This is a genomic window from Sorangium sp. So ce327, from assembly GCF_051530205.1.
Taxonomy (GTDB): domain Bacteria; phylum Myxococcota_A; class Polyangia; order Polyangiales; family Polyangiaceae; genus Sorangium; species Sorangium cellulosum_B.
This window is the reverse complement of sequence record NZ_CP150330.1, coordinates 6872494-6930164: the sequence shown is the minus strand read 5'-3', so window position 1 is coordinate 6930164 and position 57671 is coordinate 6872494. Positions and strand designations below refer to the sequence as shown.

Annotated in this window: 39 protein-coding genes (2 of these 39 only partly in view); 21 read left to right on the top strand and 18 right to left on the bottom strand. The window is 70.6% G+C overall.

Annotation, left to right across the window (positions count from 1 at the left end; all coding sequences use genetic code 11):
* Positions 1-1107, bottom strand: the 5' portion of a protein-coding gene (locus WME95_RS25850) for a DUF4139 domain-containing protein (protein ID WP_437902072.1). Its footprint begins 903 nt before the window's first position; the window shows 1107 of its 2010 coding nt (coding positions 1-1107); the start codon lies at positions 1105-1107; its stop codon lies off the left edge, out of view.
* Positions 1108-1222: 115 nt separating this feature from the next.
* A complete protein-coding gene (locus tag WME95_RS25845; protein WP_437540689.1) occupies positions 1223-1702 on the bottom strand; it encodes a peroxiredoxin in 480 nt (159 codons plus the stop codon).
* A gap of 137 nt (positions 1703-1839) precedes the next feature.
* Between WME95_RS25845 and WME95_RS25840 the strand changes: the two genes are divergently transcribed.
* A complete protein-coding gene (locus tag WME95_RS25840) occupies positions 1840-3063 on the top strand; it encodes a hypothetical protein (protein WP_437902071.1) in 1224 nt (407 codons plus the stop codon).
* 67 nt (positions 3064-3130) lie between these two features.
* Here WME95_RS25840 and WME95_RS25835 read toward each other — a convergent pair whose 3' ends face one another.
* Together WME95_RS25835 and WME95_RS25830 are read right to left on the bottom strand one after the other, a co-directional pair.
* The gene (locus WME95_RS25835; protein WP_437540685.1) at positions 3131-3616 is read right to left on the bottom strand and encodes a hypothetical protein; all 486 of its coding nucleotides are present in this window, start codon (positions 3614-3616) and stop codon (positions 3131-3133) included.
* A gap of 332 nt (positions 3617-3948) precedes the next feature.
* Positions 3949-5502 carry a serine/threonine-protein kinase gene (locus tag WME95_RS25830; protein WP_437902070.1) on the bottom strand — a complete coding sequence of 518 codons (1554 nt, stop codon included), beginning with the start codon at positions 5500-5502 and terminating at the stop codon, positions 3949-3951.
* Positions 5503-5710: 208 nt separating this feature from the next.
* On the opposite strand from WME95_RS25830, the gene WME95_RS25825 reads away from it, so the two are divergent.
* The 5 genes from WME95_RS25825 (at position 5711) to WME95_RS25805 (ending at position 13780) form a co-directional block, all read left to right on the top strand.
* The gene (locus WME95_RS25825; RefSeq protein WP_437902069.1) at positions 5711-8446 is read left to right on the top strand and encodes a protein kinase domain-containing protein; all 2736 of its coding nucleotides are present in this window, start codon (positions 5711-5713) and stop codon (positions 8444-8446) included.
* A gap of 44 nt (positions 8447-8490) precedes the next feature.
* Positions 8491-9579 carry a serine/threonine-protein kinase gene (locus WME95_RS25820; protein ID WP_437902068.1) on the top strand — a complete coding sequence of 363 codons (1089 nt, stop codon included), beginning with the start codon at positions 8491-8493 and terminating at the stop codon, positions 9577-9579.
* Between the two features lie 799 nt (positions 9580-10378).
* Positions 10379-10540 (top strand): hypothetical protein, encoded by a 162-nt coding sequence (locus tag WME95_RS25815; RefSeq protein ID WP_437540677.1) that lies wholly within the window; start codon positions 10379-10381, stop codon positions 10538-10540.
* A 190-nt stretch (positions 10541-10730) separates the two neighbouring features.
* Positions 10731-12404 (top strand): DUF1592 domain-containing protein, encoded by a 1674-nt coding sequence (locus WME95_RS25810; RefSeq protein ID WP_437911029.1) that lies wholly within the window; start codon positions 10731-10733, stop codon positions 12402-12404.
* 20 nt (positions 12405-12424) lie between these two features.
* Positions 12425-13780 (top strand): DUF1552 domain-containing protein, encoded by a 1356-nt coding sequence (locus WME95_RS25805; RefSeq protein ID WP_437902067.1) that lies wholly within the window; start codon positions 12425-12427, stop codon positions 13778-13780.
* A 264-nt stretch (positions 13781-14044) separates the two neighbouring features.
* Here WME95_RS25805 and WME95_RS25800 read toward each other — a convergent pair whose 3' ends face one another.
* From WME95_RS25800 to WME95_RS25770, 7 genes are all read right to left on the bottom strand, one after another.
* The gene (locus tag WME95_RS25800; RefSeq protein WP_437902066.1) at positions 14045-15115 is read right to left on the bottom strand and encodes an SGNH/GDSL hydrolase family protein; all 1071 of its coding nucleotides are present in this window, start codon (positions 15113-15115) and stop codon (positions 14045-14047) included.
* A 428-nt stretch (positions 15116-15543) separates the two neighbouring features.
* Positions 15544-17013 carry a PAS domain-containing protein gene (locus tag WME95_RS25795; RefSeq protein ID WP_437902065.1) on the bottom strand — a complete coding sequence of 490 codons (1470 nt, stop codon included), beginning with the start codon at positions 17011-17013 and terminating at the stop codon, positions 15544-15546.
* Positions 17014-17083: 70 nt separating this feature from the next.
* The gene (locus tag WME95_RS25790; RefSeq protein ID WP_437902064.1) at positions 17084-18214 is read right to left on the bottom strand and encodes a poly(ethylene terephthalate) hydrolase family protein; all 1131 of its coding nucleotides are present in this window, start codon (positions 18212-18214) and stop codon (positions 17084-17086) included.
* A 151-nt stretch (positions 18215-18365) separates the two neighbouring features.
* A complete protein-coding gene (locus WME95_RS25785) occupies positions 18366-19811 on the bottom strand; it encodes a DUF1552 domain-containing protein (RefSeq protein ID WP_437902063.1) in 1446 nt (481 codons plus the stop codon).
* Positions 19808-21469, bottom strand: coding sequence for a DUF1592 domain-containing protein (locus WME95_RS25780; protein ID WP_437902062.1), 1662 nt, complete (start codon positions 21467-21469; stop codon positions 19808-19810). The genes WME95_RS25785 and WME95_RS25780 overlap by 4 nt, the downstream gene beginning before the upstream one ends.
* Positions 21470-21661: 192 nt before the next feature.
* Positions 21662-22882: an alpha/beta hydrolase family esterase gene (locus tag WME95_RS25775; protein WP_437902061.1), complete on the bottom strand. Its 1221-nt coding sequence runs from the start codon at positions 22880-22882 to the stop codon at positions 21662-21664.
* 135 nt (positions 22883-23017) lie between these two features.
* Entirely contained in the window at positions 23018-23803 is a 786-nt protein-coding gene (locus tag WME95_RS25770; protein WP_437902060.1) for an alpha/beta hydrolase family esterase, read from the bottom strand.
* A 46-nt stretch (positions 23804-23849) separates the two neighbouring features.
* Here WME95_RS25770 and WME95_RS25765 point away from each other — a divergent pair, with 46 nt between their 5' ends.
* The 8 genes from WME95_RS25765 to WME95_RS25730 all read left to right on the top strand — a co-directional run bounded on the left by WME95_RS25765 (position 23850) and on the right by WME95_RS25730 (position 34588).
* Positions 23850-23993, top strand: coding sequence for a hypothetical protein (locus tag WME95_RS25765; RefSeq protein WP_437540660.1), 144 nt, complete (start codon positions 23850-23852; stop codon positions 23991-23993).
* Positions 23994-25058: 1065 nt separating this feature from the next.
* Positions 25059-26189, top strand: coding sequence for a hypothetical protein (locus WME95_RS25760; RefSeq protein WP_437902059.1), 1131 nt, complete (start codon positions 25059-25061; stop codon positions 26187-26189).
* A 585-nt stretch (positions 26190-26774) separates the two neighbouring features.
* Positions 26775-28475 carry a DUF1592 domain-containing protein gene (locus WME95_RS25755; protein WP_437540656.1) on the top strand — a complete coding sequence of 567 codons (1701 nt, stop codon included), beginning with the start codon at positions 26775-26777 and terminating at the stop codon, positions 28473-28475.
* On the top strand, positions 28472-29848 hold the full coding sequence (locus WME95_RS25750) for a DUF1552 domain-containing protein (protein WP_437902058.1): 1377 nt from the start codon (positions 28472-28474) through the stop codon (positions 29846-29848). Before WME95_RS25755 ends, WME95_RS25750 begins: the two co-directional genes overlap by 4 nt.
* A 114-nt stretch (positions 29849-29962) precedes the next feature.
* Positions 29963-31177, top strand: a complete 1215-nt coding sequence (locus WME95_RS25745; RefSeq protein WP_437902057.1) for an endo-1,4-beta-xylanase — start codon at positions 29963-29965, stop codon at positions 31175-31177.
* Positions 31174-31398 carry a hypothetical protein gene (locus WME95_RS25740; RefSeq protein ID WP_437902056.1) on the top strand — a complete coding sequence of 75 codons (225 nt, stop codon included), beginning with the start codon at positions 31174-31176 and terminating at the stop codon, positions 31396-31398. Before WME95_RS25745 ends, WME95_RS25740 begins: the two co-directional genes overlap by 4 nt.
* Before the next feature lie 238 nt (positions 31399-31636).
* Positions 31637-33382 (top strand): glycoside hydrolase family 43 protein, encoded by a 1746-nt coding sequence (locus WME95_RS25735; RefSeq protein WP_437902055.1) that lies wholly within the window; start codon positions 31637-31639, stop codon positions 33380-33382.
* 30 nt (positions 33383-33412) lie between these two features.
* Entirely contained in the window at positions 33413-34588 is a 1176-nt protein-coding gene (locus tag WME95_RS25730; RefSeq protein ID WP_437902054.1) for a family 16 glycosylhydrolase, read from the top strand.
* Between the two features lie 79 nt (positions 34589-34667).
* Here WME95_RS25730 and WME95_RS25725 read toward each other — a convergent pair whose 3' ends face one another.
* Both WME95_RS25725 and WME95_RS25720 read right to left on the bottom strand, forming a co-directional pair.
* Positions 34668-35708, bottom strand: coding sequence for a Gfo/Idh/MocA family protein (locus WME95_RS25725; protein WP_437902053.1), 1041 nt, complete (start codon positions 35706-35708; stop codon positions 34668-34670).
* Between the two features lie 160 nt (positions 35709-35868).
* Positions 35869-36105, bottom strand: a complete 237-nt coding sequence (locus tag WME95_RS25720) for a hypothetical protein (protein WP_437902052.1) — start codon at positions 36103-36105, stop codon at positions 35869-35871.
* Positions 36106-36968: 863 nt separating this feature from the next.
* Between WME95_RS25720 and WME95_RS25715 the strand changes: the two genes are divergently transcribed.
* Together WME95_RS25715 and WME95_RS25710 are read left to right on the top strand one after the other, a co-directional pair.
* Positions 36969-38657: a DUF1592 domain-containing protein gene (locus tag WME95_RS25715; RefSeq protein WP_437902051.1), complete on the top strand. Its 1689-nt coding sequence runs from the start codon at positions 36969-36971 to the stop codon at positions 38655-38657.
* 30 nt (positions 38658-38687) lie between these two features.
* The gene (locus WME95_RS25710; protein ID WP_437902050.1) at positions 38688-40049 is read left to right on the top strand and encodes a DUF1552 domain-containing protein; all 1362 of its coding nucleotides are present in this window, start codon (positions 38688-38690) and stop codon (positions 40047-40049) included.
* A gap of 148 nt (positions 40050-40197) precedes the next feature.
* On the opposite strand, the gene WME95_RS25705 is transcribed toward WME95_RS25710, so the two are convergent.
* From WME95_RS25705 to WME95_RS25695, 3 genes are all read right to left on the bottom strand, one after another.
* A complete protein-coding gene (locus tag WME95_RS25705; protein ID WP_437902049.1) occupies positions 40198-40749 on the bottom strand; it encodes a hypothetical protein in 552 nt (183 codons plus the stop codon).
* A gap of 264 nt (positions 40750-41013) precedes the next feature.
* Positions 41014-42627 carry a non-reducing end alpha-L-arabinofuranosidase family hydrolase gene (locus tag WME95_RS25700; protein WP_437902048.1) on the bottom strand — a complete coding sequence of 538 codons (1614 nt, stop codon included), beginning with the start codon at positions 42625-42627 and terminating at the stop codon, positions 41014-41016.
* 182 nt (positions 42628-42809) lie between these two features.
* Positions 42810-44324, bottom strand: a complete 1515-nt coding sequence (locus WME95_RS25695) for an endo-1,4-beta-xylanase (protein WP_437902047.1) — start codon at positions 44322-44324, stop codon at positions 42810-42812.
* 1109 nt (positions 44325-45433) lie between these two features.
* On the opposite strand from WME95_RS25695, the gene WME95_RS25690 reads away from it, so the two are divergent.
* Both WME95_RS25690 and WME95_RS25685 read left to right on the top strand, forming a co-directional pair.
* Positions 45434-46552: a hypothetical protein gene (locus WME95_RS25690; protein ID WP_437902046.1), complete on the top strand. Its 1119-nt coding sequence runs from the start codon at positions 45434-45436 to the stop codon at positions 46550-46552.
* A 187-nt stretch (positions 46553-46739) separates the two neighbouring features.
* Positions 46740-48173 (top strand): sigma 54-interacting transcriptional regulator, encoded by a 1434-nt coding sequence (locus tag WME95_RS25685; RefSeq protein ID WP_437902045.1) that lies wholly within the window; start codon positions 46740-46742, stop codon positions 48171-48173.
* Between the two features lie 39 nt (positions 48174-48212).
* Here WME95_RS25685 and WME95_RS25680 read toward each other — a convergent pair whose 3' ends face one another.
* Complete coding sequence (locus tag WME95_RS25680) at positions 48213-49943, bottom strand: hypothetical protein (RefSeq protein WP_437902044.1); 1731 nt, start codon at positions 49941-49943, stop codon at positions 48213-48215.
* A gap of 50 nt (positions 49944-49993) precedes the next feature.
* The gene (locus WME95_RS25675; protein WP_437902043.1) at positions 49994-53947 is read right to left on the bottom strand and encodes a protein kinase domain-containing protein; all 3954 of its coding nucleotides are present in this window, start codon (positions 53945-53947) and stop codon (positions 49994-49996) included.
* Positions 53948-54056: 109 nt separating this feature from the next.
* Between WME95_RS25675 and WME95_RS25670 the strand changes: the two genes are divergently transcribed.
* The 3 genes from WME95_RS25670 to WME95_RS25660 all read left to right on the top strand — a co-directional run.
* Positions 54057-55529, top strand: a complete 1473-nt coding sequence (locus WME95_RS25670; RefSeq protein WP_437902042.1) for a serine/threonine-protein kinase — start codon at positions 54057-54059, stop codon at positions 55527-55529.
* Between the two features lie 362 nt (positions 55530-55891).
* Positions 55892-56578 carry a hypothetical protein gene (locus WME95_RS25665; RefSeq protein WP_437902041.1) on the top strand — a complete coding sequence of 229 codons (687 nt, stop codon included), beginning with the start codon at positions 55892-55894 and terminating at the stop codon, positions 56576-56578.
* 467 nt (positions 56579-57045) lie between these two features.
* Positions 57046-57671 carry the 5' end (the start) of an alpha/beta hydrolase family protein gene (locus WME95_RS25660; protein WP_437902040.1) on the top strand. 1084 nt of this gene lie beyond the right edge of the window, so only the first 626 of its 1710 coding nucleotides appear in the window; its start codon is at positions 57046-57048; its stop codon lies beyond the right edge, outside the window.

Below are 57671 nucleotides of genomic sequence, written 5' to 3'. Positions count from 1 at the left end.
GAGGAGCGCCGTCTGCCCGCTCGCGATCGTGAGCGGCGCCGGGAAGTGGAACACGACCTGCGTCGCCGCCTCCGCGGGCTCCGGCTCGACCTTCTCGGAGGGCACGGTGACCGCCGCGGCGGGCGCGCGGGCCTCGTCGGCGCCCCCGCCGGCGCGGTAGCCCATGCGCCGCGCCGCCCTGGCCGCGAGCCCCGCGGCGCCCTCGTCGAGCCGCGGCAGCACGCGCTCGGCGACGTCGACGGGCACCTCCGGCCGGGCCACATAATAGATCTCGTAGAGCGCCTGGCGGAACGTCACGGGGTCTCCCGACACCAGGGTGAAATCCACGTTCTGCCAGTCGCTGCCGCTCTGGTTCTCGACGACGGCCCACCCGGCGAGCGCCCCGGTCTTCGTCTGCGCGTCTTCCGGCACCGTGAGCCGATACGTCGTCTTCCAGAGCGGCACCTCGATGACGTAGGCCACGCGGACCACCCGCTCGCCCTCGCCGGCCGTGCGCACGACGAGCTCGCGGCGGTTGCGCTCCCGCCGGCTCGAGAGCCCGACCAGCGCCGCGCCGACCTGCTGCCGCAGCCGCTCCTCGACGAGCTCCACGCTCTCCAGCTCCTCCAGGACGACCTGCTTCAGCGCGCCCTCCGACATCAGCGAGAGCCGGTGCCGGTCCTCCGAGCCGCCGTGCGGCAGCGCCGCCTGCGCCGTGGTGACCCCGACGATGCGCCCGGCGATGGCCCCTTGCGCCCCTCTCGTCCGCACCTCGGCGCCGCGGAGCGCGTTCAGCAGGGCGGCCTCGGACTCGAGCGCGCCCTCGTCGAACGGGAGCTCGCGGAACAGATCGCGCAGCGGCTCCCTCCCGGGAAGCGTGATATTCCCCGTCACGCCGCGATCGTCATAGACAACGATGCTCTTCAATACATCGTCGACCTGATCGAGCCGCACCTCGAGCCGGAGCTCGGCGTCGCCGCGCACGCGCGCCTCGTGCTCGAAATATCCGACTCCGCCCGTCGAGAGCACCACCCGCCTTAGCAGCAGCGTGTCCGACGAGGCCCCCGATCGGGCCGGATCCATCGCGGCGGCCCGCAGCGTCGCTGCGGTCCTCAATCCATGGTTCATCGTCGCCTCCCCCGGCGGAGGCGTGCGATGGCCCCGCCCTGCGGGTGTCCATAACGCCCCTCCGGGGGGCGTCAACGACGGTGGCTGGCCGGGAGTTCGGGCGCGGCGCCGCGCGTCAGCCGCGCGAGGCCTCGAGCTGCTTCACGACCGCGAGCGCCTCGTCGACGTGGCGGGTCGCGCGGAGCTGGGAGGAGAAGGCATGTCGAACGATGCCGTCGCGATCGATGACGAACGTCACGCGGCCCGGGAGGAGGCCAAAGAGCGACTTGACGCCGTAGCGCGCGGCGGTCTCCCCGCCAGGGTCGCTGAGCAGCGTCATGGGCAGGCGGTATTTGTCGGCGAATTGCTGGTGAGACCCCGCCGAGTCGGCGCTCACCCCGAGGACCTCGGCGCCCGCCTCCGCGAACGCATCGTAATGGTCGCGGAACGCGCACGACTCCGCCGTGCATCCAGGGGTGTCGTCCTTGGGATAGAAGAACAGGACAACGGTCTTCTTGCCCCGGAAGTCGGAGAGCTTGACCGTCTCCCGCTTCTGCGATTGCAGGCTGAAATCAGGGGCTGTCTCACCGACGGACAGGGTGGATTTTCCGAGCATGGTGTCTCCTCTACCCGATGCGCCGCGCCGCGTCCAAGGCCCCCGCGGAGCGCGGCGGCTCGCCGGCGAGCCGCCGCGGGCCGCCTGCCGTGACGGCCTCCTGCGCCCTGGATCACGAAGAACTTGAGGAAGCGGTCATGAACGCCCGCTGGGCGCGACGGACGCCGGCCGCGGGCGGGAGATCGGGTTACCCTGTGCGCCCCATGGCCACCACGTTCGCTGCGTTGATCTTTCGACCCGCCGATATCCCGGACCGCGCGCTGTCCCAGGGCTTTGCCGTGGCGCTCGGTGGCTGGGACGTCGCCTCGCCGCGCCTGTTCATCGCGCCGCTCCCTGGCGTGCCCGGGCACGCCGCCGCGTTTTACTCGAGCGGCGAGCCCGCCGGCGGCGGGGACGACGAGCTCGACCACCTCGCCGAGCTCTTCGAGGACGAGCTCTCTCCGCCCGTCGCCGTGCTCGACGCGGCCGCCGAGCTCGGCCACCCCGGCGCCACGGTCTTCGCGCTCGTGTTCTCGGAGGACGTCGTCCACGACGACGGCTGGCGCTTCGAGGCGAGCGGGTTCGTCCGCCATTTCGTGAGGGAAGGGGACGAGGGCGTCGAGGCCGGCGTGGAGGCGCCCGACCGCAGCGACATCGTCGAGGTCGACGTCGACCTGCCGGAGGGCGCGACAGCGGCGGAGGAGCGCGAAGCCATGGACCGGGCGATCCGGCCGCACCGCGGCTCGACGTTCCTCGCGGCCGAGCTGGGCGCCCCGGTGCTGGGCGCGCTCATGGGCGGCTTCTTCGCGCCCGAGCGCCGCCTCCAGGTGCACCTCGTCGCGCCGGGGCCGGGGTCGATCGCCGACGAGGTCGCGCGGCTCAACCGGGTGCTCCGCCGCGAAGACGGCCGCGGCGCGCCCGCGTCCCCGCCGCCCGTCCGCGGCGTCGCCCCGCCGGCGACGTATGCGGCGTTCGTGCGCGCGTACGACTGGGCCGATCCTGCGGATCCGGAGGACCTCTACCGCGAGCTCGCGATCGGATCCATCGAGGGCACGCTGCGCTTTCTCCGCGAGGGCGAGCTCCTGGGCCACGACCGCGAGCCGGGCTGGGAGGCGGCGGCGGCGCGGCAGCTCTACCCGATCGCGCGGCTCTCGGGCTCGGCGCTCGGCGGCGGCGCGGCCCATCGGTCGGTCGTCGCGCTCGGGGCCGACGGCGAGCAGCTCTGGGTCGTCCGCGGCGGCACGAGCGCGGCGCCGGCCGGACCGACGTTCGGCGAGCTGCTGCGCTACCTCTCGCTGGGCTGGTCGCGCCGGAGCGACGCGGAGGAAGACCTCATCGGGGCGCTCATGCTGCGCGCGCGGCTCAGGTCGCTCGGGGGTTGAGCCCGCGCCCCGGCGTGGGATCCGCCTGCCGGGGTGAGGCGCTTTGCCTCGCGACGCGCGCCTCGGCTCAAAACGACGTGTCGTACACGTGGTGCCGGTGGGCTTCCGTGTGGAACGACGTCATGTGCGGGTCGTCCAGGACCAGATGGAGCAGGCCGACGTCTCGCTCGCTGCGCGCGAAGACGCTCACCAGGATCCCGCCCTGCCGGACGCCGGCCTGGTAGCGTTCCGCCCAGTGCCTCGGGACGCCCGCGGTGATCAGGATCTCGCGCAGCCCGCCCGTGATCCCGGCGCCGACCGCGCTGGCCACGACCGCGGCCAGCGGCCCGGCGACCACGAACCCGAGGTCGGGGACCACGACGCTCATCGCGACCGCGGCGCCGAACGTGTTCGACGGCGGCGCCACGTCCGGGCTCGGAAAGCACCTGTCGCGTGTCGCCTCGGTCATCAGCAGGCTGACCTCCTGTCGTGTGTAGCCGCAGTCGATGATGCGTTCCGCCGCGGCTTCCGCCTCGTCGTGCGTCTGCACCAGGCCAATTACGAGCTTCTCCATGGAAGAGACCTCCTTCGCGTTGAGCGCGTCCCGCTCTGGGCCCCGGCGACGGATACCGCACGCTCTGTGCCAATCCGAAATTCTCACGCCTCGATGCGTTCGCGCCGATTTCTGTGCCCCTTCCGCTGGAGGAGCGAGGCGGGATGTCGCAGTGCGCCCCGTGGGCCTCACCTTCCGATGTCGACATCGCCCGTGCCAGCGCGGTTGATTCCATCTTTTGCCGTCGAGCGGCGCGAGCGCCCCATTTCAACGGGCTCCGTCTGACCAGGTCGTCCGAAGGCCGCGACCATGGGCGCCCGGGGCGGCCGGTGCGCGATGAGGCCGGAGCCGCGTCAGAAGCCGATCGTGTCCTCGACCGGCGCGGGCGGCTTCGTCCCCGTCGGGCGGCCCGTCGACGCCTCGCGCGGCGTGGGGCGGCCGCGCCCCTCCGAGGTGCCGCGCGGCGCCGCCGTCGCACCCGGCCTTGCTGCCGCGCCGGTGCGGGCAGCGCCCGCCGGCTGCGCGGTCGCAGCCGTGGCCGCCGGCTGCGCGGTCGCCGCCGTGGCCGCTGGCTGCGCGGTCGCCGCCGTGGCCGCTGGCTGCGCGGTCTCGGCCGCGGGCGTCGCGCTCGCCGGCTCTGCCGGCACCGGCGCGGCGGCGCTCGGCGGCGCCGGCACCACCGGCTGCGCCGGGACGGGCGCGGCCTGCCGGGCCGGCGCCTCCGACGAGGGGGTCACCTCGGCCGTGGGCGATTGCTTCGTTGCCAGGAAGACGACCGCCGCCACCAGCGCCCCGAACGCGAGCGCGGCCGCCAGGATGGCCGGCGCCCACCGCCGGGCCCCGTCCGTCCCCGAGGTCGCCATGCCGGCGAGCGTCCGCCCCGGCGCGCCGTCCGTCGAGAGCCGCGCGCCCGGCGCCGACGACGGCGGCGTGCCGGTCGTCGAGAGCCGCGCGCCCGGCGCCGGCGGCAGCGGCGTCGGCTCCCCGAACAGCACCGGCTGCGACGCGCTCCCGTGGAGGGGTCGCTCCCCCGCGGACGAGGGCTCGGTCGTGAACGCCGTGCGCGCGATCCCGAGGACCGCGCGCTCCAGCGCCTCCGCCATCTGCCGCGCCGACGAGAAGCGCGCCGCCGGATCGTGCGCCAGCGCCTTCTTCATCCAGGCGTCGATCGCCGGAGAGAGCTCCGGCCTCACCTCGCTCGGCGGCGTGAAGATCCCGGTGTGGAGCACCACCGACAGCGCGCCGAGCGTCTCGCCCCGGAACGGTACCTGCTCGGTCAGCGCGTGGTAGGCGACCACCGCGAGCCCCCAGAGATCCGCGCGGAAGTCGACGTGCTTCGCGCTGAGCAGCTGCTCGGGGCTCATGTAGAGCGGCGTGCCCAGCACGCTCCCGGTCGACGTCATGCCGAGCTCGCCCTGGACCCGCTTGGCCACCCCGAAATCGAGCACCTTCACGAACAGCTCGCCCTCGACGTCGAGCAGGAAGATGTTGTCCGGCTTGATGTCGCGGTGGACGATCCCGACCTGGTGGGCCCGGCCGAGCGCCTTGGCCGTCTGCGACACGATCGTCGTGACCTCGACGGGCGGCAGCGCGCCCAGCCGCTGCATGCGGCTCTTGAGGTCCTCGCCCTCGAGCAGCTCCATCACGATGAACGGCACCCCGTCCGGCGTGACGCCGTGGTCGAAGACCTGCGCGACGTGCGGGCTCTTGATCTGCGCGGCCGCCATCGCCTCCCGCCGGAAGCGCTCCACGAAGCCGGTCTGGTCCGCGTAGGCCGGCGCCATGAACTTCACCGCCACCTGCGTCCCGAGCGCGAGGTGATCGGCCACCCACACGCTCCCCATCGCCCCCTTCCCGAGCTCGCGCGCCAGCCTGAGCGTGCTCGTCACCTGCTGTCCGGGGTTCATCGGGGGTCCCTCTTCGATCGGCCGAGCCGGCGACCCTGGGGGGCGTCCTGTGCGGGCGGCGCGGCGCTCTCGGTGTTGGCGCGTGTTGGCGCGTGTTGGCGCGTGTCGGTGCGTGTCGGCGCGCACAGCGTACAACAAACACCCTGGACCGTCACCACCGAGCGCTCGCGCCGCGCACCTGACGGGAGCTCTCGGATAAGCTGGCACCATGCGCGAGGGCACGCTGGTTTCCGGCCGGTTCGAGGTGCACCGCCTTGCCGGCGCCGGCGGGATGGGCACGGTCTACCGGGCGATCGATCAGCTGACCGGGCGCCCCGTCGCGCTCAAGGTCGCGCCCCCGGAGCTCGCCGCCCGCTTCCGGCGCGAGGCGCGCATGCTCGAGGCCGTGCAGCACCCGCTCATCGTGCAGCACATCGCGCACGGCACGGGCGACGACGGCGCCCTGTGGCTCGCGATGGAGTGGCTCGAGGGCGTCACGCTCGACGCGCGCCTCCAGGACGGGGCGCTCCCCGTGGCCGACGCGCTGCTCGTCGCGCACCAGATCGCGGAGGCGCTCGCCGCCATCCACGCGATCGGGATCACGCACCGCGATCTCAAGCCGAGCAACGTGCTCCTGCGCGACGGCAGGGTCGACGGCGTCGTCCTGCTCGACTTCGGCGTCGCCCGGGCGGCGGCGTCGACCTCGCTCGTCACGGAGGCCAGCTCGCTCGTCGGCTCGCTCGGCTACGTCGCGCCCGAGCAGGCGCGCGGCGACGTCGAGGTCGACGCGCGCGCCGACGTCTTCGGGCTCGGCGTCCTGCTCTTCGAGTGCCTCGCCGGGCAGCGCCCCTTCGCGGCCGACGACCCGCTCGCCGAGGTGTGCCGCATCCTCCTCGAGGAGGCGCCGCGCCTCGTCGAGCGGCGCCCGGACGTGCCGCCCTTCCTCGACGAGCTCGCCGCGCGCCTCCTGGCGAAGGACCCGGCGGCGCGCCCCGCGGACGGCCGCGCGGCGGCGGCCGCGCTCGCGGACGCGCGCGCCCTGCTCGCGCGCGCGTCCAGCGCGGGCGCGGACGGCGCGCCGGCGTCGGTCACGGACGACGAGCGGCGGCTCGTCAGCGTCGTCCTCGTCGATCTGGGCGCCGCCGACCCGGAGCCGGCGAGCGATCGCGGCGTCGAGCGGATCGTCGCGGACCTCGCCGAGGCGTTCGGCGGCGAGCGCGTGCGGCTCCCGGGCGGCACGCGCATGGTGCTCCTGTCCTCGCAGACCGACGAGGTGTTCTCCGGCCGCGGCGGCGCCGGCACGATGGCCGTCTTCGACCTCGCGGCGCGCGCCGCGCAGTGCGCGCTCGCGCTGAAGGCGCGCCTGCCCGGGCGCCCGGTCGCGCTCGCCACGGGCCGCGCGCAGGTGGGCGAGCGCCTGCCCGCGGGCGACGTGATCGACCGCGCGGTCGCCCGCCTCCGCGAGGCCGAGGGCGACGTGCGCATCGACGAGGTCACCGCGGGGCTCGCGGCGCCGCGCTTCGAGGTGATCGGCGACGGCCCCTCGTTCCTGCTGATGGGCGAGCGCGACGGCACCGAGCCCGAGCGCACGCTCTTCGGCCGCGTCACCTCGTTCGTCGGGCGCGACCGCGAGCTCGCGACGCTGCGCGGCCTCTTCGAGCAGAGCGCCGACGAGCCCGTGGCGCGCGCCGCGCTCGTCCTCGGCGAGGCCGGCATCGGCAAGACGCGCCTCCGCTGCGAGCTCATCCGGGCCGTGCGCGAGCGCGACGCGCGCGCGTCGGTCTACGTGGCGCGGGGCGACCCCCTCGGCGCGGGCGCGCCGTTCGGCATGCTGGGCGAGATCGTCCTCGCGGCCGCCGGCTGCCTGCCCGGCGAGGCGCTCGAGGCGCGCCGCGCCAAGATCCGCGAGCACGTCGCGCGGGCCCTTCCCGCGCCGGCCGACGACGCCCCGCGCGTCGCCTGGTACCTCGGCGAGATCGCGGGCACGCCGTTCGACGACCCCGACGCCGAGCCGCGCGCCGCCCGCGGGGACGCGGTCGCCATGGGCGATCAGGCCCGCCGCGCCGTGCTCGAGTGGCTCGCCGCGCGCTGCGGCGAGGGGCCGGTCGTGGTGGTGCTCGAGGACATGCACTGGAGCGATCACGCCTCGGTCGCGGTGCTGGACGAGGCGCTCCAGGCGCTCTCGGATCGCCCGCTCCTCGTGCTCGGCTTCGCGCGCCACAGCGTGATGGAGACGTTCCCCGGCCTCTGGGGCTCGCGCGGCGTGCAGCACATCAAGCTCGGCGCGCTCAGCCAGCGCGCGGCCGAGCGGCTCGTCCGCAGCGTGTTCGGCGAGGAGCTCTCGCTGCCCGAGGTGGCGCGGCTCGTCGAGCACGCCGACGGCCACCCCTTCTTCCTCGAGGAGCTCATGCGCGCGCGCGCGGAGGGCCGGAGCGACATGCCGCCCACGGTCGTGGCGCTGATGCACGCGCGCATCGAGGCGCTGCCGGCCGAGGCGCGGCGCACGCTGCGGGCGGCGAGCCTGTTCGGCGGCAGCTTCTGGCCGGACGGCGTGCGGCAGCTGCTCGGCGCCGGCACCTCGGCCGAGTCGCTCGACCGCTGGCTCAAGAGCCTGCTCTCGGAGGAGCTCGTCGCCCGGCGCGGCGTGTCGCGCTACCCCGGGCACGACGAGCTCACGTTCCGTCACGCCCTCGTGCGCGACGCCGCCTACGGGATGCTCACGGACGGCGATCGCACCGCCGGCCACCGGGCTGCGGCGCGCTGGCTGCGCTCGGTGGGCGAGACCGACGAGCGGGTGCTGGCCGAGCACGCCGAGCGCGGCGGCGACGCCCCCACGGACGCCGAGGGCCTCGTCGCCCGCGGCCCCGCGCAGGATCGCGGCGGCGGGGGAGGGGGAGGACAGGGGCGCCCCCCGGAGCGCAAATCAGAGCGTGAACGGAACGAAGCGCGAGGGGGCCAAGGTTGATGAACAACCATTGACGTGATAACCCGCCGCCCGGAGCAGTGAGCATGGATTCTTCTGACCTGGGCGCCGTCGGTCCTTACGAGCTGCTGTTGCAGCTGGCCAGGGGCGGCTCGGCCGAGGTCTTCATCGCGCGTCGCGCCTGCGCTGCAGGCGGAGGGGACGCGGGTCCGGAGCGCGGGTCGCTCGTGGCGGTGAAGCGGATCCGGGCCGATCTGCGGTTCGAGTCGAGCTACGCGAGCATGCTCTTCGACGAGGCGGGCATCGCGTCGCGCGTCGAGAGCCCCCATTTCGTTCCTGTCCTCGGTTACGGTCTCGACGAGGGCGCGCCGTACATCGTCATGGAGCTCGTCGTGGGGGTCACCCTCAAGCACCTCACCCGGGCGCCCGGGGCGCTCGGGGTCGGCGACGCGATCGAGCTCATCGCGCAGGCCGCCGAGGGGCTGCACGCGGCGCACGAGGCGCGCGACAGCTCGGGGGAGCTGCTCCAGGTGATCCACCGGGACATCTCGCCATCCAACATCCTTGTCGGCGTCGACGGCCGGGCGTCCATCTGCGATCTCGGGCTCGCCTATGCCCTGCGCCGCACGACGCGGACGAAGACCGGGATGGTGAAGGGGAAGCTGAGCTATTTCTCGCCGGAGCAGGCGAACGCGAGGCCGCTGGATCGGCGCTCGGACGTGTTCTCGCTCGGGGTCGTGGCGTGGGAGGTGCTGGCGGGCAGGCGGCTGTTCGCCGGCGGCAACATGGTCTCGACCCTCCACGCCGTCCTGGAGCGCGAGGTGCCGCCGCTCTCGACCGAGCGCGAGGGCGTGGGCCAGCCGGTCACGGCCGCCGTCGCGCGGGCGATCGAGCGCGATCGCAACGCGCGCTGGCCCACGGCGGCCGATTTCGCGCAGGCGCTCCGGGCCGCAGCCGAGGAGGAGGGGCACGCGGCGTCGCGCGACGCCATCGGCGCGCGCGTCGCCGAGGTGCTCCCGCCGCCGCTGAAGCCGCTCGCGCCGTCTTACGTCTCGGGCGGGCTGTGCGTCACGGAGGAGATCGTCGCTGCCTTGCAGTCGATGCGCGCGGCGGGACCGGTGGGCGAGGGGGAATCGGGCGGGCTCCTGGAACAGCGGCAGCCCTCGCGCGGCTGAGCCCGCTGCTGCGGTTCCGGCGTCCGCGGGGAGCCCGGAACCTGGGTATTCGCTCAACACCACGACCCGGAGGATCAACACCCTCCGTGCGACGTGGTCGTTGGTCGTGAACGTGGTCGTGGTCGTGGTCGATTACGACACGGTCGTAAACGTGAACGTTCCGCCGCAATGCTTGGTCGACGGAGGGGAGCGGGACGACGGAGCGAGACGTTCACGACCGAGCCGTCGACGACCACGACCACGTTTACGTTTACGTTGACGCTGACATTGATGACCACGGTTCGGCGGCTGCTGTTGACGCGGCGCTCCGGAGGACCGCTTGCCGGCCTTGTCCTTCCTCGGGTTGGCGGACGCGCGCGGAACGGTCGATAGGCGTTGACATCCGGGATGTGAGCGTTCACATTGCAGAGGTATCCTTTCGCTTTGCTCTGGGTGGGTCGCCATGCGTATCGCGAGTTTCGTGGTCGGGTATCGGGTCGATCCTGGTGCCGGTTACGTTCGATCGTTGCGCAGAGGATTGCCGAACGACGGCGGTCGGCGCTTCGCCAGGAGTGAGCCACCGGAGAACGCGACAGACCTCGGTTGTTCCACGATTGTCGTGAAAAATCATGGACGCTGCTCACCGGTAGCGTCGGTGCGCAGGGGGTGGTCCGCGCGAGCGCGGCTACCTCGATGGTCGTGTCACCGCAATCCACATACATCTCGTCATCGTCGTCGCTGATGCCTGCATTGTGAGTCGTTTCCTTACCATCCCGACAGGAGGCCACATGGCTTTGATGACGAGAGGCAGAGGCGGGTGATGGAGGAGCAGTTCACGATGTTCTGGGACCACGAGAACGCCAAGGGCATCACGCTCTGGGGCCACATCCATGGCACGACATGGGTGAGGGAGTCGGGCCTCATCAGGGGCGGCCAGCCGCGCCCCGCCATGCAGTGGTCGATGGATTTTCTCGGCAGGTAGTAGAAATTTCTTCAGGCCGAACTGGCCACGAGCTGTCGCGATACGGGCGAGGGTAAACACCAGATCCCGCCTGCGCTCCACTTTAGCGTGCCCACAGCGGGCGAGGAGAGAGAACATGGTTAGGCCCTCAGATCATGAGAAGGCGCTTCCTCTCCTGGGCTCTCGGTTAGCTGTCTCGATCGCGTTGATCGTGGCCAGCGGCTGCACGGGAGACCTGGGCGGGTTTGGCTCCAAGGATTCCACACCGAACGACCCGAACGACCCGCCGAGCACCTCGACGGGGACGGGGACGGGCACGGGCCCGACGGACCCGGCCGCTTGCGAGGACGGCACGGTGTACCCCGGGCGAGCGCCGCTGCGGCGGCTGACGCGCTACGAATACAACAAGACCGTCCGCGACCTCCTGGGCGACACGACCGATCCAGCCATTTCGCTTCCGAGCGAGGATGTCGGGAACGGCTTCGGCAATGACGCGGACACGCTGTCGGTCTCGGGCCTGCTCGCCGAGCAGCTGGGCACCGTCGCGGAGGGCGTCGCCAAGCGCGCGACCGCCACCCCGGAGGCGCTCGCGAAGCTCGACCCTTGCGCGCGCGGCGTGACGGCGGAGGGCGAGGAAGCGTGCGCGCGCACGATCATCGAGCGACTCGCGCCGCTCGCGTACCGGAGGCCGCTCGCCGACGGCGAGGCGAACGAGCTCCTCGGGCTGTACAGCGCCGGCCGGACGGACGCCACGTTCGACGTCGGCATCGCGACGGTGATCGAGGGGCTGCTTCAATCGCCGGATTTCCTCTACCGCATCGAGTTTGGCGCGCCCGACGCGGAGCGCCCCGACCTCCGCCGGCCCACCGGCGACGAGATGGCGACGCGCCTATCGTACCTGCTCTGGGGCACGATGCCCGACGAGAAGCTGCGCACGGCGGCGCAGGCGGGTGAGCTCTCGACCAAGGAGGGCGTGCGCGCTCATGCCGAGCGCATGCTCGAGGATCCCCGGTCGCGGGCCACCGTCCGGTACTTCTTCGACAACCTGCTCCCCATCAGCAGCCTCGCGGATCTCGAGCGAAAGGCGGAGTTGTTCCCGACCTTCTCGCGGACGATCGGCTCGCTCCTGCACGAAGAGACGCAGCGATTGATCGAGCACGAGATCTTCGAGGAGAACGGCACCTGGGCGTCCGTCTTGACGGCCCCGTACTCGTTCATGAACGGACCTCTCGCGGCGTTCTACGGCGTCTCCGGCGTGACGGGCGACGAGTTCCAGCGGGTGCAGCTCGACACGACCCAGCGCCTCGGGCTCCTCACCCAGGCGGGCGTGATGGCCGGGACGACGCACTCGAACAACACGAACCCCGTGGTCCGCGGCGGGTTCGTGCTCGACAAGCTGATGTGCCAGAAGATCCCGCTCCCCACCGGCGACATCCTGGAGAGGGTGAAGCCGCCGGATCCGTACACCGGCGCGACGGCGCGGGATCGCTTCAGCCAGCACAGCAAGGATCCGGTCTGCGCGACGTGCCACCAGTTCTTGGATCCGGTCGGGTTCCCGCTCGAGAACTACGACGCGGTCGGGCTGTTCCGCACGACGGAGAACGACGTCCCGATCGACGCGAGCGGCGCGGTCCCGGGCACGGACATCAAGGTGAACGGGCCGGTCGAGCTGGTGCAGGGGCTCGCCCAGACCGAGGCGGTGCAGAACTGCTTCGCGACGCACTGGGCCGAGTACGGCTATGGTCTCACGCTTCGCGCCGGGGACGCTTGCACCAAGAAGGCTGTCACGGACGCCTTCAAGGCGTCCGGATACAATGTAAAGCAGCTCCTGATCGAGCTCACGCAGACGGATGCCTTCCACTACATGGCTGCCCAGGAGGAGTGATGGTTATGTCGAACTTTCGTATGAGCCGACGTGCCGTGCTGCGCGGCGCTGGCGCCATCGCCATCGCGCTCCCCTGGCTGGAGATCATGGGCCCCGAGCGCACGGCGAGCGCGCAAGCCACCCCCGCCAAGCGTTTCCTCAGCGTCTACACGCCGGGCGGGACCGTGCTCAACCGCTGGCGGCCGACCGGCAACGAGACGAACTTCACCCTGGGGCCCATCCTGTCGCCGCTCGCGCCGGTGCAGGACAAGCTGATCGTCGTCGACGGCCTCGACATGAAGAGCGCGATCGGTGAGCAGCACCAGGCCGGGATCATCGCCTGGCTCTCGGGCACGACCCAGGCCCCGAACGGCGGCTACGGGGGCGGACCGTCCGTCGATCAGGTGATCGCCTCCCGGATCTCCGCCGGTCAGAAGGCGAAGGCGAGCATCGAGATCGCGGTGCGCTGGGCGACGGGCAAGTCCCACGGCCTGCTGTCACCGATGAACTCCGCGAATTTCGAGAGCGCCGCGCCGTTCAGGCCGATCCCGCCGCGCCTCGATCCGACGGAGATCTTCACCGAGCTCTTCGGGACGCTGGATCCCAGCGCCGGCAACGACGCCGCCCGCCGGCTCGCGCGAAAGAAATCGATCCTCGATTTCCTCGACGGGCGCTACTCCGCCCTGTCCTCGCGGCTCGGCGCCGCCGACGCGCAGAAGATCGACCAGCACCTGACGAAGATCCGCGAGATCGAGAAGAGCCTCGACAGCGTGCCGGTCGAGACGAGCGCGTGCAAGGCGCCGACGAGGGTCGACACGTCCGACTACAACCCGCGCACGGGGCTCAACGCGGACAACGACGGCAAGGTCAAGGACACCTCGACCGACGCGGCGATCCCGAAGGTCGGCAAGCTGATGATGGACATGATGGTGATGTCGCTCGCCTGCGACATCACCGCGGTCGGCACGCTGCAGTGGAGCGACACCGAGGCGAAGCACACCTTCCCCTGGCTCAACCTGAGCGAGCACCACCATTTCTACCAGCACGACGGCGGCTTCAGGGCGGCCGAGTGCGAGCGCATCTGCAACTGGTATTCGCAGCAGCACCTCTACCTCCTTCAGGAGATGGCGAAGATCGACATGGGGGGACACTCGCTGCTCGACGAGAGCGTCGTCTTCTTCGGGTCCGAGCTCCAGGATCCGCCGAGCCACAACAAGTCGAACATGCCGTTCTTGCTGGCCGGCGGCGGCGGAGGCCTGCGCGCTGGACGCTGGCTCCGGTACAACAATCGCCCGCACAACGATCTGCTCGTCTCGATCTTGAACCTGTTTGGCGACAGCCGGAACACGTTCGGCGACCCGAAGTTCTGCACCGGGCCGCTCACGAACCTGACGTAGCCGTCGAAAGGCCGGAGCGCCGGCCGGCGCGAGCTCAACGACGCCGGCCGGCGCTCCTCGAGGTACTGGCCGGCGCCGTCACGCGACGCGGCGCGAGCAATAGGGTCGCGGGGGGAAGGCGCGACCGCGACGTCGTCTCACCGCAAGAGGTCGCCGATCGCCCCGTACCAGACGTTCGCCACGCGCACGTAGCCGGCCTCGTTCGGGTGGTTCCTGTCCGGGAGCTCCGCTGTCGGAAATCCGGTGTGCGTTCGCCTTTCGATTTCAGCGGAGGTACGGACTCAACGCCTGGAACCAAACCTCGGCCATGCGGTTATACCCTGCCTGGTTCGGGTGGAGATTGTCGGCGAAGAGGGACTGCTTGTAGTTCGTGTCGTTGGTGAACGCTGTGTACATGTCCACCAGCACGATGTGCTGCCCCTTGCTGACGCGCGTCGAAACCAGGTCGGGCATGGCCGCGTTGTAGGCCTTGACGGCGTTGTTCGTGCCGTCCGTTCTCGTCGGCACGATCTGCGCGAGCACCACGAGGATGTTCGGATCACGCATGAAAATCGAGTCGAGCAGCTTGCCCAGGCGATTCGGTGCGTCCGCAAGGTTGATGTTGCCGTTGATGTCGTTCGTTCCGATCATCAACGTAATGATGTTGGGCTTGTAATTCGGAATGCTGGTGCCCACGAGCTTCGCGATGCCGTTGTTGCCCTCGATCGTCCAGCCGCCGTGACCCTCGTGGTCCCTCGGGAACGTCACTCCGTCCACCATGGGCACGCTGTAATCATTGGCGGAACCGACGAAGGTGATGTCGCGGTTCGCTTCGAGCGCGAGGTGGAACAGCGGGGCGCGGTAGCCGCCGGCGACGTTGAAACCCTGCGTGATTGAATCGCCGAAGGGCATGATCTTACAGGGGCCGCTCGCCGGGCAGGGCTGGAATGCCGGGCCGCCGCCCGCGCCAGCGCTGCCCCCTGCACCTCCGTCGCCCGCGGTACCTCCGACACCGTCGGATGCGCCGCCCATGCCACCCGAGCCCGCTCCGCCGGCGCCCCCGGTGCCGCCGTCGCCGCCCGAGCCTGCCGAGCCGCTCGTGGCGACTCCCCCTCCAGCGCTCCCGCTGGTCACGCCGCCGCTCGTCGCCCCCTCGCTGGTCGCGCCCGTCGTAGCGCTTGCGCCGGGTCCGGAGCTGGTCGACGTCGCTCCTTCCGGATCATCGGAACACCCGCTGAACATCGCCACCAGCGCGGCAGTCCCCACCAGCGTGGCCCACCTCGAGCGGCGCGGTCTCCGGATCTCCGCATCGTTCCGCTCGCGCGACCCACACAGCGAACCATTCTCTTGAACCATACGCATCGCATTCCTCCGTCCCACGCACGCCGAAGCGGAGAGCCGCAGGATGCGAGCTCCGCTGCGCCGTCGGGATGATCGACCGAGAGCCGCCGAAACGACACGCGACGCCCTCGCGACCTCGCCGTTGCTCGCGTCCGCGACGACCAGGCGAATGGAATCGGCGCAGAGGGCGAGCCCGAGCCCAGGGACGAAGGGCCGGCGCGAACGACGGCCTGTTCAGGGCAACGCGAAAGGAAACCCCGAGGCGCAGAGTGAGCGTTCACACTGCTGGTGTCAAAGAAAATGGACCGGCGGCGGCCTTCGAGCACGGCGGTCACGCCCGGCGCGTTCGCGAGCGTCGGGGCGAGCTCGTCGCCGGGTCGCGCGCTTTAGTCCCCGCGCGGGGGAGGGGTCTCGGCCTCTTTAGGATGCAGCCATGGCGCGCTTCACCGGGCGACGCGCGGGCGCTCCGTGGGCCGGAGCGCGTAGGCGATGCCGCTCTGCAAGGTGCCCGTCGTGACGATGCCGGTGAGGTCCGCGCCGAGCTCGATCAGGGCGCGCGCCACCTCGGGGCGGATGCCCGTGAGCACCACGCGCGCGCCGAGCATCTGGGCGGCGCGCGCGGTCCGCGTCAGCGCATCGGCGACGAGCGTGTCGACGGCGCGAACGCCGGTGATGTCCAGGATCGCGGTGTGGGCGCGCTGGCTGCTGATGCCGGTGAGCAGCGTCTCCATGATCTGCCCCGCGCGCGCGCCGTCCACCGTCCCGATGAGCGGCATGGCCAGGACGCCGTCGGCGAGCGGGATGAGCGGCGTCGACAGCTCCCGCAGCGCGTCCTGCTGCGCGGCGATGATCTGCTCCTGCAGCGCGGCCCGCTCCGCCTCCGCGCGCCTCAGGTCGGTGTCCTCTCTCACGACGCCGCCGACGCCGACCAGCTCGCCGCGCTCGTTGCGAACCGGGAACTTGACCGTGGAGAAATAGAAATTCTCGCTGCCGTAGTCCAGGACCTCCTGGTACCGCATGGCCTGGCCGCTCTCGAACACCTCCCGTTCCTTCGCCACGATCCGGTCGGCGACGCCGGGCGGCGTGGCGCCGAACTCATGCTCGTCCTTGCCGAGGAACTCGATGGCGTGCCGCCCGAGGGCCCGCGCATAATGGCGGTTGACGAACACGTAGCGCCCCTCCGCGTCCTTGATGAACATGACGTTCGGCGAGTTGTCCACGAGCTGAAGGAGCATCTGATAGCGTTCGTGCAGCAGGCGCTCCCTCTGCCTCGGATCGTCGCCTTCATCCACGATGGCCGCGATCTCTCGGACGTCGCCTCGCTCGTCGCGCAGCACGGCGTAGGTCCACCGGCAGGTGATCTCGTTTCCCTCTCTCGTCCTGCCCGCGCTCGTGGTCGTCGCGAAGAGGCTCTCGCCAGGATCGTGGTTGAACGCCTCCACCTCCTCTGGCGACACCGGATCCGCGGCCACGAGCTCGGAGAGCCGGCGGCCCACGGCCTCGCCCTCGCTCCAGCCGAAGAGGTACGCCGCGGCGTCGTTCCAGCGCGTCACGGTGCCATTTTGGCGCCAGTGGATCAGCGCCGGCACCTGCGTGGCGCCCAGAGCGAACGGAGCGTCGAGGTACGCCGCCGCCGCGCTGGCCAACCCTCTCTCGCGCCCGAGCTCGCCGCGCCGACTGGCCAGCTCATTCTCCAGCTCCTCGACGCGCGCGCGCAGCGCCCAGCACGCTGCCTTGTAGTCAATCTCGCCATCGATGCGCGCGGACACCCCGCCGGGCGCGAGGCCCCCGTCGAGCTGGCAGGGCCCGCCCGCCGTGCTCCCTGCGTCCGAGTCGTGGTCCCCTCCCGACCCCCCATCCCCGTCCGCGCGTCCGAACGGTCCGGAGGTCCGCTCGCCCCTGTCGCGACCCATGCTCGCTCCTCCGCGCGCTGATCCACGAGCCCGCCGCCCGAGTCTGGGAGCGCGGGTCGCGCGCCGCACGTCAGTCCATGTTCTTCGACTCGATGGTCCATGCCCGGTCGGTGCACAGGCCGCAATTCGCGCCGACGAACATGCCCTTGCCGGTCGCGCCCATGTCACCCTTCAGCTGCCAGCCCAGCCAGGCGACGCCGACCTTGCCGAAGACTCCGCCGTTGTCCTGGCCGTAGGTGCCGCCGTGGCCCACGTTGGTGCTCGCAAGGACGGCGGGCACGTCGCGGGTGTTCCGGTAGTCTCGGGTCCCGTTCGGGTAAGCGACGTCATCGGGGCCGCCGAGGATGAACGCGATCGGCGCGTGGAGCGCGTCGAGGATCTTCTGATCGGGGTTGATCATCCCGCTGCTCCAGATCACCGCGGTCGTCACGCGCGGGTCACCGGCGGCACCCTCGGCCATCAGTCCGCCGCAGGACCAACCCATGACCGCGGTCTTGTCGGCAGCCAGGCTCCGGTAGTACTGGCTGCACGCTCGCCCGTTCTCCTTGATGGCCCAATCCAGGGACTCGATCAAGGGCTTCCCCATGGCCTTGTAGTCCTCGACCATGGGCCTCGATCCGGAGCCGTTCGGTTCGCCATCGGAGATCACCAGGTACCCGTGCGACGCGAGCTCGCCCAGAAAATCTGGGTTGGTGGTGCCGTTCAAGGAACAGGCGCCCTCTCCCCAGGCAACGATCGGGTACCTCTCGGCGCCGCCCAGGTCCTTCGGCCTGTAAATCGTGCGGCCAGACAGACCAGGATCCTTCTCGACCACGACCTCGTGTGAGCCGGTAAACGCGGCCCCCATGGCTCTCACGTTGACCGGCGTCGGATCGGGGGTCTCGTCCGCGGGGTCACACGTCGCCGCGCCACCGGCGCCTGCCCCCGCGCCACCCGCTCCTGCCCCCGCGCCACCCGCGCCACCGTTGCCCGTCGCTCCGCTGGAGCCGCCCGCCCCTCCGTCGGAGGCGCCCCCACCCGCTGTGCCGCTGGTCGCGCTCACGTCGCCGCCGCCGCTGCCCGCAGCGCCTGTGGTCGCAACGCTGGCGGAGCCGGTGGAGCCGGCAACTCCGCTCGATCCCGCCGGGGTGCCGCTGGTCCCCGAGGGCAGCGCGTCGTCAGCACCGCAGCCGAACAGGATGACGGCGATGGCCGCTGCCATTCCTCGCGTCATTGCTTGCATCAAGATCTCCTCTCGTGCGATCGCCACGCTCACGACGTGCGTCGTCTGCTCACGGGTGTCTCCCGGAGCCCATGGGGGCGTGCACAATTCTGTGTGACAACTTGAGGAGGCACGCCGCGGGCGGTGCCGTTCAGGCGAGCATGCCGTCGATGGGCCCGGAGCCCTTGCCCTCGCCGAAGTTCTCCGTCCACTGGGTCTTGTCCCGAACGGCGGCGGCGATGAGGCCGTTGAAGAGCCGGTTGTTCGTGACGCCTCCGGCGTCGATGTAAGCACCCTGCTTCAGGTAGCCGCCGCCGTCCCCGGCGATGATCGTCGGAACGTTCTGGAAGCTGTGCGACGGGCCGTCCGACACGTGGTTCGTCCACATGATGATGGACTTGTCGAACAGGCCGCGCGCCTTGAACTGATCGAGGCCGTGGAGCAGCGTCTGCATGCGGAGCACGTCGATCTCGGCGTGCGCTTGCTCGGCCGTCGGGTTGCTGCCCGAAGAGGCGTCCGATTGCACACGATGGCTGATGTGGTGGAAGGGCCACCCGAGCGTCGCGTTCGACGGCACCGCATACTTCGTCTGATCCGTGCCGTCGCCGTGCTGCAGCGTCGCCACGCGGTTGAAGTTGCAGGCGAACGCCAGCGCCACGAGCTCGAGGTGGAGCTTCGCGACGTCCTCGATCATGCCGTTCGTCTTGAACGCGAAGCCGCTCTTGAGCGCGTCGAGCTCCGACGTCGAGAGGCCCGCCTGGCTGCAGGCCCCGGCGGCCATCTCGCCCATCGTGACCTCGGCGTCGCGGATGGCGTCGAAATGCTGCTGGAGGCGGTGCTTGTCGGCCGAGCTCAGCGCCGACATGCGCATCAGGCTGTTCAGCTCCTCGCGCACGAAGTCGTTCGCGCTCTTGCGGCTCCGGATGAGCTCATCGGCGACCTGCCCGCCGCTGCCACCGCTGCTGCCGCCGCCGCTTTCCGCCAGGCCGACGAGCTTGGAGTAGAGCGTGTACGGGTTGTCGTCCGCAGAACGCACCTGCCCGGAGCCGGCGCCCTTGAACGAGATGCGCTCGGCGATGTAACCGTTCTTGCGGTTGCCGGCGTAGAGCGTGAGCGGCTCGGCGCCGCCCTCGTTCACCAGCTTGGCGACGACCACGTCCGCGGACACGCCGCCCGAGGATGCTGTCTTGCCGCCGCCCTGCGCCGGGCGCGCGGTGAGCGACTGACACAGACCCTGCGCATGGCCGCAGTTGCTGGGCCCATTCATCGGGAAGTTGATCCCGCGGATGAACAGCAGGTTCGGGGCGTGGGGCGCGAGCACGTGCGTCGCCTTGTCCGTCATGGCGGCGAGCCCGTCGGTCGTGAGCTGGCCAGTCTTGTCCGGGAAGAACTTCTTGCCCACCACGCCGCACGCCGCCACGATGTAGAGGCTGAACACGGGCGTGCTGTCCGCGGCCCAGGCGGAGCGCGACGGCAGACCCTCGAGGAAGGGAAGGGCGATGGCGACGCCGCCCGCGCGCAGGAACGCGCGCCGATTCATGCCGCGCCGGTGCGCTGCGTTCGGAGGAGCGAGGTTCATTGCGATCTTGGGGTTCACAGCGTACCTCCCATGCGAGTCCGGAATGCTTCCTTCTTCACGAGCTCGAGCATCATCTCTTTCACCGAGCCGCTGGCGCCGCGGCTCACGTCGGCGAGCGTCTCGACGAGCGGCAAATCCGACGGGACGACGTCGCGCTGGAGCGCGAAGCTCGCGAGCTTCTTGGCGTAGCAGAGGTGAGCCTGCTCGCCCTCCGCCATGTGGTGCATCAGCTCGCCGGCGTCCGCGAACGACTTTTCCCCTTCGGAGAACGTGTAGACACCGCTGCTGTCGATCGGCAGGCCTCCGTTCTCCTCGTCTCGATATTGGCCCATGCCGTCGAAGTGCTCGAAGGCGAAGCCGACGGGGTTGATGAGCTGGTTGTGGCACGCGCCGCCGCAGCCGGAGGTGAGCCGCGTGATGCGTTGACGGTTCGTCTGCCCGGGCTCGAGGGGCGGGACCGGCGGGATGTCGGGGGCCGGCGCGCCGAGCGGCGCGCACAGCACGTCGAGGTTGATGCTGACGCCGCGGTGGATCGAGTCCGACTCATCGTTCAGGGCGTTCAGCGTCAGGTAAGGGAGCTGCGAGAAGAAGCCGACGCGATCGGGACCGAGGTCTCGCTCCACGACGCCGCTCCCGCTCGGCGAAAGGCCGTAGAGGCTCGCCATCCCCGGCCCCACGAAGCCCTTGGTGGACGTGAGGATCTCCTTGACGCCGAGACCCTCGGCGAAGATCTTGTCGAAGAACAGGTACGCGCTCTCCTCGTACTCCGCGTTCAACGATTCTTTGTAGCTCGGCACGCCGAGCTTGCTGATCGTGGCGTAGCGATCGAAGTGGAGCAGCTCGCGATGGAAGTACCGCATGCCCTCGGCCGCGGTGGGCTCCTCCAGCATGGTCTTCGCGACCGCGGCGATCGCCTCCGGCGTCGTGAGCGTGGGCGCCCTGTCGAGCAGCTCGTCGCTCGGCGCGGCGTCGCGCAGCCAGAGCGAGAGCTTGGCCGCGATCTCGTAGCCATCGAGCGGCTTGCGATCCTCGCCGAGCTCCGTCCGGTAGAGGAAGTGCGGCGACTGGAGCATCGTCCGGATCACGAGCTGCGCGCCCTTGGCGAACGTGCTCTTCGCGCCGGACATCGCCGATCCGGCCTCGAAGAGATCCGCGTACCTGGCGGTCTCATCGTCCGTCAACGGACGGCGATACGCGCGGCGCCCCACGGCTTCGATGAAGCCGGCCGCGTCCGTGCCCGGGTAAACATCGGCGAGCGCCTCCTCCGAATCCGTCACCTCGTCGGCGAGCGCCTCCGCCGCCGATTGGTAGTCGCTCCACGAGCGCTGGTTCACGCTCAGCAGGTGCTCGTTGTTCGTGAAGTCCGTCGTGCCGGCGACGGGCTTCTCGAACCCGTCGGACAGCGACGGCGGCGCGGCGAGGTTCAGGACCACCTGCACGCTGCGCGCCCACTGCGAGTTCGTTAGGCGCACGAACCGGTGGTACTTCGGCCCACCCGGCATGTCGATGCCGCGCGCCACCCCGCCGGTGGGTGGGTCGCCGCCGACGTCCGGAGGAGGACCGCCGCCCCCCTCCGGATCCGGATCGCCCAAGGCGCCCGTGCATCCCGCCAGCAGGAGCGCGGTGACGCAGAGCCCCGCGCCCAGCGCCCGCATGCCACGTGGCAAGCCGGTCATTAAAAAAGACGGTGGGGTCATCATAGCCTCCTGACCAAGCTCGGGTGACGAATCAGCTATTCCAGCGCAGTTACAATGCAAACATCAACCAGTGACTGTCTTGTTCATCTGAAAATCGAGAATCCATGCATCGAAGAGATCTCGTTCAGTCCACCGCCTGCGGAGGCCGCGTTCACTCACGGCCCGCGCGGCTCACTTGAGCGACTGGAAGAAGCGCCAGGCTCGCCCGCCCGCGCCGGACGGTACGTTGTGACCGCCGGAGTGCGTGCAGTACACGACCGGCTGGCCCTCCTTGCAGCCCTGGTACTCGACGCACGCGTCGCCGAAGCTCGACCGCATCGTGGTCGCCTGGCAGCCGTTCCGGCCGCGCCAGAAGTCTCGGGTCGCCTGTCCCAGCTGGGGGGACACGGTGGTGTCGGAGTCGCCTTGCGTTTGAATGAGCGCGTGCGCGGCGCTGGCGTCGCTGCACGTGGGCTGGGAGCCGTTGGGGCCCCATCCAGCGACCGGGGCGAGGCCGCGGAACACGGAGGCGCGCTCGCAGCCGAGCGTGTTCGTCATGAAACCACCTTGGCTGAACCCGACCGCGAAGACGCGCTTCGTATCCACGCAGTAGTTCGTCTTGGCATGCTCCACCATGGCATCGAAGAACGCCAGGTCGGCCGTCATGCGCGCCTGATTGGCGTTCGGCGGCGGACCGCCCCAGTTGGAGTCTGCAGTGCCCCACTGCGACTCGGTGCTCGGAGGCCTGGATTGCCCGTTCGCCGGCAAGCCCTGCGGGTAGATGAGCAGCGCCTGGTTGTTGGTCTCCTGGATGAGCTGGAATCCGCTGTTGTCGTGCGCGGCCCACACGTTGTTCATGTTCAGGCCGTGGATACCGAAGACCAGCGGCAGCGGCTTGCTCGGATCGTAGTTCTCCGGCACGTGAATCAGGTAGTAGCGCGTCACCCCACCGATCATCAGCGTCTGCTGCGTGCGAGGGTTGGGGCGCGTCACGGCCTTGCCGCAGCCCATCGAGCCGCCGTTGCCAGGGTCCATCGTTCCGCCGTCGCCGGAGCCCGTCGAGCCGCCGTCGCCGGAGCCCGTCGAGCCGCCGTCGCCGGAGCCCGTCGAGCCGCCGTCGCCGGAGCCCGTCGAACCGCCGTCGCCGGCGCCCGTCGAGCCGCCGTCGCCGGCGCCCGTCGAACCGCCGGCGCCGGCCGAGTTGCCGCCCGTGCCGGCCGAACTGCTCGTGTTCGCGGCCGTGCCCGCGCCGCCGCTGGACGTTCCGCCCGACGTCGCTCCCGAGGTGGAACCGCCGCTCGTGGATGCGCCAGAGGAGCCGCTAGCGCCGGGGTCGACGGGATCCGCCTCCGAGCCGCATGCGGCCAGCCCCGCCGCCAGGCCCACGGTGAAAAGAACGTTCAGTCCGAACACAGATCGACTCATAAGGACACCATCTCGCTCGCTTCTGCTCGCCGGGGGCTCGGGCGATGGCGGGTCGTCCGCCGCGCCCCCCGGCTGGTCGATGCACGCGTCATGCACCGGGCGCCGCCGGGCCAATCATGGCTCTCAGTAGGTCGAGAACAGGCTCCAGAGGAACTTGGGCGCGAACGCGGGCCAGCCATGATTGGTGTTGTTGTAGTTCGGGTCTCCGTGCTGGCACCAGTAGACCGGATAGTCCTCGTCACAGCCCTGAGCCAGGACGCAGTTCGAGCGATCGTCCGTGTACCCATCGACCGGCGTCGTGCTCGCCTCGCAGTGGTTCAGCTTGGTATAGAAGTCGCGCGTCTTCGGGCCGTTGTCCGTTCCGACCACAGAGTCGCGCTTTCCGTGGATGACGACCGCCGTGACCTGCCCGGTACACTTCCGGGTGTCGGCGTTGAGCGGGTACTGCTGTACGTTCTTGGTGGCGCACGGGCCCACAGCGCGCAGCTTGTCCGCGTGCTCGCAGCCGAGGATGCTCGAGAAGTCGCCGCCCGAGCTCTCGCCCGCCGCGAACACGCGAGCCTTGTCGATGCACAAGTTGCCGGTGATCTGATCGTAGAACGGCTGAAAGAAGGAGACGTCGTTCGCCCCCCAGCCGGAGCTGGAGTTGGCCGGGTGCGGGTAGACGCGGATCCAGGCTTCCTTGGGGCCGGTCACCTCGAAGCCCGCGTTCTGCTCTGCCCAGCTGATCGGGTTGCCGGTCGGGTTGAACATGATCATCACCGGATACGGCTTGCTGGCGTCGTAGTTGGTCGGCAGCTTCACGTAGTACTGGTGACCCGATACGGTGAGCGGGCTCTGCGCGCTGCCCGTCTGCGGGTTGGCCTTGCCGCAACCCGTGCTCGGCTCCGGGGGGGCCTTGCCTCCCATCGATCCGCCCTCACCGCCCGCTCCCGGCGAACCGCCGCTTCCGCTCGTGCCTCCCTCACCGCCCGTTCCACCGGCGGTCGCGCCGCCGTTGCCGGTCGTGGTGCCGCCGCTGGTCGTGGCGCCGCCCGTCGTGGTGGTGGTGCTGCTGCTGGTGCTGCCTGAGACGGCGGCCCCGCCCGTCCCGGCGTGAGGGTCGTCGCCTGACGAGCTCGCGCCGTCATCGGCGCCACCTGCGCAAGCCGAGAGAGCGCAAGAGCCGGCCAGCGCCGCGAACAATGTGGCTCGAACGAGTGTAGATTGGTTCGTCATCCGAATACCCAGGCGCGATTTTTCCCTCACCAGCGGCGTTCCACGAGGAGGCGCGTCCGCAGCGTGAGGCCGTTTTCAGTTGATTGAAGGATCCGAGTCCGACGGCCGAGCTGGGATTCAGCGAGAGTTCGCGACTTTGATGTAAACAAGCCGTCTCGCTGGATTTTCGCTCGCCGCGCTTGCGGCAAGGTGTTCATTGTGATCGTTCACAAGATCGATGTCAACTCCTGTCGACGGGACCGCGGAGTTCCTCGAGCCTGAGGGAGGACAGGGCCGGCGTGGCTCCTCCGACGAAGCGGCGCGTCAAGCGGGGCACCGGGCCGCGCGTCACTAGATGGCCTGTACGACGAGGGTGCCAATGGCATCGTAACAGTCGCCCCGCAGCGCAACAGAGGCGTCGGCGGCGGACGTGCTCCGCCACGTCATCTCCGACCGGCCTGTGGGCGCTGTGTCGAGAGAAGGCCGGTCGATTCGAGCGCGGTGGTCGCCGTCGACCCGCACGGCGGTGAGGCGGCCGTGAGCCGCCATCTCCCCGATCGGGGCCATCGGACGGTGGGGCACCTCACCACGTCGCGCAACTGGCTCGAAGCCGACCAGCACACTCGGGATCAAGGAGACCCGCGGGCCGGTCAATTTTGTTTGACGCCCTGAATGTGATCGTTCACCGTGCGCCCTCGGGGGTCCTGCTGCTGACATCGTATTTGCGCAGGCACACGAGCCGCGATGCGCGAATCGGTGGTCCAGTGGAACGGCTCAAGGCATCGCGCCGGGAGCCGACGGACTCTGCGGGCGCCAGCAGCTTGCTCGTGACGCGAGCTTGATTGGTGTCAGTGCATTTTTCTGCGATACGTGAACAAGCCATCGAGTCGCGCGCCACGAGGCCTCGGAGAGCCACGATCGCTCGGCAGCGCGTCCAGAACGGGCTGATCTCGTCCCCGGAGTGAGCATGACGACACGTCGATTCCTTTCGTCACTGGCCTGCATCGGCTGCGCGCTGTCGCTCGCCGCTTGCGGGAGCGATGATGCCGGCAGCGGCGCGACCTCCACCGGCCAAGGTGGGGGCGGCGCCGGCGCGCCGGACGCCGCCTCCACTGGCCCCGGCGGGGGCTCTCCTGGAAGCGCCTCGGCCAGCGCGGGAGGTCAAGCGGGCGCCGGCACGGGCGGCGAAGCGCCCAGCGGCGGGACGACGGCGGCCGGCGGCGAAGGCGGCGCCGCAGGGGTGGGGGGGGCGGGCGGCTCGGACGAATTCGGGCCGGTGACCATCTCGTTCGGGACAACGCTCGATCCGCGCACCCAGGTGCTCGAGGCGCGGGCGCTCGCCGAGTCCGTCGCCGATCCCGGCTCTCCGCAGTGGCGGACCAAAGGGGACCAGCGCAGGACGTATCGCTTTCCAGAAGCGGGCGCCGACGTTCCTTACCGCGTCTGCGTCCCGAATGGCTGGGACGGCTCGTCGAAGCTGCCCCTCGTGATGTTCTTGCACGGCGCAGGGAACGACGAGAGCTCGTACCTGGATCAGAACAACAAGCAGATGGTGAATCTGGCCGACCAGCATGGCGTTCTCCTGGTCTCGCCGCTCGGCTACCAGGGCGCCTACGGCACCTTCCTGCGGCTGCCGGCCGTGTTCGGGCAACCCGAGGAGGCCGAGAAGCTCCTGGCCATGCGTACGCCCGAGCGAGAACGCGCCCAGGAGCTCAGCGAGAAGGACGTCATCAATGTCCTGGAGCTGGTGCTGCACGAGTACCCGATCGATCGCAGCGCGATGTTCCTCACCGGACACTCGATGGGGAGCGGCGGCACCTGGTACATCGGCGCGAAGTACGCCGACTACTGGACGGCTCTTGCGCCCATGTCCGGCCCCTTCGTCCAGGAGTCGGGCTATCCATGGGACCGGCTGCTCGACGTGCCCATCTTCGTGACGGAAGGGACCGGCGCCACGCCTTCCCTGACGGGCAGCCGGGCGCTGCGTGACTGGATGATGGCTGGCGGCTACACGATCACATACAAGGAAGTCGATGCGGACCATGCAGGCATGGTTCCGCTCGTGCTGCCCGACGTCTTCGACTTCTTCGACCGCTAGCTGCCTCCGCGCGCGTCGCGCGCCTTCACGTCGCGCGCCTTCACGTCGCTCAGCGTACGCAACGGCGCTCTCAGCATGCGTGTTGCCGGCGGAAAGTTCCAGTCCTCACGGTCCCTCGGCCATGCCAGCGTCCTCAGCTCGGGCCGGAGGGACCATGTGGGTGGGTCGATTGGGTTTGACATCGATCTTGTGATCGTTCACATTGCTTCGGAGCGGTATCCTCTTGCTTCGTCTTGGGTGGGTCGTCACGCGGACCGAGACCTTCGTCCTTCGATGGATGTCGGCGCCGGCACCGCTCGCTCGGCGGTGCGCGCCGCGGGCGGCGGGTCGGCCCCCCGCAGGCCGTCGGGCCGACCTCTCGAGACCGCGCGCTCTCTCGTGATCATGTTCGTTTGCGAGCTCACGAGTTCCGATTGTGTTTGAATCGTCCAGTGTTGAACGGCTGCGGGTCCCATGCAACAGGCAAGATCGACGCCGCGCTCGATGACGGAGTGAACACAACGGCCTCTGTTGGATGGTCGTCGCGTTGAGAGCCACGCTGAACTGGCCGCCCGGTCGCCAGCGCTTCACCAGGAGAGAGAGACGATGACCCCACCGTCTATTTCGATGATCCTCCTGCCACGCTGGAGGCGCGCGCTGGGCGCGCCGCTCTGCGCTGCGGCGCTCCTGCTCGCGGGGTGCACGGGCTCTCTGGGCGCCCACGACCACGACGAGGGCGACGGCCCCTTGCCGGGCGGCGCGGCGGCGCCGCAGGTCGCCGAGCGCAGCATGTTCCCGCGGCTGAGCCACGCGCAGTGGGAGAACACGGTGCGCGATCTCCTGCGCCTCGACGACAGGCCCGGCCTCTCGGCGTCCTTCACGAGCGATCCGCTCGGCGGGGTGTTCGACAACAACGAAGCCGCGCTCCTGGTGACGCCGGGCCTCTGGAGCGATTACCAGCGCGCCGCCGAGGAGCTCGCGGCGATGGTGACCGCCGACGAGGACAAGCTCGGCCGGCTCGTGCCCGCCGACCTGCCGGTCGAGCCGGAGGCGCGTGCGCAGGCGTTCATCGAGCGGTTCGGCGAGCGGGCGTTCCGGCGCCCGCTCACGGTCGAGGAGCGGGACACGTATGTCGCGCTGTTCCGTCGCGGCGAGGCGCTCTTCGAGGGCGAGGAGCCGTTCGCGGCCGGCGTGCGCGCGGCGCTCGAGGCGTTTCTACAGTCACCCCATTTCGTCTACCGGGTCGAGCGCGGCGCCGGGCCGGCGAAGGGCGGGCTCATCCCGCTGAGCGGCCACGAGATCGCGGCCAAGCTCTCGTACCTCTTCTGGAACTCGATGCCGTCCGACGCGCTCCTCGAGGCGGCGAAGGCGGGCGAGCTCTCTACCCCCGAGGCCGTCCGGGCCTACACCGAGGGGATGCTCGAGGATCCGCGCGCCCGCGAGATCGTCCGCGCGTTCCACCGGCAACTCTACGACTACGAGCAGTACCACGACCTCAACAAGGACCAGGCGCTCTACCCCGAGTTCGTCCCCGAGATGGGCGACGACATGCAGCGCGAGGCGGAGCTCTTCGTGGATCATGTCGTCTTCGAAAGGGAGGGGGGCCTCACCGAGCTGCTCACCTCGCGCACGGCGTTCGTGAACGACCACCTCGCGGCGGTCTACGGCGTCGAGGGCGACTTCTCGGACGAGTTCGCGCAGGTGGAGCTCGACGAGGCCGAGCGCTCGGGGCTGCTCACGCGCCTCGGCTTCCTCGCGGCGAAGGCGACGGCGCGGCAGCCCGACTCGATCCACCGCGGCGTCTTCGTGAACCTCAGGATCCTCTGCGCCGCGCTGCCGCCGCCGCCCGACGACGCGACCTCGCTGCCGCCGGGCGAGCAGGCGACCAACCGCGAGCGCGTCGAGGCGCACACGGGCAAGGGGACGTGCGGCGCGTCGTGCCATGGGGCGCTCATCAACCCCGCCGGGTTCGCCTTCGAGCATTACGACGCGATCGGCAAGTACCGCACGACCGACAACGGGATGCCGGTCAACTCCGCCGACGCCTACACGCTCGGCGGCCAGTCGCGGGAGTACGCGGATGCCATCGAGTTCAGCCGGCTGCTCGCCGAGAGCAGCGAGGCGCACGCGTGCTACGCGGAGCGGTGGATCGAGTTCGCTCACGGCCGCGACGCGGACGTGAAGGACAGGGCGTTCGTCAAGCAGCTCGGCGAGGCGTCGCGCGGCGGCTCCTCGACCAAGGAGCTCCTCCTCGAGATCGTCTCGTCCACTCCGTTCCTCGCTCGAGTCCCCGCGGAGGCGCCATGATCACCCGACGACGTGTGCTTCGAGGCCTGTTCGGCGTCACGGTCGCGCTCCCGTTCCTGGAGACCTTCGCCCCGCGGCGCGCCTCGGCCGGCACGGGCGACGTGCCGCCCTTCGCGATCTTCATGCGCCAGGCGAACGGCGTGGCGCAGGCGGCCGGCGACGAGCCCGACATGTTCTGGCCCAGCGAGACAGGCGCGCTGACCGCCGCGTCGATGGAGCGGGACAGCGACCGCGCGGTCAGCGAGCTCAAGGACTACGCGAGCAAGCTCATCATGCTGCGCGGCGTGGATTTCGCGTTCAAGGCCAATGGGTGCGGCCACTCCGGCGGTGGCAACCAGTGCCTCACGGCCGCGCGCGTGTCGGACCAGCCGGCGGGCAACGAGTCGCTCGCGATGGGCGAGTCGATCGACAACCGCATCGCGACCGAGCTCAACCCGGCGGGCGTCGAGCCGCTGACGCTCTACGCGGGCAGGATGTCCGGCTACATCAACGAGGTGCTCTCGTACCGCGGGCCGAAGCAGCTGCGCGCAGCCGAGCGCAACCCGGCCAACGCGTACAAGAAGCTCTTCGGGCTCGCCGACGTGGACACCGAGGTCCAGCAGTCGCTCGTCGAGCGCCGCACCAGCGTCAACGACCTCGTGCGCGGGGAGATGAAGGCGCTCATGAGCCGGAAGGACATCAGCAAGAGCGATCGCGAGCGGCTGCAGCTCCACTTCGACAGCATCCGCGATCTCGAGGTCGCGCTCGCCTGCAAGCTCCCGGAGATGCAGGTCGCCGAGATGGAGGCGATCTCGCCGAACGTCGGCAAATCCGAGAACATCGAGGCCGTCACGCGGATGCAGATGGATATCATCGCGCTCGCGATGGCGTGCGGCGTCACGCGCGCGGCGACGCTCCAGGTGGGCGACGGCAACGACGGGACCGAGTACACGATCAACGGCGTCCGGCAGAAGAGCTACCACAAGATCTCCCACCGCATCGACAGCGACGGCACCTCGGGCCCGCCGATCGAGGGCGCTCAGGAGCTGCACCACCAGATCGACCGGATCCACGCGCGGCTCTTCAAGCACCTGCTCGACAGGCTCTCGTCGTACGAGCTCGGCTCGGGGACGCTCCTCGATCACGGCGTGGCCGTGTGGCTCAACGACAACGCCGACAAGTACCACGGGTTCCGGAAGGTCCCCTACATCCTCGCCGGCGGCGCCGCGGACTACCTGAAGACCGGCCAGTTCGTCGACGTCAAGATCACCAACAACAAGCTGCTCAACACGATCGGCGCGGCCGTAGGATGCACCAACAGCCAGGGAGGGCCGCTCGACGACTTCGGCGACGAGAGCCTCGAAGGCGGGCTCGTCGACTCGATCATCGCCTGAAGACATCGCCTGAAGAATCAAAGAATCCGGACGTTTCGGAGATCGAGCCGCTGGCTATAGGCTCGCCGCTCAAAGCATCGCCATCTTCAATCGCTCACTTTGCGGAAATCCAACATGAACAAGAACCGTTCTACTCGATGGCTGCGCGGTACGACGTTGATCGCGCTCGGGCTCGCGACTCTCTCTGCGTGCGGCGATGGGGGCGACGGCGGTGGCTCGGGCGGCTCGGGGGGAGCCGACAGCACCACCACGAGCGCCGGCACGACGGGCCCCGGCTCGACCAGCGCCGGCACGACGGGCCCCGGCTCGACCAGCGCCGGCACGACGGGCCCCGGCTCGACCAGCGCCGGCACGACGGGCCCCGGCGCGACCAGCTCCAGCAGCAGCGGCTCGAACGAGGGCGGCGGCGGTTCGGATGCCTCGAGCAGCACGAGCACGTCCGCCGGAGCCGGCGGCTCCGAGCCCACGGGGAAGTTCGTCGGCAACATCACGACGCGCGGCGCCGTGCGCGACGGCTTCGCGAATTACTGGAACCAGATCACGCCCGAGAACGAGGGGAAGTGGGGCGAGGTCGAGAAGAGCCGCGGGAACAAGGACTGGAGCAAGCTCGACAGGATCTACAAGTACGCGCAGGACAACAACATCATCTTCAAGCACCACGTCTTCGTGTGGGGCTCCCAGCAACCCGAATGGATACGGAACCTCCCCGGCAACGAGCAGCAGGCGGCCGTGCGGGACTGGATGAAGTCGTTCTGCGAGCGCTACCCCAAGACGAAGTACATCGACGTGGTCAACGAGCCGCCGCCCCACACCACGCCCTCGTACAAGAACGGCATCGGCGGTGACGGCGCCAGCGGCTGGGACTGGATCGTCAACTCCTTCAAATGGGCCCGCGAGTTCTGCCCGAACGCGGTCCTGATCCTCAATGACTACAACAACATCGAGTATCAGAACGACCACAACAACTTCATGAAGATCGCGCGGGCGGTGATCGCAGCGGGCGCCCCGGTCGACGCCATCGGCGCGCAGGCGCACGACGCGTACAAGATCAACACCAACACGGTCAAGGGCTTCGTCGACCAGCTCGCCTCGCTGGGCAAGCCTGTGTACATCACCGAGTACGACATCGGCGAGGCGAACGACAACAGGCAGAAGCAGATCATGGAGGAGCAGTTCACGATGTACTGGAACCACCCCTCGGTCCAGGGCATCACCCTGTGGGGCTACATCGTCGGCACCACCTGGCGGGACAACACCGGCATCCAGTATGATGACAACAGGATGCGGCCGGCCATGCAATGGCTGATGGACTTCCTGGATCGTCAGTGATTGATGTCACGCTGAAGAACAACGGCTGGGCGGCGCGAGTGCCGCCCGAGCCGGCCAAGGGCAGCGGCGCGCACAGCTGCGCTTCGTATGCGGGCTGCTCTATCGGGCACCCCACGCGCTGGTGTGCGTTGGACGGGGATCACACCCCCTCGCCGAAGGACAACGGCCAGCCGTCGATCCAGGATCCTCGCGAGGTCTGGGATTTCCTTACGCAGCTCTGAGCTGAGGGTCGAGCGGCGGCGCTCGGCGCGCTTCGTCGGAGGGTCGCCGGGCCGGGGAGCTCGAGCGTCGTCTGCCGCCGATGCTCACCTTCCGCGGAAGACGATCACCCCCAGCGCGCCCCGCGGGCTGTCTTCACGGCGAACCACCCGGCGGGATGCGCCGGAGCGCGGCGAGCCGAGCGACCCACGACATGGACAATGCCTGACCGAGTTTCAGGAGAGCAGCAAGGATTCAAGAATGGCGACGAGCACGAACTCCCTCCAACGTGAGCTCCTCGGGGCGGCGTTGTTGCTCTGTGGCGTGACCGCGTTTCCGTCGGTCTCCCTGGCAGACAACCCCGTCGTACAGACCATCTATACACCCGATCCCGCTCCCATGGTCCACGATGACACGGTATACCTCTATACCGGGCATGACGAGGACAGCGCCACGGACTGGTTCACGATGAACGAATGGAGGGTGTACTCCTCCAAGGACATGGTGAACTGGACGGATCACGGGTCGCCGCTGAAATTCAGCGATTTCAGCTGGGCAAAGGGAGACGCGTGGGCAGGCCAGGCCATCCACAGGAACGGGAAGTTCTACTATTACGTTCCTGTCACGAGCCGCTCACTGAACAGGATGACCATCGGCGTGGCCGTGTCGGACAGCCCCACCGGTCCGTTCAAAGACGCCCTGGGAAAGCCGTTGATCACGGCCGATTGCGGAGACATCGATCCGACGCCGTTCATCGACGACGACGGCCAGGCGTATCTGTACTGGGGAAACCCGAGCGTGTGCTACGTGAAGCTGAACCAGGACATGATCTCCTACCAGGGAGACGTCGTGCGCGTGCCCATGACGGCGGAGAGCTTCGGACAGCGCACCGGGAATGACGATGGTCGCCACAAGACCAAGTACGAAGAAGGTCCGTGGCTCTACAAGCGCGATGGGCTGTACTACCTGGTGTACGCGGGGGGCCCTATCTCCGAATACATCGCCTACTCGACGAGCACCAAACCCACCGGCCCGTGGACGTACCGGGGGGTCATCATGCCCACGGAGGGCAGCAGCTTCACCAACCACGCAGGAGTCATCGACTTCAAGGGGAGCTCCTACTTCTTCTATCACAACGGCGCCTTGCCGGGCGGTGGAGGCTATCACCGTTCGGCGGCCGTCGAGCGGTTCACGTTCAACGCCGACGGTACATTCCCGACGATCAAGATGACCAAGGAGGGCCCGCCCGGCGTCGGCAGCCTGAATCCGTATGTCATGACGGAGGCTGAGACCATCGCCTGGGGATCCGGGGTCGAGACCGAGGTATGCGGCGAGGGGGGAATGAATGTCGGGTCGATCGAGAACGGGGACTACATCAAGGTGAAGGGCGTCGATTTTGGCACCGGCGCGGTGTCCTTCGACGCGAGGGTGGCCTCGGCGACCAGCGGCGGCAGCATCGAGCTGCGCCTCGACAGCGCGACGGGCACGCTGGTGGGGACCTGCACGGTTCAGGGGACCGGCGGCTGGCAGACCTGGGCCACCACGTCCTGTGCGGTCGACGGTGCGACAGGGAACCACGATCTGTACCTGAAGTTCACCGGTGGGAGCGGTTTCCTCTTCAATGTCAACTGGTGGCGGTTCACTCCGCTCGACGCCCCGGATCCGACCGGCGCGGGGGGCGCTGGCGCGGGGGGCGCTCCGGACGTGGGTGAAGGGGGAGCGGCGGGCAGCGGCGGGTCGGGCGAGGGTGCGAGCAGCAGCAGCGCAGCGACGACCGGCAGCGGAGCAACGGTGGGCAGCGGAGCGACCGCGGGGAGCGGCACGGGCGGCGCTGGCGGTACCCCCGCTGACGGCGAAAGCGGCGACGAGGGCGGGTGCGCCTTCCGGGTCCAACCGGGGTCCAGCTCCCCCGCGGGCGCGCTCGCCGCCTTGATCGCGCTGGGCGCGGTCGCCGCTCGGCGGCGTCGTGCCGGAGGAGCCGGGCGGAGCGGATCCGCCGCGAATTGACGGTCTGATGCAATCATTGGAGGTTTGATCATGTTCACGAGAGTCCGCGCAGGTCTGATGCTCGCCGCTGCCTCGCTGGCGCTCGCGGTCAGCTCGACCGCGGCAGCGAAGCCGTACAAGGGTGCAGAGATTTACTCGGCCCAGAGCTATCTTCACGGTCGCATGGAGATGCGCATGCGCATGGTGCGCGGGAGCGGCATCCTGTCGACCTTCTTCACCTACAAGAACGGCTCAGAGATGTCCGGCGCGTTCTGGGAGGAGATCGACATCGAGGTCTTCGGGAAGAACAACGCCCGGAGCTGGCAGTCCAACATCATCACCGGGATGGGCACGCGGGTGACGTCGGAGGGGGTGCACGACGCGGGCGTCTCCCTCGCGGACGGCTATCACACCTACACGCTGGAGTGGACGCCGGACTACGTGTCCTGGAGCATCGACGGGCGAGAGATCAAGAGGTCGACGGGGGCGCAGGTGACCGCCCTGAAGAATGCCCAGTCTTTCCGCTTCAACACGTGGTCCTCGGAGGCCACCGAATGGGTCGGACCGTTCGACGATTCCGTCCTCCCGGCGCACCAGTTCGTCAACTGGATCAAGTATTATCGCTACAACAACGGGAACTTCGAGCTCGCGTGGCAGGACGACTTCAACTCCCTGGACAGCGCGCGATGGAGCAAAGCGGACTGGACGTTCGACGGGAACCGCGTGGACTTCGACCCGCAGAACGTGACGGTGAAGGACGGCACGCTTGTGCTGTCGCTGACCCGGGAGGGCCAGACCGGGTTCAACGGGAATGTGCCCCGCGATGAGGACACCGGGTCGGGCGCGGGCGGGGCGACGACCGCGGCCAGCACCTCCGCCACCGGCGCGGGCGGGGCGGAGACGGCGGCCAGCTCCTCTGGCAGCGGCCAGGGCGGGGCGGCGACGGCGGCCAGCTCCTCCGGCAGCGGCGAGGGTGGGGCGGCGACGGTGGCCAGCTCGTCCGGCAACGGCGTGGGCGCGGCAGGGACGGCGGCCAGCTCGTCCGGCAGCGGCGACGCATCGGGCGAGGGAGGTGGGGTCGGCGGAACCACGCCGGACGGGGAGTCCTCCGACGCAGGTGGCGGGTGCGCCGCCGCCGGAGCCAGCTCCACGGCGAGCTCGTGGGCCGCGGCGCTCGCCCTGGGGCTCTCCGCCCTGGCGATGCGGCGGCGCCGGCCCCGCGGCTGACCTGATCAGGATGCTCGAAGGCGCCGCGGGGCGGGGGAGGGTGCCCCCGCCGCCGCGGCCGTGACGAGGGCGGGCGCCGCTAGACCTTCTCCCAGCGCCTGCTCTCGGCGGAACGGAACAGCGCGTCGATGACCCGCATGTTGCCGACCGCGACCTCGATCGAGTTCTCGACCGGGCTGCCCGTGCGGATGGCGCGCGAGAACGCCTCGCTCTGCAGGTGGTACTGGTCGACGACGGGGAACGAGGTGACCTTGGCCGAGCTGCAGTTCAGCGTCGAGCCGTCATCGAGGAAGATCTTGCACGGCTGGTCGGCGGGGGCGTTGAACGGGATCTCGATCTCGATGCGGCCCTTGGTGCCGAGCGCGTTCACGCGCTGGTAGGCCACCGCCTGCGTGCTGCACGTGAACGTCAGGTGCGCGCCGCCGTAATCGAGCAAGCCCGAGGTCAACCGATCGGTGCCGAACTCGGGATCGCGCTCGACGAGCACCATCGCCCGCACGGGCTCGCGTCCGAACAGCAAGCGCGACGTGTTCACGGCGTAACAGCCGATGTCGTAGAGCGCGCCGCCCCCGACCTGTTCCCTGTTGCGGATGTTGGTCGCGTCACGGTTGAAATACGAGAACGCGGCCTGGACGCTGACCAGCTCGCCGATCCGGCCGCTTCGCACCCAGTCCCTGGCCTGCTGCCACTGTGGGTGATAGCGGACCATGAACGCTTCGGCGATCAGCTTGCCCGTCTCGTGCTGGACGTCGGCAAGCGCCGCGGCGTCCTTGGCGCTGAGCGCGATCGGCTTCTCGCACAGGACGTGCTTGCCGGCGCGGGCCGCGCGCGCCGACCACTTCACGTGCAGGTGGTTGGGCAGCGGGATGTAGACGGCCTCGATCTCCGGATCGTCGAGCAGCTCATCGTAGCTTCCGTACGCCTTCGGGATCCCGAGCGACTCCGCGGCGGCGCGCGCCTTGTCCATGTCGCGCGACGCCAGCGCGGCGACCTGGGTCAGGGGCCCCCGCCTCATGCTGGGCAGGCTGACCTTCAATGCGAAGTTGCTTGCGCCGAGGACGCCCCAGCGCACAGGGGTGATGGATTCGCTCGCCTTCGGATCTTGCGCGGATGTGGACATGGACACCTTGCAACGCGCGACGCTGGTGGCTGACGGCGCGCCTGAGAACGCTCGACGTGAATCGACCCGACGGGTCAGGCCAGGCGCTGGAGCGAGAGCGCCCGCCCTGCGCGAGGAGCGGAGAGGGCGAGAGCAGGGCGCGGTGCCTCAGAAGGCGTCGTCACGGCGCTTCGCCTCGTGCTCCGCCTTGTACAGAACCGTTCTGATCCAGCCCCTGTATCGGACAGGCTCTCTGTCCTTTGTCGCCGCAGCTGAAATCCTTCCCTTCGGCGACCGATGCGGGGACGTCCGCCGTCCCGCCAGCGGCCCATGCTGCGCCCGCAAAGCCGCCCGCAAACCCGAAGGCAAAGCCAGTGCCGACGCTCATCATCACGGCACCCACCAGCTTCACGCTCATCCACATCCGATGTCTCCTGATCAGGGAAGGGGCAAGCTCAGCCGCATGATCGCAGCTCCGAGAAGAATTGTGATCGTTCACATGATGAGGGTCAATCAAAAATGACCGGTGCGCGGCCATCCTCCGGCCGCAATCGATGCGTGGCGGCGGCCGGCGACGCGCGGCGGCGGCCGGCCGCGGCGTCCGCGTGAGCTGTCACACGAGCTTGGCTTGTGCGAGATCGTAGGTTCCGGGGAGCCCGGAGGGTGCTCTTGCGCTGTTCCGGCTTGCCCTCGACCAGGACGCGCGCGGCTCTGGAGGACCCCACCAGCGTCGTCCTCCCCCCGGGCTCGAGGGGGCCCTCGTGCCGGTCGATTGGCGTTGACTCCTGGGATGTGATCGTTCACATTGCGCTCAGGGGCCTCCTTTTGCTTTGCCCTCGGCGGCGTATCCTGCGCGCCGAGATCTCGTCTTCTTGATCGGTCCCGGTGCCGATTCGGTTCGCTCGGCCGTCGCTGAAGCGATTGCCGTTTGATGGTGTTTGGTGTCTCGCCAGAGGTGATTCACCAGAGGCCACGACAAGCCTTGCTGATTCGACGGCTGTCGTGAACCCCTAGGTGCTGTTCACTGGAATTTTCTGGGTGTCCGGCGAAGCGGCCGGATGGCGGCTTCGGGTGCGGCGTGACCTATGTTGCGGCGGGCTCTGCTCAGCCTCTCCTCGGACGCAGCAGTGTCATCACACCGGCCGGGTCCGGTATCTGGTGCTCCAGGCTCCATCACGCCGGGCGAAATGGGCTCCGTGATGCGAGCGCCTGCTCTGTGGCATGGTCGCGAGATGTGGGTTCCCGCGCGTCGTCACCCCCCTTGCATTATCGGAGAGCAAGATGAAGAAGCCGTCATGGCACGAGCTCCGTTTCTCGAGAGAAGTCGCCGCCGTTTGCGCGCTCGCGTTCGCGGCCGCGTGCACGGGCGCGCTGGGTGATCCGACGGAGGGCCCTGGGGCATCCTCATCCGGGGGAGATGAGCCGCCGACGGGCTCGGACCCGCCGCAGTTCCAACCCGCGGCCGGGATGCTGCGCCGTCTGACGAGGACGCAGTTCCGCAACGCCGTGCGCGACATGCTGGGCGTCGAGGTCGATATCCATCAGCTCGACGCCGACAGCTGGAACGGGAACTTTGCGGTCATCGGCGCCGCGACCGTCGTGACCTCGGAGCGAGGCGTCGAGCAGTACCACGCGGCCATCGAGGGCGCCGTCGACGCGGTGTTCGCGGATCCCGCGAGGCGAGGCCAGTTCATCGGCTGCGCGCCCAGCGGCGCGGAGAACGACGCTTGCGTGCGCGGCTTCATCGAGGCGCTGGGGCGTCGTGCGTGGCGCCGCCCGCTCGAGGCCGCCGAGGTCGACCGGCTCGCGGCCGTCGCCGCAAACGCCGCGACCCAGCTCGAGAGCGCCGTCGAGGGGGCCCGCTGGGCGACGGTGGCCCTCTTCACGTCTCCGAACTTCCTGTATCGCCCGGAGCTCGGCGCTCCGAGCGCCGACGGCTCGCTTCGCTTGACGGGCTACGAGATGGCGTCCCGGCTCGCGTTCCTTGTGTGGAACAGCCTGCCAGACGAGGAGCTGCTCGACCAGGCCGCGAGCGGGGCGCTCGGAACGGTGGAGGGGATCCGCGCGGCGGCGACGCGGCTGCTCGAGGCGCCTGCCGGGCGCGAGGCGGTCGGCGCCTTCGCCGAGGAGTACATGCGGCTCGATCGGCTCAGCACGCAGGCAAAAGACACGGGGCTCTTTCCGGAGTATAGCCCCGCGCTGCAGGCGGCGATGGTCCGCGACATGCGAGGCACCTGGGAGGTCCTCGCGTTCGACGATCGAACGAGCGCGCTCGACCTGTTCTCGACAACGAAGGTCGTCGTCAACAGCGAGCTCGCCGAGCTCTACGGTATCGACACGGCCGGGCTCGGCTCGGGCGCCTTCGAGGTCCGCTCGTTGCCCGCGGACGGCCCGCGCGTCGGCATCCTCAGCAAAGCGGGCTTCCTCTCGCAGTTCGCGAACCAGAAGGAGGGCTCTCCCACGTTGCGCGGCAAGTTCATGCGTGACGCCCTCATGTGCACGCCCATCCCGCCGCCCCCCGGCGACGTCGCCCTCGAGCTCCCGGAGCCGCCCGCGGACAGGCCCCTGACGAAGCGTCAGCGGCTCGAGATCCACCGGACCGAGCCCGCCTGCGCCGGCTGCCACTCGTACATGGACCCGCTGGGCCTGCCGCTGGAGACCTTCGACGCGATCGGCCGCTTCCGCACGACCGACCACGGTCTGCCGATCGACCCTAGCGGCGAGTTCGACGGGGTGCCGGTCGCCGACGCGCGCGCGCTCGGCGTGACCCTCAGCTCGGACGCATCGGTCGCGGAGTGCCTCGTCCGCAAGTACTACACGTATGCGGCGGGTCACGAGGAGAGAAAGGTGGACAAGCGCGTGCTCAACGCGCTGACCGCTTCGTTCGAAGGGTCGGGGTACAGGCTGCGCGAGCTGGTCCTCGACGTCGTGACCAACGACGCTTTCTCGTCCGTCGCCCCCCAACCCTGATCGCAGGTACCCCCAATGACGAACAAAGCTTTGAGCCGACGAACTGTTCTCCGGGGCATGCTGGCGACGGGCGCCGCCGTCACCATCCCGCTCCCCTTGCTGGAGATCATGCTGAACGAGAGCGGCACGGCGCACGCTCAGACGAAGACGCCGGTGTCGCCGCTCTACGTCACGTGGTTCTTCGGGAACGGCACGCTGCCCGGTCGCTGGAAGCCGACGCGCACGGGCTCCGGTCAGGCCTGGGAGCTCAGCCCGGAGCTCCAGCCGCTCGCGGATCTCAAGTCGTACCTCACGGTGATCAGCGGCCTCGAGAACAAGCTCGTGGTCTCCGGCGTCGAGCACCCCACCGGGTCGGCGGGGGCCACGACGGGCGCGCCGCTCAGCGGGAACGCCGTGCGGGCCCCGTCCATCGATCAGGTCGTCGCGAACGCCATCTCGGAGGGGGCGCCGTACCGCTCCCTCGAGGTGGGATTGACGCCGGCGACGCCGGGCGGCCCTCAGGACTCGTTGCACACGGTCTCGCACAGGGGGCCGAACGCGCGCAACAACCCGGAGTTCGATCCGAAGGCCGTGTTCAATCGATTGTTCATGAGCGGCTTGCCCGAGCCCAGCGACGACGGCGCGGAGCAGGCCAAGAAGCTCGCGAACGTGCGGAAGAGCGTGCTCGACTCCGTCCAGCAGGACGGCGCGAGCCTGAAGCAGCGGCTCGGGGCGGCCGACAGGCATCGTATCGAGGAGCACCTCGAGTCGATCCGGGCCATCGAGCAGCGCCTCGATACCATGTCGTCCGGCGGCGGTGCGACAGCAGCGTGCAAGAGCCCGACGGCGCCCGCCGTTGGCAAGGACTCGCAGAGCGAGGCGCCCCCTGCGGTGAACTCCGCCATGGTCGAGCTCTCGGCGCTCGCGCTCGCCTGCGAGAGGACCCGCGTGCTCTCGTTCATGTTCTCGCTGCCCGCCGCGCACGTCTACTATCGGCACCTGGCGCAGGACATGAACGACGACTTCCACGACACCATCTGCCACGGAGATGCCGGGGATCAATCGAGCCAGCCTCGCGTCGACAAGGGCGTGATCTACACGATGCGCTGCCTGAACGAGTTCTTGACGAAGCTCAAGAACACGCCGCACGGCAGCTCGAACCTGCTCGACAGCTCGCTCGTGTACGTCACGTCCGACACCGCGTGGGGCAAGGTGCACACGAGGACGGAATGGCCGGTGCTCTTCGCCGGGAAAGCCGGAGGGCGGCTGCGCGGCGACGAGCACCGCAACTTCCCCGGCGACAACCTGAGCAAGGCGCTCCTGACGGTCGCCCAGGTCATGGGCGTGAACGTGACGGAGTTCGGTATCGACGCGGGGCGGGTCACGTCGCCGCTCGCGGGCATCCAGGTCTGAGCGCGGCGCCGCCGCGTCTGGAAGAGGCGCTCGGCAGGCGCTCGCCGCCTGCCGGCGCCGCTCCATCGTCCCCGGCTCCAAGACAACCCACCTCGCGAGCGTGCCGGAGGGCTCGCTGGACGTGCCGTTCGTCAAAGGCGAGTGAGGCTCACCGGCACGGGAAGTCGTCGAAGCGGCCGCAAACGGACAGGTCGGTGCGGCCAGCGCCCACGGATAGATCCCACGCGATCGCCGAAGGCGTCCCGACGTAGGGCTCGATCGTGAGCGTGCCGGTGACGAGATCGGGCTGCACGCCCCTGGCGGCCAGCGCCACGCCGTGCGGAGTCTCGACACCGAGCGTGAACGTTCCCGGCTGCCCGTCCCACCTCACGATCCCGAACACGAGCACATCGTCCAAGACGTCGGCCGCGGGCACACAGCCGGAACCCCTCGGCGACATCTCCACGAGGAGCGTCGAGCCGGCGGGCTCGCAATCGATGTGGCTGTAGACCCGATCGGGCGGCACCGTCCAACCGGGTGAGGAGGACGAACTGCTTGTGTCGCTGCCTCCGGCCCCTGGAGCAGACGTTCCGCCGTCGCCGCCGCCGCCGCCGTCGCCGCCGGCGTCGCCGCTCGTGCCATGGCCGTCCTCGCGAACGACGACGGTGCTGTCACAGGCGCTCGCGAAGAGGAGCGCACCCAGGAGGACCACCCGCATCATGCGGTGCCATGTTAGCACGCGCGAAGGATCCCAGCGAGGGTCGCCTCGCAGGCTATGGGGTGAAGGCGGCGAATTTCTCGGGACTCCGACGTGAACAGTGTTCTACAGCGGTTTCCGCCACCTCAGCACCATGGCGATCAGAGCGGCGGTCTCCCGCACAGGAGACGGGCCCAGATCGGCGTTTTCGGCGCGCAAGCGCACTCCTGTGCGCTGAGCACCGAAAACGTCGAGGTGGGCCCGTATCCGAAGCGGGTGCCCGCCGCTCTAGCGGACCGCCTTCAGCAGGCCGAGGCGGTACGGGAGCTGCGAGTATTCGCCGCCCGAGCTCGGGTTGCGTCCTTGATACAGGAACTGCAGATTGCAGGTGTCGATCGTCGCGGTCTCGTCGTTGCCATCGCGCACCAGCTCGCCATGGCTCACGTCGTCGCTCCAGTCAGCCACGCCTGACGCGTAAGTGACGTTGTTTTGACCTGCGAAGGGCGCGTTCCAGGTATGCGCGAGCGGGGTCCACGCGCCGTCGAGGCGATCCGCGGTGAACGAGCGATAGAACCTGGCGCCCGTCGGGCCGATGGCCTCGATCAGCGTCAGATACTTGTTCATGCCCTTGATCTTGTACGTGGAGCTCCCCTCGAACAGATTGTTGCGATTCGAGTCCTGAAGGGCGATCGAGACCGGGCCGAACCCGTTCGGGAAGTTCTGCACAGTGGTCTGGCTGCGGTACATCCGGCCGTCGTCGCCGGTGAAGAAGAGGTAACAGTTGGCGCTGTCGCAGATCACCCAGTAATCGATGGGCAGGCTGGGCATGCCGGCGGGCGTGGACGCGAAGAAGTTCTGGGGCCTGGTCCAGGTGTCCGGGCGGCTCGGGTCGCTGGTCGTGGAGAACTGCGGCGGCTGCGATTGATAGATGAGGTACCACTTGTTCTGAGGCCTGAAGAAGAACATCTGCGGCGCGCACCGATAGCCGCTGAAGCCAGGCGTGCGATCCATGTAGTAATGCGATGCGGACGCGGCCTGGGACCAGTCGGTGAAGTTCAGGTACGTCATCTGCCAGTTGCCGGCGGTGTTCGCCGTGGTGGCGTAGATGTGCCAGCGATCGTTGAAGAAGGAGACCGTCGGATCCTTGATGGACACGATGTTGTGAGTCGCGTCGGACTTCGGGCTCACCAGCGCGCTGCTCGACTGCCAGCGGAAGGTGGTGGGCAAGCCACAACCTTCGCCGCCCCCGCTGCCGCCGGCGCCCCCGCTGCCGCCTGTGCCGCCGGTGCCGCCGGTGCCCCCGCTGCCGCCGGTGCCGCCGGTGCCGCCGGTGCCGGTGCCCGAGCTCACGGGGGTGATCCGGAATTGCTGGTTGGTGCCGCCGTTCGATGCCCATTGAATCACGGCGGTGCCGTCCGCGGTGCCGCGGGCGTAGACGTCCAGGGACTTGCCGCTGTTGCGTGCGGTGAGGCGCACGACGCCGCTGGCGACGTCCGTGAAGGACCACTGCTGGTTCTCCCCGCTCCAGCAGGAGTATTGCTGGATGCGGGCGCCGTCGCTGGTGGAGGCGCCGGCGACGTCCATGCAACGGTTGCTGTTGACGTTGCGGATGCGGTAGTAGCCGCCGCCCGCCGATTCCATGCGGAACTGTTGCCGCGTCGAGCCGTTGCAGCTGGCGATCTGCATGGCCGCCGCGTCAGCGGTGCTGCCTCCAGCCACCTCGACGCACTTTCCGCTCTGGACACCGGTGATCGTGTAGGTCGCCGCGGTGTCGATGGTGACGCTCTCGGCGAGCTCGTCGAGCTCGGGGCCGTCTTCATCGAGCTGCTCGGCGGAGACGCACGCGGCCGTGGCGGCCAGCGTCGCGAGCAGCGCCCATCGTCTGAATCGGATTCTCATCATGATCCCCTCTGTTCAAAGGCATAGGAAGCGGGAAGTAAGACACACGAAAACGCGCCCGGGATCGGCTGCGCAAGCGCGGGCCTCGCGGGTCGACTCCGTCGACCTGCGATCGAGCCGACGAGCCTGCGCAGCGATCTCCGGGCGCGTGGTTCTCCGTGAACCGCGCGTCAGCGCGTCCGGCGTCAGCGCCCCAGGTAGCTCATCAACCAGGACATGGCGGGCCGCATCTGGCCGCTGCTGCTCATGAGCCCTGAGTTGGTCACCCACGTCTGGCCGCTGATGTACCCCCACAGCGTGATGCCCTTCACGCTCGGATGCTCGTAGAACATGGGGAACTGGCTCTGCATCACGTTGAGCTGCTGCGTGTCGTTCGCCAGGTTGATGTCGTACTCGGTGATGTAGACCGGCAGGCCGGTGCCGGCGAGTTTATCGAGGAAGCCCTTGACGGTGCTGGTGTTGAGCTTGTACGCGTCGTGAGCCTGAGCGCCGATGCCGTCGATGGGAGCCCCCGCCGCCCGGATCCGATTGACGATGTTGAGCGTGTTCTGATTGTCGCTGTTGTACTCGATGTTGTTGTAATCGTTGAGCAGCAGCTTGGCGTTCGGGCAGTACTGCCGCGCCCACTTGAACGCTTGCACGATCCAGTCGTAGCCGCTCGATCCCGCGCCGCCGAGGGCGTTCATGTACGACGGGGTGGTGTGCGGGGGCGGCTCGTTCACGACGTCGATGACGGCGACGTCCGGGTAGCGCTGGCAGAACGCCTGGATCCACTCTTCTACCTCTGCGCGCTGCTCGCTCTGCGACAGATTGGCGATCCAGCCCGGCTGCTGGGCACCCCAGATCAGGGTGTGGCCCTTGTAGGGAATGCCCTTCTGGCGAGCGTAATCCCGGACTCGGTCCATGCCGGCCCAGTTCATGACGTCCCGCGTGGGCTCGACGGAGCCCCACTTGCCCTCGTTCTCCGGGCTGAGCTGGTTCCAGTACCGGGACAGATCCGCTCGCACCTGCCCGCCGGTCGTGATGTTGCCGACGAACTTGCCGCCGCTGCTGCTGCCGCCGCCGCTGCCGCCGGCACCGCCGCTGCCGCCTGTGCCTCCGGTGCCGCCGGTGCCTCCGGTGCCGGTGCCTCCGGTGCCGGTGCCCGAGCTCACGGGGGTGATCCGGAACTGCTGGTTGGTGCCGCCGTTCGATGCCCATTGAACCAAGGCGGTGCCGTCCGCGGTGCCGCGGGCGTAGACGTCCAGGGACTTGCCGCTGTTGCGTGCGGTGAGGCGCACGACGCCGTTGGCGACGTCCGTGAAGGACCACTGCTGGTTCTCCCCGGTCCAGCAGGAGTATTGCTGGATGCGGGCGCCGTCGCTGGTGGAGGCGCCGGCGACGTCCATGCAACGGTTGCTGTTGACGTTGCGGATGCGGTAGTAGCCGCCGCCCGCCGATTCCATGCGGAACTGTTGCCGCGTCGAGCCGTTGCAGCCGGCGATCTGCAAGGCCGCTGCGTCCGCGGTGCTGCCTCCAGCCACCTCGACGCATTTTCCACTCTGGACGCCGGTGATCGTGTAGGTCGCCGCGGTGTCGATGGTGACGCTCTCGGCGAGCTCTTCGAACTCGTAGCCGTCTTCATCGAGCTGCTCGGCGGAGATGCACGCGCTGAGCGCGATCGTCGTCAGCAGGGTCCAGCGTTCAAATCGCATTCTCATAAGGTTCTCCTGTGCTTAAGCGGGAATTTCGTAGTGGCGTGAAACCGGCCCCTGCGACGCGTAGATAAGTTGTTGAGTTGGCGTCGCTCTCCCGTGGAGCCGGATCACATGGAAATATGTTCTGTCAACGCAGGGCAGCTCCCAAAGGTGGGGCTTGACGTCTCCGAAGCGTTTGGATCTCCTTCTCCCCCGACGCGCCGGTCCAGGTGTGCCTGGTCGAGCCGGTGTCGGCCGAGTCGAGCTCCGCGCGCGGGTCATCGTCGGACGTGCCGACCCCCCTCGGGGCGGCGTCGTCGCCGGCGCCGGGGCTCAGCGTGCCGAAGAGCTCGGTGGAGATCGACGTCTCATGGATCAGCCCACTGGCCCGCGTGGCCCGTTCTCGTGGAGATCTCAGTGCGCATGGCCACCCTTCCGATGCGAAGCAAAAGAATACCGACGAGTGCCAATGTGAGCGCTCACATCTCCGATGTCAATCGCGGAAGGCTGTTGAGGGAAGGCGGCTCCTTCGATTCATGGGTAAGTTGTTGATATGCTGTCTCTTTTTCAGGGAGGCTGGATTGCGTGGAAGAATGTTCTGTCGGTCCAGGGCAGCTTCCGCAGTTGGGACTTGACGTCTCCGGAGGGTTTGGACTTCCCTCTCCGTCTCTCCACATTGGGCTCCCTTCTCCCACATCGGGTCTCCCTCGTTTCCTACATTGGAGTTCCTTCTCCCCCCAGCAAGCGCGAGCTGCGCCGCGCGCAGACGCCGCTCGTCCCGAGGGTGTCCTCTGGGCGGTAGGGGACAGAGCGCGAGATTCACCTGACACGGCCGCGTGTCCCGCGATATCTCGGCTCGTCATCGGTGCTGGCCCCGCTCTCGCCATGTCCTGCAGCGAATCGTGGCGAGTTATTGCAGCCCGAGCAGCGTTGATTCCGATCTTTGCTGGACCAACAGCGCCGTCAGCCGCGCGGTCACGGTCAACGGCACCAGGTGCGATCCACGGCGATCGGTAGGCGGCGGCCCGCCGCGCTCTTCTCCGCGTCCGCGGCGAGCCGCCCAGGCGAGCTCGGCCGCCCTCGGGCCGGTCTCGCCTGGGCGCACCCTCGCGGGGACGATACCCTGGGCGAGGATGGAGCCCATCTTCGTCCTGATGATCATCTCGGGGATCGCGGGGCTCGCGCGCTTCTTCGCGTACGCGCGCAACGACGCGCGGCGGGCGGCCGAGGCCCGCTGGCGGCTCGCACGGCCCCTGTGGCAGCGCGCGGCGGCCCTCGTCGGGGGGGAGTTCCGGTCGGGTCCGGGCCCATCGGGAGACCCGCGGATGCAGATCTCCGTGGTGCTCGACGGCGTCGCGCTCCTCGTCGACCACGACGTCGATCGCGGCGGCGCGGCCGTCGTGCGCTACAGCACCCGCATCACGGGCACGGTGAGCAACCCGTCGGGCCTCAGGCTCCGGGTCAACGAGCAGCAGCTCGACCGGCCGAGCGGGGGGGGCTTCCGGGCGCGGCGGGTGGACGCCGGCGACCCGGCGGACGACGGCTCCTTCGTCGTGCAGGCGAGCAGCCCGGCGCTCGCGCGCTGGTGGCTCACACGGGAGCTGCGCGAGGCGCTCCGCGCGGCGACCGAATACCAGCTCACGCTCGAGGCGCACCGGCTGACCGCGATCCGCGCCGGGCTGGAGGACGACGCCGAGAAGCTCGCGAGCGCCATCCGCGCTGCGGCGCTCGTCGCCGGCCGCGGCCGGGGGCTCGCGAAGGAGCTGCGCGCGCTCTCGCAACAGCTCGGCGGGCGCCTCCTGTCCGGCGCCGGGACCACCTCGCCCGGAGGCATGACCATCGAGCTCGAGCACCGCGGCCGGCGCCTCGCCGTGACGTTCGGCCGGGATGGAAGGCGGGGGGCGTTCGGCACGCAGGTGCGCGTCGCCCGCGCCGCGTCCCCGTCGGAGCGGTTCATCGTGAGGCGCCGGCAGAGGCGCGGGCCGGACCGGGCGAGCTCGGGGCAGCCCGACGACGGCGGCCTGTCGCGGGCGTACGAGGTGCAGGCCGAAGCGCCGGACCGGGTGGCGTGGCGCCTCACCGACGAGGTGAGGCGCGAGATCGCCGCGCTCCGCCCGGCGGCCGTCGTGGGCGATGAGGCCGCGGTCAAGCTTGTGTTCGGCCGCATCGAGACGGGGCGCGACCGGATCGAGCGCGCGATCGCGATCGTCTCGTCCCTCGCGGCGCCCGCGCCGCAGGGGCCCTACCGCTGACGGCGCGGCGAGCCGCCCCGCCGGCTCGGGGCGCCGCGACAGGACGACCAGCGCGTGAGCTTCGCGCGCCTGAGCTTGCTCCACTGGCTGGCGGGGCGTGGTAGATCGTGGCCTGCGGCATGCAGCCTCGGGTCGATTCCCTGGCGCCTCCTCCGTGCGCGGCCTGCCAGGGGCGGAGAGGGGCAGGATGAGCGCGGGTCGGGACGAGCCGTCGACGCTGGTCCGCACCCGGCGGCGCGCCGGCTCCGCCGCCGAGCCGCGGCCGTTCCTCTTCCTCGTCTTGCAGTGCCAGCGGCCGATGGATCCGCCCGCGCGGCTGGCGCTCGACGGGGTCGACGAGGTGCGGTTCGGGCGAGGCCCGGTGCGCTCGATCGACCGGCGGACCGAGGCGGACCGGGCGCTGCTCGACGTGCGCCTCGAGGACGGCTGGGTGTCGTCCCGCCACGCGCGGATCACGCGCGACGGCGGCCAGCTCTGCCTGGAGGACCTCGGCTCGACGAACGGCACCTTCGTGAACGGCGTGCCACGGCGGAGCGCGACGCTCGCCGAGGGGGACCTGATCGAGCTCGGGCACACGTTCTTCCTGTTCCGCCAGGTCGCGGTGCCCGACGAGGCGGCGAGCGACGCGGCCCAGGCGGCGGATCAGCCGTTCGGCCTCGCCACCTTCTCGCCCGAGCTGGCCGAGCGCTTCGCCTCCCTCCGGGCCGTCGCGCCCGCGCCCATCCCCGTCGTCCTCCAGGGCGAGAGCGGCACCGGCAAGGAGGTCGTCGCGCGCGCCGTCCACGCGCTGTCGGGGCGGCCCGGCCCGTTCGTCGCCATCAACTGCGGCGCGCTGCCCGAGAGCCTCATCGAGTCCGAGCTGTTCGGCCACAAGAAGGGCGCCTTCTCCGGCGCCGCCGAGGACCGGCCCGGCCTCATCCGCGCGGCCGACCGCGGCACGCTCTTCCTCGACGAGATCGGCGATCTGCCCGCGGCGTCGCAGACCGCGTTCCTGCGCGTGCTGCAGGAGTCGGAGGTCGTCGCGGTGGGCGCGACGCGCCCCGTGAAGGTCGACCTCCGCGTGGTCGTGGCCACGCACCGCGACCTCCCTGCGATGGTCGAGCGCGGCGACTTCCGGGGCGATCTCTTCGCGCGCCTCTCGGGCTTCGTGCTCGAGCTGCCGCCCCTGCGCAGGCGCCGGGAGGATCTCGGGCTGGTCATCGCCGCGCTGCTCCGCCGCGCCGCCCCGGACCGGGCCGCGTCGATCGCGCTCGGCTGCGAGGCGGCGCGCGCGCTCCTCCTGCGCGAGTGGCGGCTCAACGTCCGCGAGCTGGAGAAGTGCCTTGCGACCGCGATCGTGCTCGCCGGCGGCGGCCGGGTGGAGCTCGATCACCTGCCGCCGCCCGTCGTCGTGCCGCGGAGCAGCCACCCGCCCGAGGCCTCGAAGCCCGACGCCCAGCCCGCCGAGCGCCAGCGGCCCGCCGAGGAGGACCAGCAGCGGCGCGAGGCGCTCATCCGCCTCTTCCGCGAGCACCGCGGGAACGTCAGCGCGGTGGCGCGGGCGATGGGGAAGGGGAGAACGCAGATCCACCGGTGGATCGCGCGTTATGGCATCGAGCCAGGCGACTACAGGGACGGGTGAGCGCGCGATTGGGTGACCGCGCGACCGCGCGGCCGCCGGTCAGGGACAGTACAGCGCGCCGACGGGCAGCACGCTGCCGGGCAACATCGGCGCGAACGGGGAGAACGGGAAGTCCCGGACGACATCCGACGGGTGGTTGAGAAACACGGTGATCGGATGGCGCCATGTGCGCCCGCCGCCCTTGCACTGCTGGAAGTCCCTGTCGCCCTCCACGAGCACCCCGTCGTCGACGGCGCACTGGTGGAGCGTCGGACACTCCGCGACGAGGAGCGATTCGTCGCAGGCGCCGACCGGGGTCGCGACGCAGTCGACCTCGCCCTCGGCGCCGGCGCAGAGGCGTTCCCCCACGTACGCGGCGTGATCGGTCCAGTATTCACCCGTGCAGGCGAAGGCGTTCTGATAGATGGCCTGCCCGGAGTCCTCCCCGGGGGTCGGAGCAGGGTGGAAGTTGCCCTTCTCGTCCACTTCATTCATCCCCACCTGGAGCCGGGGGTGGAGGGGCTCATTGCCCCACAGGTTCCCGAAGAACGCGCCCTCGCGCCAGCCGAAGACATCGACCTCCGCCGCCGGATACACCGCAGGGCGGAACGTCGCCTCGTTGATGGAGACGGCGCCGGGCGGCGGCGGGGGGCTCGGCCGCGGGTGGCTCGCGACGCTGAAGCGGCGGCTCCTCTGGAGCACCGCGGCGACGCCTCCGCCCGGCGCCAGGAGGCCGGCGCGACCGCTCGTCCGCGGGCCGCTCATGAGGCTGAAGTAGCCGAGTTTAGGGCAGACGAAGCGGAGCGCCGGCTCGGCGCGGCTGTCGCAGCGCACCTCGCTCGGATCGATGTGATCGGGTGAGTCGGCGTCGCAGCCCCGGATACCGCTGCAGACGCGAAGCACCGTATCGCTGACGGGCAGCCCGGCGGCGCTCGCCGGGTCGTCGGAGCAGTCGGTCAGGGGCGCATCGCCGGTCGCGATGAACACGGTCGAGCCCGGGGTGCACGAGCCGACGTCCTGGGCCGTCCATCCACAGTTGCGCGACGCTCCCTGGGACTCGATCGCGCACCGCCTGAAGCTCGGAATGGTGTCGCCGTCCTCCGTGTTCCTCACCACGCGGACGGAGGGCGCCGGCGTGAGGAGCCCCGGCCGGTGCTCCGGGAACGCCTGGCCTCGCAGCGAGACGGTGATCGAGCGGCCCAGGGCGTTCACGAGCGAGAGCATGCACGCCGAGACGAGCTGCTGGCACTTCGGCCCCGCCTTGTCGACGGCCCAGATAGGGCAGACCCCGATCTTGCCGTCGAATGTGAATTTCTCGCCTGTCGACGTGTCGGTGTACGAGACGCTCTGGTCCTGCTCGAGGGCGCAGGCGACGAGGTAGTCCATCACCTCGCGCGTGGGCTCGTGGCGGAGCTGATAGCGGAGCTCCGGGTACTTGCTGTCGTCGGCGTAGCTCTCGGTCGCGAGCGGGACGGACACCATGACGGGGTTGGCACGCGGGTTCGTGATCAGCGCGTTGCGGGTGAGCGCCTCGGCGGAGAGTCCGTTGCCCCAGACGCCCTGCACCGCGTCCGCGATGTCCGCCACCAGCCCGCTGGCCGACCCGCCGCTGGCCGACCAGCCGCTGGCCGGCCCGACGACCGACCCGGTCGACGAGCCGCTCCCCGCCGGCGCCGCGCGCGGCGGCCCGTCGAGCGGGGAGGCGTCGCCGCCGGCTACGGCGCAGCCCGTGCCCACGAGCGAGAGCCCGAAACACAGCGCAATCAACCCTCGTGTCCGGTAGATCTTCACGCGGTCAGATTCCTTTCTTGTCTCTGGTCCGGGCGATCCGACCGGTCGGTTCACGCGGCGCCGGTCGCTCCGGGCGTGAGCAGGGCGCGCTCGATCTCGTCGAACCGCTGCTGCCAGAAGCCCGCCGACATCGCCCTCGCCTCGGCGAGGAACAGGCGCGCTTCGCCGCCCTCGCCCGCGCGGAGCGCCGAGAGGGCCGCGCTGTGGAGCGCCTCGGCGTGCTCGTGAAGGATCGCGGTCTGCCGCGCCTCGTCCACGAGCGCGCGCCATGCCGCAGCGTCGAACCGACCGGCTGCCCGGTCGTCTAGAGCCTGTTGCACCAGGCGTGCCAGCGTCCGGGCGCAAGGGGTGAGGTCGGGTTCAGGGAGGCTCGCGCGGGCCTCGGCCAGGTGGCGGGCCGCCTCGTCGTGCTCGCCCCGGGCGAGGTGGATGCGGGCGAGGAGGAGGACGTCGTCCGGCGAAGGGCGCTTGTTGAAATAACGCCGCTGGAGGTCGAGGCTGCGGCGCGCGAGCGGGAGAGCCTCGTCCGGCGCGCCCAGCCAGTACCGCAGCTCCGCGAGGTTCAGCGTGGCCCAGCGCTCGAGCTGGGCATGCCCCAGCTCGCGGGCGAGGCGGACGGCCTCCCGCTGGTCCGCGACCGCGCGCCCTTCCTCCCGCCGCTTCACCCACATGAAGACGCGGTTGATGTACGCGGTGCACAGGTGGAAGACGTCGCCGGCGCGCAGGCAGGCCTCGACGACGGCCTCGGCGTGGCGCTCGGCCTCGTCGAGCCGGCGGGCCATCGAGAGCGACGCGACGAGCACCAGCCGGGCGATGACGTGCGCCTCGTGGTCGCCGACGGCGAGCGCGCCGCGGGCGGCCCGCTCCAGCTTGGGGATCCCCTCGTCGACCCGCTGGTCGCGGCAGTCCGAGCGGCCGCCCGCGAGCAGGCAGCGCGCGTCGAGGCGGGCGTCGCCGAGGCCGGCGCAGAGCTCGGCGGCGCGCGCCGCGATCGCCGCGGAGGCGGGGAAGTCCTCGAGCCAGTCGAGCGCGGTCGCCTCCTCGAGCAGGAGCTCGGCCGCGCGGGCCCGGTCGCCCGCGGCCTCGGCCAGCGCCCGGGCGGCGCGCAGATCGGCGAGCGACTCCTCGAAGCGCTGCAGGCGGTAACGCGCGCGGCCGCGGCCCGCGAGCGCGCGGGCGCGGGCGCGGGTCGAGGCGTCGTCGCGCTCGAGGAGGCCGGCGAGGCGCAGGGCCGCGGTGAAGCGCTGCTCGGCCTCGACGACGTCGTGCCGGGCGAGCGCCTCGTCCGCGAGCTCGGCGTGCGCCGCCGCCGCCGCGGCCAGGTCTCCCGCGGCGGCCGCGTGGCGGGCGATCCGGGCGCGCGCCCCCGCGGCGCGCGGCGCGCCAAGGAGGCCCTGGAGGACGGCGGCGTGCAGCGCGCGGCGGCGGGCGGGCGGGATGCGCGCCTCGATGGCCTCGCGCAGGAGCGGGTGCCGGAAGGCGTAGCGCGGCGGCGAGGCCGAGCGCGCGACGAGCACGCCGGCCCGGGCGAGGCGCGCGAGGCCGACGCCCGGGTCCAGCGCGCCGGCCGGCGGCGGCGCGTCGGCGGCGCGATCCAGCGCGCGCAGGGCGGCCTCGAGCTCGGCCGGGGAGAGGTCGTCGCCGAGGATCGCCGCGCCCTCGAGCAGGTCGACGAGCGGCGGCGGCAGGGCCGCGAGCGCGCGCTCGGCGAGGCGCTCGCCGAGCGGCGCGGCCGACAGGGAGAGCAGCTCGTCCGGCGCGAGCGTCCAGCCCTCGCCGCCCCGGGCGCGCTGGATCGCGCCGCCGACGCGCAGCGCGTACGCCACCTCGACGAGGTCGCGCGGGACGCCGCGCGCCAGCGCGTGGAGGCGATCGAGCACGGCGCGGGGGACGAACTCGACGGGGCGGAGGCGGTCCTGGAGCAGCGCGCCCGCGGCCTCGGCGTCGAGCGGGCCGAGGTCGAGCGCCACGCGGCGGGCGGCGCGCTCCCCGAGCCCCGGACGGAGCGACGCGATCGAGGGCCGCGCGGCGAGCACGATCGCGAGGCGCGCCGCGCTGCCCTCGGCCGTGGCGAGCTCGATCGCGTCGAGCGCGGACGCGTCGGCGAGGTCGGCGTCGTCGAGCAGCAGCGCGAGCGGCGCGGCGGCCGCGAGGGCGGCCGCGAGCGCGCGGGCCTCGGCGTGGCGGCGCGCGCCCGGCGCCGCGAGCAGCGGCGCGGCGGCCGGGTCTCCCGGGGCGAGCCGCCCAAGGGCGAGCCCGACGGCCGGCCAGGCGCGCGCGGCCTCCGCCGCGCCGAGCCGCTGGACGAGCGCCTCCTGGGCGCTCTCGTCGCGCTCGCCGCTGGCCGGGAGATCCAGGGCCGCGCGCAGGAGCGCGACGAGCGTCGCGCCGTGCTCGGCCGCCTCCGGCCGGAGGGCCGCCGCGGCGTGCACGGCCGCGCCGCCGGCGCGGAGCGCCGCCGCGAGCGCCCCGAGGAACCGGCTCTTTCCGTGCCCTTCCGCGCCGAGCGCGGTGACGAGCGCCGGCCCGCCGCCGGCGAGCGCCTCCTGCGCCGCGGCGAGGGCCGGGCAGAGCGCCGCGTCGCGGCCGCGCAGGGCGGTCTCGCCGGGCTCGTCGGGGGGCGCGTTGCGCGGATCGGGGGCCACACCGCGCGGAGAGGGCGGGGTATCGTGCGGGCCGTCCGCGAGCGCGCGCCGCGCTTCGGCCGTGAGGATCGCCGGCGGCATGGCGTCCGCGTCCCCCAGGCCGGCCCCCCAGGTCTCCGCGTCCTCGAGCGCAGCGCCCGCGAGCGTGACGCCGTGCGTGCCCTCGCGCACCCGGAGCGGAGCCAGGTGGACCACGAGGGGCGGCTCCGCTGCGCCGGCCGCGGCGACGCGCTGGGCCACCCGCACCGCCGCGCGCACGCCGTCGCCTGGCGCGTCGGCGGCGGGGAAGGCGAGCACCATGCGCTCCCCGCGAAAGCGCGCCAGGATGCCGCCTCCGGCGCGGGCGATGTCGACGAGCGCGTCCGCGCGCTCGCGCGTGCGCACGGCGAGCAGCGCCACCGCGCGGCGTGGGCCGGGGGCGGGGGCGGGCGCGCCGGAGGAAGCCGCGCGCCCCCGGGACGGGGCGACGCGCGCTTCGAGCGACGCCGCGAGCGCGCGCGCCACGTCGCTGGCGCGGGGCGGGCGGGCCTCGGGATCCTTCGCGAGGCAGCGGAGGACCGCCTCGTCGGCGCCCTCCGGCAGCGGCGCGAGCGAGGAGGGCGGGTCGGGGCGGCGCGCCACGTGGGCCTGCCGCACCTCGGCCGCCTCGCCGACGAACGGCGGCCGGCCGGTGAGCAGCTCGAAGATCATCGCGCCGAGCGCGTAGATGTCGGCGCGCGCGTCGACGGCGCGCCCGCCGAGGCACTGCTCCGGCGCCATGTACGCCGCCGTCCCAAGGATCGCCCCGGTCTGCGTCAGGTCGGGGCCGAGCGCCGCGCGCGCATCGCCGCCGGCGCGCGCCTGCGCGGCCAGGCCGAAGTCGATCAGCGCGACCTCCCCGCCCGGCCGCAGCCACACGTTCTCGGGCTTGAGATCGCGGTGCACCAGCCCGGCGTCGTGCGCAGCGTCCAGCGCGACCGAGAGAGCGCGCGCGATCGCCGACGCCTGCTCGATCGGCATCGCGCCGGTGCCCGGCAGGTCCGCGAGGCAGCGCGCGAGCGAGCTGCCCTCGAGCCGCTCCAGCACGAGGAACGGGCCGAGCTCTCCCGAGCGCCCGCGGCCGAGCAGCGCGGGGACCAGCGGCGGCGCGAGGCGGGCGAGCGCCGCGGCCTCCCGCTCGATCCGGCCGTCGTCTCGCCGGCGCGCCACCTTGAGCGCCACGGCGCGGCCGTCGCCCTCGCGCGTCGCCGCGTAGACGCGCGCGAACCCCCCTTGCCCGAGCAGCCGCTCGATACGGAACCCTTCGACGAGGAGCCCGGGGACCAGCGGCGACGGATCCTGATCGAGCGCCTCGTGCTCGCGCTCTTCGGCGCTCGTCACCGGCGATGGAGCCAGAGGGTGCGCCGGGCACGCGGCGCCAGCCCGCGCTGGGAGGCGGCGATGGCACTCGGAGCAGCGCATCGGGCGCGAGTATACTGGGGTAGGTGCCATGCGGACGCCTGCCGAGCCCAACCAGGACGAGACAGCCGTCATCTCGGGCCGACCGCTGGAGCTCGAGGCGAGCGCCGCCGGCGACGCGCTCCCCGCAGGGGCGGTGGTCGGGGGTTACGTGCTCGACGACGTGCGGCTCGGAGGCGGCTTCGGCGTCGTTCACCGGGCCGTCCCGGTCGGGGGAGGCGCGCCGGTCGCCCTGAAGGTCCTCCGCCGCGGCCTGTCGCTCCTGCCGGCGATCCTCCGGCGCTTCCAGCGGGAGGCGGAGGTGCTCGCGCGGCTCAAGCACCCGGCGATCGTCGAGGTCCGCGGCGTGGGCGCCCTGGACGACGGCCGGCCGTACATCGCGATGGAGTGGATCGAGGGCCGGAGCCTCGCGGCGGAGCTGAGCGCGCGGGGCGCCTTCTCGCCGCCCGAGGCGGTCGCCCTGCTCGAGGAGGTCGGCGGCGCGCTCGCCGCCGCGCACGCGATCGGCGTCGTGCACCGCGACGTGAAGGCCCAGAACGTCATGGTCTGCCCTGGCGCGGGCGGGATCGGCGCGCCGGGCGTGAAGCTCGTCGATTTCGGCATCGCCAAGCTCCTCCGCCCTCTTGGCGCCGCGCGCGGCGCCAAGAGCAGCAGCCTGATCCTCGGCACGCCGCTCACGATGGCCCCGGAGCAGATCCTCGGCGGCGCGGTGGACGCGCGCACGGACATCTACGCGGTGGGCCTGCTCGCCTACCAGCTCGTGACGGGCGAGCTGCCGTTCCAGGGCGCCGATGCGGTCGAGACCGAGGAGATGCACCTGCGCGCGCCGCCGCCCTGCCCGAGCGACCGCGCGCCCGTGTCGGCCGCGTTCGGCGCGGTGGTGCGCCGCTGCCTCGCCAAGGAGCCGGCGGACCGGTACGCGGGCGTGCCCGAGCTGCTCGCCGCGCTCCGCCAGGCGGTCGCCGCGCCGGGCCGCCAGACCGTGGCGCCCGCGGCGCGCTCGCCGGCCGACGCTCGCCTCGCGGGCGCCTGCGCGCAGGGGCGGTGCGCGCCGGGGGGGCCGCGCGCCGCGCTGCTCGTCGAGGCCCGGCTCTCGGCGCCGGACGACGCCGGCGACGAGGCGCTCGCCGACGTGGAGCGCCTGGTTCAGGCGGCGCGCGCGGCGCTCGTCGGGCTCGGGGCGACGCTCGTCGTCGAGAGCGCCGACGCGCTGCTGGCGGCGCTGCCCGCGCCGTACGATCGCGCGCCGGAGCGGGCGCTCGGCTGGGCCCTGGAGCTCTGGGCGGAGCTCGGCGCGCGGGCCGGCGCGAGCCCCGAGGTCCTCCCGCGCCTCGCGCTGCACGCGGCCGAGCCCGAGGCGCTGCGCGGCTGGGCGCCCGCCGCGACCGGGGCGGGCGTGTTCGTGACCGACGCGTTCGCCGAGGGGCTCGCCGGGGAGGCGGGGGAGATCGACCGCGCGCCGCTCCGGGGAGAGGGCGGCGCGCTGCGCCGGGTGGTGTCGTGAGCGCCGCGGCCTGACGCGGGCGGCGCGCTGACACGGCCGCTGCCACAGGGTGTCACAGGGGCGGTGTGACAGGGGACAGCCGGGATGTGGCAGGCGGGGCACCTCTGCGGCGCGGAGCCGTCCTGCTGCGAGCACGGCGACGGCCGCGAGGGGCGCGTCGGCGGCGCGTCGCTCCCGGGTGATCGGTGGGAATCGCCCTCGGGGGGCAACGCGAGGTCGCCAGCGCCGCGCGCTGGCAAGGCGCTTGCGATGAGGCTCCGCCGCGAGGCGCCGCCGCGGCCGCGCCGCTCCCGGCGCGCTGCGCGGCGGGCTGCCTCCGCTTCGACAACCAGAAAGCTCGAGAGAGCTGAGGAGATCTCGTCATGCGCATCATTCGCTCTGCGTTCCCCCTCGCCGCCCTGTTCGCCGCCGGCTGCGCCGTCGAGGCGGCCGACCCCGAGCTCATGGAGGACGCCCCGTCCCTCTCGGAGACCTGGACCGTCAGCAACGCCGCGGACAACGAGCGCTGGGACTCGGGCCTGAACGCAAACCTCTCGGCCTGGGAGTATATCCACTGCCACATCGATAATGGCGCTGGATTCATGTTGACCGACCTCAGCGCGTTCCAGGAGCCCCTCACCGAACCTGACGAGTTCATCGCCCGGATGTCCGGCGTGTGCCGGGAGTTCGACCTCTTGCTGCCCAACCTCCCGCGGACCGGCGCGATCGACGCGGAGACCATCTTCTCGTGGCCGGGCGGCTTCCGCACCGGCGCGCTCAGCACCGCCATCCCGGTCGCCAACTACCCCACGGGTCTGCGGCTCAAGGTGGACGGCGCCAACACCTATGTGAAGGACGTGCGCATCAACTACGCTCCCAGGAACGCGGCCAATACGGCCCTCGACCTCGCCGCGTCTTCCCACACGAGCTATGCGATCGGGTACGCCGGGAACAACGTGACCCTGAACTGCCCGGCCCAGCAGGTGCTGACGGGGCTGGATCTCAGGTACGATACGGTCGAGGGGAAGATCCGGGTCCTGGAGATCCACTGCAGAGCGCTGCAGCCCTGAGGGGGGCCAGCGAGGGGCAGCGCGCTTTCGTTCTGAAAAAAGGAAAAGAGAGCTTGCCGCACATGGCAGCTGCCCGCTCTTCCGCCCGCGGCGTTCCACGAGGCCGAGCGAACACACGCTGACGACGACGTGGGGTGATCAACGCAGCCTTCATCACCAAGGTATTCCACGAGGGCCCCGGGGTTCCGTCGAAGGCGGCGCAGCCGGCGACATTCACGATCGACACCTTGACCGACGTGTCGTCGTAATCCACGATACCGCACTTCCGTCGGCCGCATTCACGAGGATTGCGCCCGCCGCGTGCCATCGAGGTGCTTGGACATCATCTCTGTGTCGCTGGGAGGCGACCGACGACGCTGCCGCTTGACGCGCTCGACGTCGGGCACCAGAGCGGACCGATGTTGGGTATCCGAGCGCGGCAATGGCTGGGTCGAACGTGGCAATGGCTAGGTCGAACGCGGCAATGGGTGGGCGTCGGCCTCCTCGCGGCGCTCATCGTCCTCGGCACACAGCTCCTCAAGCGGCGCGCAGGCGCTGGAGCCCGCTCCGCAGCCACGGTGACATACGCCTGGATGCAGCGGAAGGGGCCTGATGGGCCGAACGTCAGCGTCGATCTCTACGCCCCGCCGCGCGCGAGCAAGCGCGGCCCGCTGGTCGTCCTCTTGCAGGGGAACGAGCCCTCGCAGCCCGACGAGCGACTCGCGTTCGCCGCGAACGTAGGCGACTCCCTGCAGCGAAACGGGGTGGCCGCCGCCGCCCTCTCGTTCAACATCCACGCCGGCTACACGCTGCGCGCGTGCGCGGCGGACGTCGCCCGGGTCTTGCAAGAGATCACGAACGCGCGCAACCCGACGCGCGTGGTCCTCGCCGGCCGCGGCCTCGGCGCGTGGATGGCATCGCTCCTTGCGCTCGATCGGCGGCTCCTCGAGGGGGCCGGCATGGATCCCGGGCGCGTCGATGGCGTCATCCTGTTGCGTGGCACCTACGACCTCGGCGAGGCGGCGCTCGAGGGGCACCCCGACGCGGCGTTCTTCGGGGCCTCGGTCGAAGATCGCAGGGAGTCCTCGCCCATCACGTACGCGCGGTCCGATGC

Excerpts from the sequence above, each read along its gene's own strand:
- WME95_RS25845 (WP_437540689.1), bottom strand. The coding sequence starts at position 1,702 with ATGCTCGGAAAATCCACCCTGTCCGTCGGTGAGACAGCCCCTGATTTC.
- WME95_RS25840 (WP_437902071.1), top strand. The coding sequence starts at position 1,840 with ATGAACGCCCGCTGGGCGCGACGGACGCCGGCCGCGGGCGGGAGATCG.
- WME95_RS25835 (WP_437540685.1), bottom strand. The coding sequence starts at position 3,616 with ATGGAGAAGCTCGTAATTGGCCTGGTGCAGACGCACGACGAGGCGGAA.
- WME95_RS25830 (WP_437902070.1), bottom strand. The coding sequence starts at position 5,502 with ATGAACCCCGGACAGCAGGTGACGAGCACGCTCAGGCTGGCGCGCGAG.
- WME95_RS25825 (WP_437902069.1), top strand. The coding sequence starts at position 5,711 with ATGCGCGAGGGCACGCTGGTTTCCGGCCGGTTCGAGGTGCACCGCCTT.
- WME95_RS25820 (WP_437902068.1), top strand. The coding sequence starts at position 8,491 with ATGGATTCTTCTGACCTGGGCGCCGTCGGTCCTTACGAGCTGCTGTTG.
- WME95_RS25815 (WP_437540677.1), top strand. The coding sequence starts at position 10,379 with ATGGAGGAGCAGTTCACGATGTTCTGGGACCACGAGAACGCCAAGGGC.
- WME95_RS25805 (WP_437902067.1), top strand. The coding sequence starts at position 12,425 with ATGAGCCGACGTGCCGTGCTGCGCGGCGCTGGCGCCATCGCCATCGCG.
- WME95_RS25800 (WP_437902066.1), bottom strand. The coding sequence starts at position 15,115 with ATGGTTCAAGAGAATGGTTCGCTGTGTGGGTCGCGCGAGCGGAACGAT.
- WME95_RS25795 (WP_437902065.1), bottom strand. The coding sequence starts at position 17,013 with ATGGGTCGCGACAGGGGCGAGCGGACCTCCGGACCGTTCGGACGCGCG.
- WME95_RS25790 (WP_437902064.1), bottom strand. The coding sequence starts at position 18,214 with ATGGCAGCGGCCATCGCCGTCATCCTGTTCGGCTGCGGTGCTGACGAC.
- WME95_RS25780 (WP_437902062.1), bottom strand. The coding sequence starts at position 21,469 with ATGACCGGCTTGCCACGTGGCATGCGGGCGCTGGGCGCGGGGCTCTGC.
- WME95_RS25770 (WP_437902060.1), bottom strand. The coding sequence starts at position 23,803 with ATGGGAGGCAAGGCCCCCCCGGAGCCGAGCACGGGTTGCGGCAAGGCC.
- WME95_RS25760 (WP_437902059.1), top strand. The coding sequence starts at position 25,059 with ATGACGACACGTCGATTCCTTTCGTCACTGGCCTGCATCGGCTGCGCG.
- WME95_RS25755 (WP_437540656.1), top strand. The coding sequence starts at position 26,775 with ATGACCCCACCGTCTATTTCGATGATCCTCCTGCCACGCTGGAGGCGC.
- WME95_RS25750 (WP_437902058.1), top strand. The coding sequence starts at position 28,472 with ATGATCACCCGACGACGTGTGCTTCGAGGCCTGTTCGGCGTCACGGTC.
- WME95_RS25745 (WP_437902057.1), top strand. The coding sequence starts at position 29,963 with ATGAACAAGAACCGTTCTACTCGATGGCTGCGCGGTACGACGTTGATC.
- WME95_RS25735 (WP_437902055.1), top strand. The coding sequence starts at position 31,637 with ATGGCGACGAGCACGAACTCCCTCCAACGTGAGCTCCTCGGGGCGGCG.
- WME95_RS25730 (WP_437902054.1), top strand. The coding sequence starts at position 33,413 with ATGTTCACGAGAGTCCGCGCAGGTCTGATGCTCGCCGCTGCCTCGCTG.
- WME95_RS25725 (WP_437902053.1), bottom strand. The coding sequence starts at position 35,708 with ATGTCCACATCCGCGCAAGATCCGAAGGCGAGCGAATCCATCACCCCT.
- WME95_RS25720 (WP_437902052.1), bottom strand. The coding sequence starts at position 36,105 with ATGAGCGTGAAGCTGGTGGGTGCCGTGATGATGAGCGTCGGCACTGGC.
- WME95_RS25715 (WP_437902051.1), top strand. The coding sequence starts at position 36,969 with ATGAAGAAGCCGTCATGGCACGAGCTCCGTTTCTCGAGAGAAGTCGCC.
- WME95_RS25705 (WP_437902049.1), bottom strand. The coding sequence starts at position 40,749 with ATGATGCGGGTGGTCCTCCTGGGTGCGCTCCTCTTCGCGAGCGCCTGT.
- WME95_RS25700 (WP_437902048.1), bottom strand. The coding sequence starts at position 42,627 with ATGATGAGAATCCGATTCAGACGATGGGCGCTGCTCGCGACGCTGGCC.
- WME95_RS25695 (WP_437902047.1), bottom strand. The coding sequence starts at position 44,324 with ATGAGAATGCGATTTGAACGCTGGACCCTGCTGACGACGATCGCGCTC.
- WME95_RS25690 (WP_437902046.1), top strand. The coding sequence starts at position 45,434 with ATGGAGCCCATCTTCGTCCTGATGATCATCTCGGGGATCGCGGGGCTC.
- WME95_RS25685 (WP_437902045.1), top strand. The coding sequence starts at position 46,740 with ATGAGCGCGGGTCGGGACGAGCCGTCGACGCTGGTCCGCACCCGGCGG.
- WME95_RS25670 (WP_437902042.1), top strand. The coding sequence starts at position 54,057 with ATGCGGACGCCTGCCGAGCCCAACCAGGACGAGACAGCCGTCATCTCG.
- WME95_RS25665 (WP_437902041.1), top strand. The coding sequence starts at position 55,892 with ATGCGCATCATTCGCTCTGCGTTCCCCCTCGCCGCCCTGTTCGCCGCC.